The 42,317-nt window shown below is 39.7% G+C and carries 30 protein-coding genes (1 of these 30 only partly in view); 7 read left to right on the top strand and 23 right to left on the bottom strand.

What is annotated here, in order from left to right:
- Positions 1-161: 161 nt before the first annotated feature.
- From ACYQ2C_RS12750 to ACYQ2C_RS12725, 6 genes are all read right to left on the bottom strand, one after another.
- The gene (locus ACYQ2C_RS12750; protein ID WP_460102980.1) at positions 162-1,013 is read right to left on the bottom strand and encodes a DUF4435 domain-containing protein; all 852 of its coding nucleotides are present in this window, start codon (positions 1,011-1,013) and stop codon (positions 162-164) included.
- 1 nt (position 1,014) lies between these two features.
- Positions 1,015-2,364: an AAA family ATPase gene (locus ACYQ2C_RS12745; protein ID WP_460102982.1), complete on the bottom strand. Its 1,350-nt coding sequence runs from the start codon at positions 2,362-2,364 to the stop codon at positions 1,015-1,017.
- A gap of 32 nt (positions 2,365-2,396) precedes the next feature.
- The gene (locus tag ACYQ2C_RS12740) at positions 2,397-3,740 is read right to left on the bottom strand and encodes a HEPN/Toprim-associated domain-containing protein (RefSeq protein WP_460102985.1); all 1,344 of its coding nucleotides are present in this window, start codon (positions 3,738-3,740) and stop codon (positions 2,397-2,399) included.
- A gap of 29 nt (positions 3,741-3,769) precedes the next feature.
- Positions 3,770-4,183: a hypothetical protein gene (locus tag ACYQ2C_RS12735; RefSeq protein ID WP_460102987.1), complete on the bottom strand. Its 414-nt coding sequence runs from the start codon at positions 4,181-4,183 to the stop codon at positions 3,770-3,772.
- A 1,265-nt stretch (positions 4,184-5,448) separates the two neighbouring features.
- The gene (locus ACYQ2C_RS12730) at positions 5,449-5,760 is read right to left on the bottom strand and encodes a hypothetical protein (RefSeq protein WP_460102989.1); all 312 of its coding nucleotides are present in this window, start codon (positions 5,758-5,760) and stop codon (positions 5,449-5,451) included.
- A 2,542-nt stretch (positions 5,761-8,302) separates the two neighbouring features.
- A complete protein-coding gene (locus ACYQ2C_RS12725; RefSeq protein ID WP_460102991.1) occupies positions 8,303-9,055 on the bottom strand; it encodes an endonuclease/exonuclease/phosphatase family protein in 753 nt (250 codons plus the stop codon).
- A gap of 724 nt (positions 9,056-9,779) precedes the next feature.
- On the opposite strand from ACYQ2C_RS12725, the gene ACYQ2C_RS12720 reads away from it, so the two are divergent.
- The gene (locus tag ACYQ2C_RS12720; protein WP_460102993.1) at positions 9,780-10,784 is read left to right on the top strand and encodes an integron integrase; all 1,005 of its coding nucleotides are present in this window, start codon (positions 9,780-9,782) and stop codon (positions 10,782-10,784) included.
- A gap of 92 nt (positions 10,785-10,876) precedes the next feature.
- On the opposite strand, the gene ppc is transcribed toward ACYQ2C_RS12720, so the two are convergent.
- Both ppc and ACYQ2C_RS12710 read right to left on the bottom strand, forming a co-directional pair.
- Positions 10,877-13,549, bottom strand: a complete 2,673-nt coding sequence (ppc, locus tag ACYQ2C_RS12715; RefSeq protein WP_460050697.1) for a phosphoenolpyruvate carboxylase — start codon at positions 13,547-13,549, stop codon at positions 10,877-10,879.
- 126 nt (positions 13,550-13,675) lie between these two features.
- On the bottom strand, positions 13,676-14,245 hold the full coding sequence (locus tag ACYQ2C_RS12710) for a phosphoribosyltransferase (RefSeq protein ID WP_460102995.1): 570 nt from the start codon (positions 14,243-14,245) through the stop codon (positions 13,676-13,678).
- An 86-nt stretch (positions 14,246-14,331) separates the two neighbouring features.
- On the opposite strand from ACYQ2C_RS12710, the gene ACYQ2C_RS12705 reads away from it, so the two are divergent.
- Positions 14,332-14,937: a phosphoribosyltransferase gene (locus ACYQ2C_RS12705; protein WP_460050693.1), complete on the top strand. Its 606-nt coding sequence runs from the start codon at positions 14,332-14,334 to the stop codon at positions 14,935-14,937.
- A 16-nt stretch (positions 14,938-14,953) separates the two neighbouring features.
- A complete protein-coding gene (locus tag ACYQ2C_RS12700; protein WP_460102998.1) occupies positions 14,954-15,757 on the top strand; it encodes an amidohydrolase in 804 nt (267 codons plus the stop codon).
- A 2-nt stretch (positions 15,758-15,759) separates the two neighbouring features.
- On the opposite strand, the gene ACYQ2C_RS12695 is transcribed toward ACYQ2C_RS12700, so the two are convergent.
- From ACYQ2C_RS12695 to ACYQ2C_RS12685, 3 genes are all read right to left on the bottom strand, one after another.
- Entirely contained in the window at positions 15,760-16,317 is a 558-nt protein-coding gene (locus ACYQ2C_RS12695; protein WP_460050689.1) for a rhomboid family intramembrane serine protease, read from the bottom strand.
- Between the two features lie 93 nt (positions 16,318-16,410).
- Entirely contained in the window at positions 16,411-17,337 is a 927-nt protein-coding gene (locus tag ACYQ2C_RS12690; RefSeq protein WP_460103000.1) for a 5'-nucleotidase, read from the bottom strand.
- 259 nt (positions 17,338-17,596) lie between these two features.
- On the bottom strand, positions 17,597-17,965 hold the full coding sequence (locus ACYQ2C_RS12685) for a hypothetical protein (protein ID WP_460050686.1): 369 nt from the start codon (positions 17,963-17,965) through the stop codon (positions 17,597-17,599).
- Positions 17,966-18,126: 161 nt separating this feature from the next.
- On the opposite strand from ACYQ2C_RS12685, the gene ACYQ2C_RS12680 reads away from it, so the two are divergent.
- Together ACYQ2C_RS12680 and ACYQ2C_RS12675 are read left to right on the top strand one after the other, a co-directional pair.
- Positions 18,127-19,053, top strand: a complete 927-nt coding sequence (locus tag ACYQ2C_RS12680) for a cupin domain-containing protein (protein ID WP_460050684.1) — start codon at positions 18,127-18,129, stop codon at positions 19,051-19,053.
- A 1,644-nt stretch (positions 19,054-20,697) separates the two neighbouring features.
- Complete coding sequence (locus ACYQ2C_RS12675; RefSeq protein ID WP_460103003.1) at positions 20,698-21,666, top strand: glutathione S-transferase family protein; 969 nt, start codon at positions 20,698-20,700, stop codon at positions 21,664-21,666.
- 104 nt (positions 21,667-21,770) lie between these two features.
- On the opposite strand, the gene ACYQ2C_RS12670 is transcribed toward ACYQ2C_RS12675, so the two are convergent.
- The 9 genes from ACYQ2C_RS12670 to ACYQ2C_RS12630 form a co-directional block, all read right to left on the bottom strand.
- Positions 21,771-23,660: a V-type ATP synthase subunit A gene (locus ACYQ2C_RS12670; protein WP_460103005.1), complete on the bottom strand. Its 1,890-nt coding sequence runs from the start codon at positions 23,658-23,660 to the stop codon at positions 21,771-21,773.
- A 70-nt stretch (positions 23,661-23,730) separates the two neighbouring features.
- Positions 23,731-24,432 carry a hypothetical protein gene (locus ACYQ2C_RS12665; RefSeq protein WP_460103007.1) on the bottom strand — a complete coding sequence of 234 codons (702 nt, stop codon included), beginning with the start codon at positions 24,430-24,432 and terminating at the stop codon, positions 23,731-23,733.
- A gap of 12 nt (positions 24,433-24,444) precedes the next feature.
- Entirely contained in the window at positions 24,445-25,131 is a 687-nt protein-coding gene (locus tag ACYQ2C_RS12660; protein WP_460103009.1) for a hypothetical protein, read from the bottom strand.
- A 4-nt stretch (positions 25,132-25,135) separates the two neighbouring features.
- Positions 25,136-25,588: an ATP synthase subunit C gene (locus ACYQ2C_RS12655; protein ID WP_460050674.1), complete on the bottom strand. Its 453-nt coding sequence runs from the start codon at positions 25,586-25,588 to the stop codon at positions 25,136-25,138.
- Positions 25,581-27,410 (bottom strand): V-type ATP synthase subunit I, encoded by a 1,830-nt coding sequence (locus ACYQ2C_RS12650; protein ID WP_460103013.1) that lies wholly within the window; start codon positions 27,408-27,410, stop codon positions 25,581-25,583. The genes ACYQ2C_RS12655 and ACYQ2C_RS12650 overlap by 8 nt, the downstream gene beginning before the upstream one ends.
- 3 nt (positions 27,411-27,413) lie before the next feature.
- A complete protein-coding gene (locus ACYQ2C_RS12645) occupies positions 27,414-28,004 on the bottom strand; it encodes a V-type ATP synthase subunit D (RefSeq protein ID WP_460103015.1) in 591 nt (196 codons plus the stop codon).
- An 18-nt stretch (positions 28,005-28,022) separates the two neighbouring features.
- Positions 28,023-29,369 carry a V-type ATP synthase subunit B gene (locus ACYQ2C_RS12640; RefSeq protein ID WP_460103017.1) on the bottom strand — a complete coding sequence of 449 codons (1,347 nt, stop codon included), beginning with the start codon at positions 29,367-29,369 and terminating at the stop codon, positions 28,023-28,025.
- A gap of 705 nt (positions 29,370-30,074) precedes the next feature.
- Positions 30,075-32,222, bottom strand: coding sequence for a bifunctional 23S rRNA (guanine(2069)-N(7))-methyltransferase RlmK/23S rRNA (guanine(2445)-N(2))-methyltransferase RlmL (gene rlmKL / locus ACYQ2C_RS12635; protein WP_460103019.1), 2,148 nt, complete (start codon positions 32,220-32,222; stop codon positions 30,075-30,077).
- 502 nt (positions 32,223-32,724) lie between these two features.
- Positions 32,725-33,063, bottom strand: a complete 339-nt coding sequence (locus ACYQ2C_RS12630) for a lipocalin-like domain-containing protein (protein WP_460103022.1) — start codon at positions 33,061-33,063, stop codon at positions 32,725-32,727.
- 1,118 nt (positions 33,064-34,181) lie between these two features.
- On the opposite strand from ACYQ2C_RS12630, the gene rmf reads away from it, so the two are divergent.
- Positions 34,182-34,385: a ribosome modulation factor gene (gene rmf / locus ACYQ2C_RS12625; protein WP_460050662.1), complete on the top strand. Its 204-nt coding sequence runs from the start codon at positions 34,182-34,184 to the stop codon at positions 34,383-34,385.
- 526 nt (positions 34,386-34,911) lie between these two features.
- On the opposite strand, the gene ACYQ2C_RS12620 is transcribed toward rmf, so the two are convergent.
- From ACYQ2C_RS12620 to ACYQ2C_RS12610, 3 genes are all read right to left on the bottom strand, one after another.
- Complete coding sequence (locus ACYQ2C_RS12620; protein WP_460050660.1) at positions 34,912-35,934, bottom strand: quinone-dependent dihydroorotate dehydrogenase; 1,023 nt, start codon at positions 35,932-35,934, stop codon at positions 34,912-34,914.
- A gap of 153 nt (positions 35,935-36,087) precedes the next feature.
- The gene (locus ACYQ2C_RS12615; RefSeq protein ID WP_460103026.1) at positions 36,088-36,318 is read right to left on the bottom strand and encodes a DUF2835 family protein; all 231 of its coding nucleotides are present in this window, start codon (positions 36,316-36,318) and stop codon (positions 36,088-36,090) included.
- Between the two features lie 247 nt (positions 36,319-36,565).
- Positions 36,566-41,533, bottom strand: a complete 4,968-nt coding sequence (locus ACYQ2C_RS12610) for an NAD-glutamate dehydrogenase (protein ID WP_460103028.1) — start codon at positions 41,531-41,533, stop codon at positions 36,566-36,568.
- A gap of 341 nt (positions 41,534-41,874) precedes the next feature.
- Between ACYQ2C_RS12610 and ACYQ2C_RS12605 the strand changes: the two genes are divergently transcribed.
- Positions 41,875-42,317: the start of an AAA family ATPase gene (locus ACYQ2C_RS12605; protein ID WP_460050654.1), read on the top strand. Its footprint extends 517 nt past the window's final position; the window shows 443 of its 960 coding nt (coding positions 1-443); the start codon lies at positions 41,875-41,877; its stop codon lies beyond the right edge, outside the window.

The raw sequence follows: 42,317 nt of genomic DNA, 5'->3' as shown, positions 1-42,317 counted from the left end.
TTCCTCCCCATCCCGTAATTGCCAATAATCTTTTTCAAAACAGGCTAATTCCACGATCTATCCTTTTATGCATAACGCCTAAAACACCGGCTTGGTGAAGTTGGTGGCTTTTTTGGAACAAAAAAGGTGACAGCTTTACCAAGTCCGCGTGGTTTGACTTGTTAGCCGACGACGTAATTCTTGCAGTCAGCAATTGGATTCAAGTCACACTTCATTGCCAGCCTAAGCTTGAAATTTAAATTTGGTATCTTTGTTTTGACCGTAGACCTAGCTCTGGTAAGCATGAGAGGCATAAGATAATCTTTTCCGGAGATATATTTGAAAATAGAATCTGTGCAGCTATTTACTTTTCCAGCAAGCACTTCACGTCGTTGATAATATACCTCTTCACCTGCGATACTAATTAGCTGATTTTTCAGCTCTTCGATTCTTCTGTTTGCCTTGGCCACATCCAGCTCCCCCCTGTTTGAAGAAACTAAATTACTAACCGGATAAGCTACGGTTTGGATTTGCGGACACAAGTCAAAGCAAACCGCATATTCTATGAACAAATTCGTTAAAATAGAAATGTTTGCAGCTAGCCAACCCTCAAAATTAAATTCCACTTTTAATTGGCTTTTTAATTTTATTGTCTCTTCTTCATTTAGAACCTCTAAAAGTGCTGCCTCGTCAATTAGTATATTTTCAACACAATACATCGGAAGAATATAAAGGCCATCAAGTTCAACTTTCTCTTCTTTAGTGAGAAGATACATGTCTCCATCAATGATATACAAAGATGGTCTCGAAAATTCACCTTGCCATCGCTCACATTCTTCAAGAACCGCATCCCTCCCACCTAACGGATACACATTTGAAATCCGGTATTCCCCATCGAACAAACGAGAAAATATTTCTGTAAATAGCTTTACATAGCCAACGGCTGTGTCTTCAATATATATATCAATGTCGTTATACTCTTCAAAAAATACTGATTTTGCAGATAGCGCTGCGCTGCTTCTCTCTGGAATCATATTATCTACACTTCACTGCTTTATTTTTGTATTCGCCAATTATTTCAGGGCTATGTGTAGCCATCAAAAATTGTGCATTAGGGCTTACAGCCAGTATTGTTTCGGAAAATTTTTCTTGCCATCTAAGATGCAAAGAAAGCTCAGGCTCATCAATTATGAACACTGTATTTCTTTCGTTGTAACGATTAAAAAATGCATGAGCAAAGATGACGAGGAGTTGGCGTTCGCCAGATGAAAGTCCTTCTATAGTACATTTTTTTCCATCAGGCCTATCAACTACAAGTTGACCAACCGTATCAACCGATAAAGTTTTATTAGAATCTGAGTAGAAACTATTAACAGTCTGTATGAACTCATTGATTGGTTTGAACAACTTATCTATCTTTGATTTATACTCATCAATAACCTCAACAATATTCGCGATTCGCTCGATTTGAGCTTTATTGGTTAATAGTTCAATATTAAACCCTTTTTCCCCAGCTTCAGGTATCGATTCAAACAATTTAGTTAGCCTGTCAAAAAACGTATCAACCTCTGAGCTCAACCTACTATCTTTAACCCCAATTTTAGAAAGTGCATCTTTGATCTCTTTCTTTCTTTTGAGAAATACAGCCTTCTCATTCCAGAAGTCACGTTCAAGTTTCTCTTCGTCAAACTTAAATTCAGTATAACTAAACGCCGACAACAAAATACTATCTCTAAGCTTTTCCGATTGGCGCTCTTCAAGATGCCTTAATCTTCTATAGGCATCCTGAACTAGTAGCTCAGTCTCCATAAGGCTAGCGCCTAATGACCCGTTTATAAGACGCCTAGCTCTTATTGCTCTATTATTTGACTTCCTTACCATCCATAGCTCGCGCTCCGTGAAATATTCAATGCTCTTTTCATTATGTGCTTGATCTTTTCTTCGATCTAATCCCAGAAAAATTGGTGAAGGAATTTCAGCAAGGCGTTTTACTACGGGAGTATTGGAATTTTTTCTGTTCACCTCTTCAATAAGTTCATCACGGTCATTAGATTTATGTGTATAGTATTCAATTTCAATGTCTGAATAATTAGGCAGCAAAAGCTTTTCATCTACTGAGCTAACACTAAGCTCAATCTTTGAGTCATCAGAAAGTGCGGAAATCTCAATACTTTCATTTTTATGTTCTATTTCCAATATGGCAGTTTCAAATGGAATGGTCATCAACTCTCTAAAGTTAGGTACTAACAAGCCATTTATCAGCTTTATAGCGGTCGTTTTTCCTGAGCCATTTCCGCCGACTAAAAAATTAACATCTGACTGTAAATTAAAGTCAAACTCCAAATATCCGAATACTTTAGTAGCTCTGAATCTTTTAAGTATCAATTTCTGTCTCCAATTTATTTTCGGCTAACGCCTCAATCACCGGCGAGCTTTAGCGAGTCCGAGTGCATTGACTTGTTAGGCAGATACTCTTCAAAGCAATCAAATACTGCTTTAAATATAGCCCGCATTCCACTCCAGTCCGACTTAAGAATATTTTCCGGATCTTCTTGGCATATTTTGACTTTTTCTAGATAGCGTTTCTGAACCTGAACTTTATCGACTATCTCACCTTGATATTGCTTAAGGCTACTTTCGTAGCCTTTCCATTGGACAGGTGTTAGCCCTCCATCAATTTCAAGAGCATCAACACCTAGATAGACTTCGATCGAGCCAGCCAAACCGTTTATATTTAAATTGGTCAAGCCAGACGGACCTATTGTTGGATAATTATTGCAGGTTTCTATATCTGGATAGTGCAGCACCTTGATTGTATTTGGAATACTCACATCTTTTAGCGCCTTGAGCGCAACCTTTGCAGCAGTATCATTATCAAATAACGCAACAACTCTATTTCCAATTCCAGCACCAATAAAGGCTTTAATAGTTGTAACAAGCGCAGAAGCTCCTCCTGCTGCTTTAGACACACCAAAATCCATAAAGGAGAAATAGTCTGCAAGGTGCGGATACAGCAATTTTAATGCAGGTTCTAGAAAGTTTTTATCAGATGAACCTTCCGTTAGAATTAGGACTTTCGAGTCAACTAGGTAATCACCTATTAATTCATCTACGGCACCTTCACATACATGTTCATTGATATCGTAATAACCACCATCAACTAGATCGGTAATATCTTGTACAACCAGTTTGGATTTCGGAACAATTTCCAAAAAGGCTCTTAGGAAGTGCCGGATATCATATGCTGGATACCCAAAATACATCTCGTAATCTTGGTCATCATATATAAACTGTGTTATTGGATCAGTATCTTCTGGCAGTTCTTCTTTCGAAGTCCATCGCACTAGTTTTTTCTCATAAACTGTCGATAATGCTTCAACATATTTCTCGAATGTAAAAGTTTCCAATAAATCTATCTGTGGTTGAATCCATTCGGAGTCACCATCTCTGGCCCACTCTCTATAAGTTTCAAGTTTTTCTTTAACCCCAAGATCAAACCAAGCTTTGGAAGCATTTATAGTAAAACCCATGATATTAAGGCGATCTATTACTTGCTCGACGGTTGCGGAATACTCAACAACGGTTTCTTTCTCTTCGCTTTCAGATGCCTCTGACCACATCAGCTTATTTCTCGCTGAAACTGGTCGCTCTTCAATAATCTTGTCCGATTCTCGAAAAATTGACATCACAGTAGAATCGACCGCTGACTTTGTAGAGTGAACAGGAAAGTCCGCTATATATAATTCGGTGTACGTACCCATTTACATCCTAGTATTGCCTAACGCCTTGCTCACTGGGAGAAAAAAGCGAAGCTTTTTTTGATCCGGTGCAGCAATTTGTTAGGTGATTCTCTCTCCGTGGAACTTACAGGTGATTCAGCTTGTGTTTCACCGAGAATACAATAGAAATATATTTCATAACCTTCGTATTCACCTAGAAGCTCCCATTCTTCCGATTGATGAATTGGCATGTGCATCATTACGGTGTAATTTGATGCTTTTAGCACTAACTTAACCTGAAATATCTTTTCAAAAACTTTAGCTTCATCATCAACTACTTGGTGCTGCGTACTAATTAAATCCCTTTCAATGCAGAAGCATTCGTCAAATGCATTTACGCCAAAAAAGTCATACTCTTCTCCGCCTTTAAAAATCTTAAATTGGACCTGCATGTATCCAATTTCACTTCGAGGTGTTTGATCCATGTTTTCACCTAACGTTTTGCTTTGCGGCGCGCGTTAGCGCGTCCGGTGGAGGCCATGCTTTTTGTGGCCGGAACGAATAAGAGCAACTTGTTAGAACAATTGCAAAAATAACTATTTTGCAGGACTAAAAGTATACAAATAAACATTTAAGTTACCTTACTTTCTACGACCAAGTTTGCCATTTTGGGCCACAAAGAACGAAACTAATAAACCCTACGTGGCCACGTTACTAACTGAAACTAAGAAGAGCAAAACTGCCCAACGTAAATATGCCTTTTACTAAAAATTGGCTACCACGATTTTGTAGCTGCCAACCTTTTACACCTTACTTAAAAATACCAAGAACCAGAACTTCCAGTTTACTTAACACCTAAAATTTACCACTAATAAAACCACTGAGTAGTTCTAACGCTTTGCTTTGCGGCGCGCGTTAGCGCGTCCGGTGAAGGCCACGCCTTTTGTGGCCGGAACGAATAAGAGCAACTTGTTAGAACAATTGCAAAAATAACTATTTTGCCGTGCTAAAAGTATACAACTAAACATTGAATTACCTTACTTTCTGCGATCAAGTTTACCAATTTGAGCTGCGAAGAACGAAACTGCTCTGCCTTATGCAACCACGTTACACATTGAAACTAAGAAGAACAAAACTGCCCAACATAAACCTACTTTTTACTAAAAACTGGCTGCCACGATTTCGTAATTACTCAAATTTAACACTTTACTTAAAAACACCAAGAACGAAAACTTTCAGTTTACGTAACAACTAATATTTACCACCGATAAAACCACTGAGTAGTTCTAACGCTTTGCTTTGCGGCGCGCCTTAGCGCGTCCGGTGGAGGCCACATTTTGTGGCCGGAACGAATAACAGCAACTTGTTAGAACAATTGCGAAAATGGGTATTTTGCGGTGTTAAAAGTGTACTACTAAACATTTGAACCACCTCACTTTCCACTACCAATTTCGCTAATTTGAGCCACGAAGAACGAAACTACCAAACGTTACGTGCCACCTTACTAATTGAAACCACGAAGAGCAAAACTGCCCAACGCAAATCTACCTTTTACTAAAAATTAGCTACCACGATTTTGTAGCTATTAATACTTTGCACTTTACTTGAAAGCCCCAAGAACGAGAACTTTCAGTTTAGGTAACACCTAAATTTACCACTGATAAAACCCTAGAACAGTTCTAACGCCCGCAACACCGGACAATTTGGAGCGCAGCGGAAAATTGTTCCGTGTGCTTGCGCTTGTTAGGCATTATTCCCACATCACACCTTCTGATGGTTTAGTTGGAAACGAAATAAACCGTTGTAATAGCTTTTGATTGAGAGCTTCTTTTCTATTTGTACCAATAAGAAGCCGATTTACCATGTCACAATATTCAAATGCCAAAGCCATGTCGCCGCCTACATCAAAAATCCAGAACCTCTCGATTCCTGAAGCCGTTTTCATCGGGTCATCTTCAACAAAGTGCTCTTGACCCAAGCAAGCAATTACCTTCTTAAGCTCTATTGTACTTTCAGCTTTGGCAAAAACTTTCCCCGTTTTTCCTTCCCACTTCTTGCTCATACTGATTTGGTGCCTAACGCTTTGCTTTGCGGCGCGCCTTAGCGCGTCCGGTGGAGGCCACATTTTGTGGCCGGAACGAATAACAGCAACTTGTTAGAACAATTACAAAAGTAGCTATTTAGCAGTGCTAAATGTGTAGCACTAAACATTTGAGTTACCTTACTTTCTGCGACCAAGTTTGCCAATTTGAGCCGCGAAGAACGAAACTACCTAGCCTTACGCAGCTATATTGCTAATTAAAAATACGAAGAGCAAAACTGCCCAACGTAAATGTACATTTTACTATAAATTGGCTGCCACGATTTTGTAGCTACTAACATTTACTACTCTACTTGAAAGCTCCAAGAACAAAAAACTTTCAGTTTATGTAACACCTAAAATTTACCACTTATAAAACCCTACAATAGTTCTAACGCCCCGCTAAACAGCGAGCCACGCAGTGGCGAGTCCAAGGCAAAAACTTGTTTTTTGCCTGATGTTTGAGCGGTTTGTTATACGTTTTTAACATAAACAACCTTTGCCACTATTGTTGAATTTACTGCATTAAAATGCGGGTCAATAAACTAAAAATTTACCACAGTTTGACGCGGACTATGAAGAACGAACGAGATTAATTTTCAGACCAATAGATGCAAAATATTGGTTACCACGTTAGCCATTTAACACTTTAGTTTACTGAAGCTTCAGCTACCAAGAATGGCAAGATTCAACGACAAAACAGCTATTAAATTCACCAAGAATAATACAAAGAATACGTATAACGCCTTGGTAAGGGGCAGACAAAGCGAAGCTTTGGCTGTCCAGTGGAAGCCCGAAGGGCTGGAACGAACTTAACCAACTTGTTATGCATTGTTGGTTGCCTTTATACGCTGAATTACAAATAAGCCAAGCGCAATGGTTAATGTGTAAATAAACGATAACACTGAGAATATGATGATGCCAGAGATTAACCCACCTTCGAATTCTATTTTTAGAGCAAAGACTGTAACCAACGACAAAATAAAGCAAATGAGAGTCATTAGGTAAGGGCTGTGTTTGAAATATGTTGGCATAAAACGCTTACATAGTGACCATATTAATAATGAAGGCGCTAGGAATATAGCTTGAAGAGTTAGGCCGAAGATGAAAAACATTAGTCTGATTTACTCACGATGCATAACGCTTTGCTTTGCGGCGCGCGTTAGCGCGTCCGGTGGAGGCCACGTTTTTTTGTGGCCGGAACGAATAGGAGCAACTTGTTAGAACAATTACAAAAATAGCTATTTTGCAGTATTAAAAGCTTACAACTAAAAATTTAAGTTACCTTATTTTCTGCGACTAAGTTTGCCAATTTCAACCACGAAGAACGAAACTACCAAACGTTACGTGCCACGTTACTAATTGAAACCGCAAAGAACAAAACTGTTCTGCCTCACGCAACCACTTCACTCATTGAAACTAAGAAGAGCAAAACTGCCCAACGAAAATTTACCTTTTTACTAAAAATTAGCTACCACGATTTTGTAGCTGCTAACATTTTACACTGTACTTGAAAGCACCAAGAACGAAAACTTTCAGTTTACGTAACACCTAAAATTTACTACTGATAAAACCACTGAGTAGTTCTAACGTTTTGCTTTGCGGCGCGCGTTAGCGCGTCCGGTGGAGGCCACGTTTTTTGTGGCCGGAACGAATAAGAGCAACTTGTTAGAACAAGTACAAAAATAGCTATTTCGCATTGCTAAATGTGTACCACTAAACATTTAAGCCACCTCCCTTTCTGCAACTAAATTTACCAATTTGAGCCACGAAAAACGAAACTGCTCTGCCTCACGCAACCACTTCACTCATTGAAACTAAGAAGAGCAAAACTGCCCAACTCACATCTACCTTTTTATTAAAAATTAGCTACCACGATTTTGTAGCTGCTAACATTTTGCACTGCACCTGAAAGCACCAAGAACGAAAACTTTCCGTTTACGTAACACCTAAAATTTACTACTGATAAAACCGCAAAATAGTTCTAACGCTTTGCTTTGCGGCGCGCGTTAGCGCGTCCGGTGGAGGCCACGCTTTTTGTGGCCGAAACGAATAACAGCAACTTGTTAGAACAAGTAAAAAATAGCTATTTTGCAATGTTAAAAGCATACCACTAAACATTTAAGCCACCTTACTTTCTACGACCAAGTTTGCCAATTTCAGCCACGAAGAACGAAACTACCAAACGTTACGTGTCACCTTACTAATTGAAACCGCGAAGAACGAAACTATCGAACTTTACGCAACCACTTCACTCATTGAAACTAAGAAGAGCAAAACTGCCCAACTTACATCTACTTTTTTACTAAAATTTGGCTGCCACGATTTTGTAGTTATTCTAATTTTGTACCTTATTTGACGGCACCAAGAAACAGAACTTCCGGTTTACGTAACACCTAAATTTACTACTGATAAAACCACTGAATAGTTCTAACGCTTTGCTCAGCGGTGGAATAATTTGGCGGGACTTTTGCGTGTTTTTGCAAAAGGCGCGACAGATTATGGAATCCGCTGGAGCAACTTGTTAACTGCTGATATTTGCACATAATGGCATGTGATCACTAACAGTCAGCCAATTTTTAATATTACCTAGCTCAACTTTACTAACTGACAAGAGATGGCTAGACATGAAAAAATAATCAATATGGTAAGGCTTCTCGATATTTCTGTGAAGATAAAAAGAAGGTTGTGTTTCTTGCCCCTGTAGCTCACCAGTTTGATAATGATACAAACTCTCTATATTAATAGAAGCTAGTTCGTTTATTGTGTCTGTGTGACTCCACCAACGATCATGCTTGTCCCATATTGCGTTGCTATTGAAGTCACCTGCAATAATTGTATTTTGTTTATTAAGTTCTTCTCTGTGGATTTGCAGATATTTCCAGAACTGCCCCATATAACCAAATATTTGAGAATCACTGCCTTTAGTCCAACAAGCCAAAACGTTGAATTGATTGTTTAGACGAAAGGGTAAAAACAGCTTTAAATCTTGAGTAGACCACGAGGTTGCTTGGCTTGATGTATGCAGCCCTTGTATTTTGAATGAGCCAGACCACTCTAGATGCTCTACTTTGTTACCTGATTTTGGAAATACACCAATACCCTTATTTTTACTTGTGCCGACCCAGAGATAATTGCCCGCCCACTCTTGATAAGCCTTCGTAGATTGAGAAGGATCTTCACATTCTTGAATAATGAGAACGTCTGCATTTAAAGAATCAACTTCATTAAGTTTCTTTCTCAGTGCACCGTTGCAATTCCACGTTACAATTTTCATATACAGTTAACGCTTTGCTTTGCGGCGCGCCTTAGCGCGTCCGGTGGAGGCCACGCCTTTTGTGGCCAGAACGAATAAGAGCAACTTGTTAGAACAACCGCGAAGATAGCTATTTTGCAACACTAAAAGCATACAGCCAAACATTTAAGTTACCTTACTTTCCGCCACTGAGCTTGCCTATTTGAGCCACGAAGAACGAAATCACCCGACTTTACGCAACCACTTTGCTAATTGAAACCACGAAGAGCAAAACTGCCCAACATAAACCTACTTTTTACCAAAAATTGGCTGCCACGATTTCGTAATTGTTCAAATTTAGCGCTTTACTTAAAAACACCAAGAACGAAAACTTTTAGTTTACGTAACACTTAAAATTTACCACTGATAAAACTCTAGAGTAGTTCTAACAGTTTAATAGATGTCTTAACGACGTATGTTTCCCCAATTTACCGTCGTTGTGACATCTATCTGGGGTGAATTTTTCTCAACGCTATCTCGAAAGCTTTGTCACGTCAATATTTCAGCTAATTTGGCACAAATTTCATCTTTGGATTTTGTATCACAGTGAAATCTATCTCAGAAAAAACCATGTTCAGGTAACTTATTGAATTTAATTAATTTTTGAAACATATTAGAAAACTATTTAGATAAGCATACTTAGGTTGATTTTTATGTTGGGTTATTTTAGATAGGATATTTGAAATTTTCTAACAAGGTTTTTGATGTGGATGATATACCCATTCCTATTCCAAAAAATCCAACACGACTGATGGATCAGTTACGGGCTTTTATTCGCTCGAAGCGCTTATCTTATAAAACCGAGAAAGTCTATTGCTTTTGGATTTTACGTTATATCCGTTTTCATGACCGTCAGCACCCAAATAATTTAACGGTTGATCACGTAAATCAGTTTTTATCGAGTTTGGTTTTACAAGAAAATGTTTCTGTTAATACGCAGAAAACAGCGTTAAACGCTTTGGCATTTTTATACAATCAATTCTTATCCAAACCGCTAGAAGGCGTTGAATTTACGCCAAGTTCTAAACAACGACATATTCCTACTGTTTTTTCGCATCAAGAGGCGATGTCGATCATCAATGAATTATCCGGTATTTATAAATTAATTGTATCTCTGATGTACGGCTCTGGATTACGCGTGATGGAGTCGGTTCGTTTACGAGTACAAGATGTGGACTTTAGTAATGGATGTTTAATTGTTCGAGAAGCAAAAGGTAATTATTGGCGAAGAACTCTTTTACCCAGTTCTTTAATTGACGGTTTACAAAATCAAGTAAATTTCGTTTTGGCTCAGCATCAGAAAGACTTGGCAGATGGTTGCGGCTCGGTTTATTTACCTTTTGCTCTAGAAAGAAAATATCCGAATGCGTCAACCTCATCGGGCTGGCAATATTTATTTCCAGCACCACACTATTCTATTGATCCGAGATCGAACATAAAAAGAAGACATCACTTAGGTGAACAATCTGTGCAGCGCGCAGTAAAAGCCGCAATTAAGCGTGTGGGCATTCTTAAGAAAGCAGGCTGCCATACTTTTAGGCATTCATTTGCTACGAATTTATTGAGAAACGGAACCGATATTCGTGCCATTCAGGAAATGTTAGGCCACAGAGATATTTCAACCACGCAAATTTACACCCATGTTGTAGGCCTGCATGAAAGAGGTGTTACCAGCCCGTTGGATTTTTCGAACTCAAATTCGTATCAATAAAAAAGGCTTTGAATTATCTCAAAGCCTTTTATTTTTTTAACTCTAAGAATTGGCATTAATTTCTTAAGAGTTAATCAGAGGTTTCTACAGCCCTAACCGGTATTTCTTAAACCAGCGGCTACACCAGCAATGGTTACCATAAGTGCTTTTTCGAGTGTGGTTCCACCGCACACTTCGCCGCATTCCCGCATACGTTTTAACAATTCAACTTGCAAGATGTTTAGCGGGTCTATGTAGGGGCTGCGCACTTTTATTGATGCTTGAATTTGTGGGTCTGCCTGCATGAGTTTGCTGTGTGGAATTAAATCAACCACTTGTGCAATTGCGTTGGCCAGGTTTGCTCGTAATGTTTCGCCCCAATGTTGCTGTTCAATGGGAACGAGTTTTTCATCATATAAAGCCGCAAGCCACGGATCAGCTTTTGAAAAAACCATTTCGAGCATGGATAAACGCGCTTTAAAAAACGGCCAGTTTTCAAACATTTCTCGCAATGTAGATTCATGCTCTTTACGCGCAGCTTCTAATGCTTGCCCAGTGCCTAACCAAGCAGGAAGCATCATGCGATTTTGTGACCATGCAAATATCCATGGAATAGCTCGTAGTGTTTCTACGCCGCCGCCGGGTTTACGTTTGGTCGGTCTTGAACCCAGTGGTAATTTACCAAGTTCTTGCTCGGGTGTTGCAGCACGAAAATAGGCAACAAAATCTTCACTTTCACGCACAACACCACGATAGGCTTTGCACGATACGTCACTGAGTTTCACCATGGTTTCACGCCAAGCAGGCTTAGGCTTGGGTGGTGGCAATAAATTACCTTCTAAAATGGCCGATGCAAAACGCGACATGGATTGCACGGCGATGTCTGGCAGGCCGTATTTGAAGCGAATCATTTCGCCTTGCTCGGTTACACGTAAGCCACCCTGCAAGCTACCCGGCGGTTGCGATAACAATGCACTGTGCGCAGGAGCACCGCCGCGACCAACGGTACCACCGCGGCCATGGAATAATACTAATTTTAGGCCGTTGGCCTCTGCCAAATTAACCAATGATTCTTGCGCGTGATATTGCGCCCAGCCAGCGGCAAAAAATCCGGCGTCTTTAGCTGAGTCTGAGTAGCCAATCATGACGTACTGGCGGCCTTGTAAATAGCCACGATACCAATCGTGCTTGAGCAATTCGCTGATGATACTTTCGGCGTGCTCTAGGTCATCGAGGGTTTCAAATAAAGGAGCAACCGGCATACGATGTTGGCAACCACACTCGCGCAATAATAATTGTACCGCCAATACGTCGGAGGGTTTTCTCGCCATTGAGATAATGTATATACCCAAGGCTTGGGGATCGGTTTTTGCGACTAGGCGGCAGGTATCTAAAACTTCTTGCACGTCGGCACTTGGGCGCCAACTTTGAGGAATTAGCGGTCTTCTTGAGGCTAATTCTGTGAATAAAAAGTTTTGCTTATCGGATTCGGCCCATTGTCCGTAATCCCCTAAACCTAAATAGCGGGTTAATTCCGACCACACCTCGGTATGACGTTCGCTGTCTTGACGAATGTCGAGTTTAACCAGAGGTACACCAAATGCATGCACTCGCCAAATAGTGTCGCGCAATAGGCCATTAGCAATACTTTCTAAGCCAACCTCTACCAAAGAGCTGTAGCACATTTCTAAAGGTGCGCGTAATTGCTCTGTATGGGTAATTAAATCTTTTGCGGCATTTGGTTTGCCGGTTAATTCTGCGGTTAAAGCGTCGCGAGTTTCTTCAATTTGATCGCGCAATTGTTTTAACAGAGTTCGGTAGGGTTCGCTGCTATCACCAACAACCGCACGCAATTCATCGCTGCAAGGCGTTACCGAAATTTCTGAGCAGAGTCGATCGAAATCGCGCAAATATAAATCCATGGCTTCCCAGCGACTGGTAAGCAGGACTTCACGAGTTACTTTTGCGGTTACAAATGGATTGCCGTCGCGGTCGCCGCCCATCCAAGATACAAACGACAGCGGCATCCAGTTTAACGGCATGGTGATGTCGGATTCCGTTTTAAGCATTCGATGGAATCGACGCATAAATAACGGCACGGCATGCCAAAGCGATTGCTCGATAACCGCAAAACCCCATTTAGCCTCGTCTACCGGTGTTGGTCGGCGCTCACGAATTTCATCGGTGTGCCAAGCTTGCGCGATAAGCTCCTCGATACGTGCCTGAATATCCGAACGCTCATGAGAATCAATGGTTCGATCCATCTCTGCCAAGCTATCGTTCAGTAATTGATGTTTCTGGATCAAGGTGCGGCGAGAGACTTCGGTTGGGTGCGCGGTAAAGACCAATTCAATGGATAATTCATTGAGCGCTTTATGAAAATCTACGGGATTAATCGACGTTTTTGCGGTAGCTAAAAATTCTTTTAACGAACGCTCACCGGCGTGGGCGGTGATTTCACCCGGAGCAACGGTTTGATATTGCTCCGCAATGTTGGCGAGATTTAAAAATTGGTTAAAGGCACGGGCAACAATCAACATTTGTTCGTCGCTTAACGAACTCAATAGTTGCGTTAATTGTGAGCGAGCCTGTTCATTGCCTTTACGTGAATCGCGAGCCATCTTACGAATGGCTTCAACTTGATCGAGTACCTCTTGGCCGTGGGTTTGACTGATGGTGTCCCCCAAAATACGCCCAAGCATGCGAATATTGTCGCGTAATGAGTCGGAAGTACTTTCGTTAAGAGGTTTCGCCTCTTTACTTAGAGTTGGTTCTTTAACCGACATAAAAAACTCCGCAAATGAAAATAATCAGTTCGCGCTACACTAACACTTTAATGCGGAGTTTTTAATTGATATTGCCTATGACAATCAAATAATAATTTCTGATACCTAAAAACTATTTTTAATACATTAATCAGGTATCAAGTCACCGATAATGTCGTGTATTTGGGGACGATTCTTTACCACTTCATCTTTGGTTAATCCCTCTAAAGAGAAGGGAAATTTCAACCATTGTTCGGTTTCGTGCAAATAATAGTCAGGAACACGATCGGTTAGGTTAGATTTAGGCTTGTAGTAAGGCACCGCTACTCGAATATCTTTTGGGCAGTTTTTACGAGCCTTACTTTGCAATTCTTTAATTAAGGCGTCAATAGTTCGGCCGGTGTCAAAAACGTCGTCCACAATCAATAATGGATCGTCGTAATTAAAGTTTTTGAGCAGATAACTTAAACCATGAATACGAATGTTATCGGAGCGTTGACCAATGCCCGAATAGGACGAGGTTCGAATCGCAATGTGGTCAGACTGGCAACCACCGTAGTGATCAATAAACTCCTGAACAGCAATCCCGATGGGTGTACCACCGCGCCACAGGGCAATAATAACTTTCGGTCGAAAACCGCTCGCCAGAACCTTAGCGCCGAGTTCAAACGAGTCTTCTAATAATTGTTGAGAAGAGATGTAATACTTGTCTGCCATTAACTGCTACTCAATTTTTGTCTTGTCAGTCAATTATTATATACTGGCAAATCCTATTTCCGCGACCATACATGGCATTTGATTAAATGATCAAAAAATATTTAGATGCAGAAACCGTACTTTTAGATTCATACCGATTAGCCGAAATCATTTATCGCAGTGGTTTTCGCCCTGATTTTATTGTTGGATTGTGGCGCGGTGGTAGTCCTGTAGGTATAGCTGTGCAGGATTGCCTCGAATTTTTAGGCATTAAAACAGATCACATCTCTTTGCGAACCTCTTACCGAGGACTCAGCAGTTACAATTCTATGGTCGAGAAACACGAAAATATTCGCGTTCACGGCACACAGTATCTGTTAGACAATCTTGAGTCACACCATAAACTCTTGATCGTTGATGACGTTTACAGCACGGGCTTAAACGTACAAGCGGTGTTAAATCGTCTGCAAAAAAAGACTCGCCGCAATATGCCGGAAGACGTCAAAATCGCTACGCTTTGGCGTAAACCTTCCCTTGAACGAGTGGAAAGAAAACCGGATTTTTACGTGCACGAAACCGAAGATTGGTTGGTCTTTCCCTATGAATTGGATGGCCTAACAGAGCAAGAAATTGGTCAAGAAAAATCGTTTGTACATAAAATTTGCGAAAAATATAACATTGCCAAAGTCAGTGCGACCGAACCTAAAGCCTAAATTTACGAGCATTTAAATGTCTGAAGATTTGCGTGTTACGTTAATTCAAACCGATTTAGTCTGGCATCAACCAGTGCTAAATCGCGCCAATCTCGCAGACAAAATGGCGCCCCTCAAAGGGCAAACCGATTTGATCGTATTGCCAGAAATGTTCACCTCTGGCTTTACGACCGAACCCGATTCGCTCAGCTTATCAGCGTTAGATTCTACCGGCTCAAATCCAACTTTGGATTGGATGCAAGCTCAAGCAAACGAACTTAATGCAGCCATTTGTGGCAGTACTGTTTTCGATACTGGCGCGGGTCACACCAACAGACTGTGGTTTGTAACACCGTTTAAAGCGCCGGTTTATTACGACAAGGTTCACTTGTTTCGTATGGGTGATGAACACAAGCGCTATTTACCTGGCGATAAGCGCGTTTGTATTGAATATTTAGGCTGGAATATTTTGCTGACCGTCTGCTACGACCTACGCTTTCCTGTGTTTTGTCGCAACCAAAACGATTATGACCTAATGCTCTGCGTGGCCAGCTGGCCAAAATCAAGACGCCTACCCTGGCGCTCTTTGCTTATCGCCCGAGCCATCGAAAATCTGGCCTACGTTGTGGGCGTTAATCGCATTGGTGAAGACGGTAAAGGTTGGCAGTACAGCGGTGATTCGCTTGCTGTTGATTTTAAAGGTCAACTGATGGTTGATGAACCAGAAGACAGCTCGTTTGAGATTACCCAAACACTGAGCAAAAGCGATCTTCTGGAGTTCCGTGAAAAGTTTCCAGCATGGATGGACGCGGATTTATTCGAACTTACCTTAAAAAAATAACATTACCGCGCCCAAGACTTTTTACCGAACAAATACGCAAATAAAGCTCCGGCAATTGCACCAAATAAATGCGACTCGTAAGAAATGCGTTTATCGGTAGGTAATACACCAAAAATCATTCCCCCGTAAAAAATCAGCACTAAAATAGCAATGGCAATACTGCCAAATCGGCGATCAAACCAACCCATTAAAATAATCAACGACCAAAGCCCAAATACCCAACCACTGGCACCCACATGAAGGGTTGCTCTGCCTAAAGACCAGGTTAAAAAGCCACCAAGAGTAATAATAAAAAAGCTTGCGTAGATAAAAAACTTGGTAGAGCGCATTAAACATAAGGTGCTAAAAATTAATAAACCAATCAGATTATTAATTAAATGGCCCCAGCTACCATGAATAAAAGGCGCGGTATAAATGTGCCACAGAGTATTTACGTTTCTGGGTCCGATGCCTAAATACACCAACTGACCATTGGTATAAACGTTGTACGCATGCACGGCCACAAGCGTTAAAGACATAAAGATGAGAAGTTTAAAATGCTGACTTATCTTATGAATCACAAATACACTCTCGCATTAATACTAAAACCGCAAAGATACCGAGATTTAGGATCAATGCAAACGCAGAGTTATCAGTGAGAAACACCGATAATGTTATTGATTGGCAATACCAAATGGAATGTGTACCGAAGGTACATAAGAAGATGCGCGTTCTAAATGCAATTTTTGATCGTCAAAAAAGATATGAGGTTTCATAACTTCTAGAACGGTCGATTTATCAACACCTCCCATAAAATAGGCTTCATTTACCATAATTCCCCAATGACGCATCGTATTAATAACACGCTTATGCGAAGGCGCATTTCTGGCAGTAACAATGGCGACTCTTAAAATAGGCTTATAAGTTGGGTCTTGTTCTTGTTTGATCAACTCCAACGCTTGAATTGTAGAAATACGCGCTAAAAACTTTTTTAATGGGCCTGGACTGTGAGGAATATTGGCTTTCGCAACTTCGTGACCATGAAAATCATCAAGATTATTGGATTGCTTAAAAACAGTTTCTGACTCGTCGTCAGCAATAACGCCGTCAAAGTCGAAGGCAATGCGTAATTGCGAATCTTCGTTATCATCGGTAAAACTGCCTTTTAATATTTGCCCGGCGGGATATCCAGCAATAATGGCCTGTTTTACATCCACTTTATCGGCAGATAAAAACAGTTCGATATCAAACGCCGGAATATAAACATGTGGAGATGTGCCCTGTAGAAACACCGCTCGAGTAATGGGTAACCCATAGTGCTCTATGGAGTTCATAACTCTAAGACCAGTATCTGGATCATTTCTCGATAATAAAATGACTTCTACGGGAGGGTTTTCGGGATTCATCTTATTAAGAGACAGTAAACGTCGTATAAACGGATAAGCTACACCTTTATTTAGTGGTTTATCTTGGTGTTCAGATTGGTAGCTTCGATATGCCCGTTCACCTTTGGAGCGAAACACCTCGTCTGATTCTTCTAAATCGAATAAAGCACTGGATGCCAAACCAACAACAAGACGCTCACTAAGATCAAACGACACAACAGTAACCTTTAGTTAAAATCAGAAGTTTAGAAATCTCTCATCAACCCTCTATGGATTCAAGCTAAAAATTGTAAGTCATCTTCAAAATATTTTTATCACTAAATTAATTGATCTGTTGAAAGCGAACATTAAAAAATATTTTTTGTGGCTAAAAAAAGAAAATGCACCGTTCATTGTAATAACAAACGATGCATTTCGTACTTTAAACAATAGTTAAGAGTAGTACTGCAACCTTAACTAACTTGTTTAAAACAACTTACTTGATAACGTCAACATCGTACCAAGGAGTTGGGTTAAGTGGGCAACGGAAACGTACGCCATCTTTACCCACTTCAACTTTAGAAGTACGAGTTTCGCCTGGTTCTAGCGGGAACATATCTAGGTTTTCTTTGCTAGAAAGATTTTGAATTTGGAAACCAACTAATTTGTCTGATTTATTGGTTACAACGAATTCGTAGTCACCTGGTTTTAGGCTCGCTAGAGTTTCGTGTGCAGAGAAATAACCTGAGTATTCATCTAAGTGAATTACAGTAACACCGTCACTATTCTTTTTAGCAACTTCAGCTTGCGCAAAACCTGCAAAAACCACACATAAAGCAATTACAAAATGTTTTAAAGTATTCATTTTTTCCCCCATGAGGACTTCATAAAAAGCTATATCTAATATCCGCAATGATTAGTGTGTATCAAACCAAGGCAGACAAAAAAACTACTGGTGACTCTCAACCAGTGACGATACTATAGTCCACTAACCTAATACTTATAGACTCAATTCGTACAATATTCATGTCCAAACGTACAGAATACTCACTTGAAGAGCCGGATGCGTTAAGTTCGGTCGTTTCTAAACTAGACCTGCGGGCAGAAGTTTATTTAGAAGGCCATTTTTGCGGCAACTGGGCTGTAAATACTTCCGGTTTGCGAAAAATACCCTTTCACTTAATTGCTTACGGAGAGGCGTGGTTGCATTTGGATAATCAGCCACCTAAGCGTATGTCTGCCGGAGATATGGTCATTTTTCCGACTGACGACGAACACATAATCTCCAATGCGATTGAAATTGCACCAAATCAAAAGTTTAATCAGATTCCTGAACCGGTAGAAAACCTCGGAGAAATTCGAGATACCGGCATGATTTGTGGTTTCTTTGAATTTAAACATCAAGTTAGCTGGCCGCTGCTCGACTCTTTAGATCCCGTGATTTTGCTTGGTCTGCAACAATTGAGCGAAACACCATCGTTACGCTTATTAATCGATTTATTACTGAATGAATTAAGGCGCCAAGAGGCCGGATTTCACGCCTGTGTAAATCAAATTTCGTATCTATTGTTTATTGAAATACTTCGCTTACAAATTCAGCAAGGTAAAGTAAAAGAAGGCATGCTTGCAGCACTGTTCGATCCAAAAATCAATGGCACACTCGCGGCGATTCACAATCAACCCGATAAACCTTGGACACTAGAACAACTTGCCAAACATGCACTCATGGGCAGATCAACGTTTGCTCAATATTTTCACGAAAAGGTTGGAATGCCGGCCATGCAATATTTAGCACAATGGCGAATGGCAAGAGCAACCAATTTGCTTAGAACAACAGAATTATCGATCGCTCAAATTGCTGAAGCCGTTGGCTATGAAACGGAGTCTGCGTTTAGAAAAGCCTATAAAAATCGAGTGGGTATACCACCGGGGCAAGAAAGAAAATCCGGGTAGATAAATCGTTAAAATATAGCAGACAGTAGCTTGAAATCGCTTAAATAAAGCTTTTCAAAATATTCAAGCGATTTGATGTTTTCAATGACACTAAAATACCGGAAAAAATAAAAACTCACTGTTACGAAAATAATTTAAAGGTAAATGAGATTTGACCAGAATAGAATGTATTCAGTAGAGTGTATTGAGGATTCAAACAATAGTTAATTTCCATCTTTGATATATTCCCGCCAGTACTCTTGTTGTAACACCATAAAATAGAGTGATTAAAATTATTTTTCCAAGAATAATTTAGGCGGTGCTAACTTGTAACAGAAACTCGAACATCCTCTATGCTAAATACCAAATTTGTCTAAATTTGAACCTTTCTTATCTTGTTTGTTTATAGAAACTTCGAGCTGATTCTTCCATGATTTAATCAAAGAGCAGAAATTGAAAACAGGACTTATATTTTCTAAATAGTTTCAATCACTTATAACTCTTGCAATCGGCAACAGAGTCTATTATCACCAGAAACACTCGATCAACCAGAGTTTCCTGTATAAACCTCTTCATCGTCTAACGTTACTTATCCGTCGCCATATAAAACCCGCTGCCGTCATTGATATAAATGTGTGAGTCCTATTCTGCAACTGAGAATAGACCTTCTTAAAAACATAACTCTATGAAATACATAGTAAAAAGTCTTTTCAGAACCAAGTTATACGCTAAAAAAGTCATCTCAAACGCGACAAATAAATACAATTCAGGTGAATGAACACCCAGGGTAAAACTGCCAGCGAACAGTAAAAAATTAAACCTTTATAGCAATTATAAATTTAAATTATTTAGAAGTTTTTCCAAAAAATAATACCTACAAATAACCTTTTTTTTATAAGTTGAATAATGAGAATTAATAACATCCAAGAAATTACAAACTTTCTTACTACTTTTTTCAACTTATTACTTGAATGTGAATTATTTTTCATGACTGTATTTTAACATTCGGTTAATTTGATGAAGTAATTTAAATTATTTAAATTTAATGAATTAACGAGAACCTCTACCTTGTATCCAACGGAAGCAAATCACACTTTGTGGAAGGCAATATTAAACACTTTAGTTGATTTAATATTGGGTCGAAACAAATTTCAGTGTCATGGTCCTTTTGCTTGCGTTTTAGTTTTTTGCTTTAGTATTTCCTTTTTACGTGAATTTTCTCAATCACCGACATTTAGTATGGGTAGTGCTAGATCAAGGTGAGACATTACAGATAGGCACGGATGCCTAATTTTTTCTCAGACAACGGATTACCCGTCCTGTAAACCTCCTTCAAAAAACTGTATACATTCAACTCTTATTACTCTTTATCTCATTACAAATTATCTTACTGCAGACCGTTTTATTGCTTTCTTGAGTTCAAAACGCTAGATCAACGTTAAAGCGTCCTTAAATTAAATAAATCTCTGATCACCGCTGCATTTAAATAATAAAACTCAGCTCTTAATATCTCTAAATTAATCAAAACGTCGTTCAGACCGTGTTCCAGTGGTCTGAATCCTAAAAATACAAACATTTTGATGAATTGCATTAAATATTTCAGCTTGGGTCTGGAATTAAAGTTTCTTATAACATCCATTAAATTCAACAAGAAACGAGAACAACATGCTGGTTAATGGAACATGGCAGGCGAACTGGGACCCTGTACAAAAAAAAGACGAACAAGGTAGATTTATACGACAAAGCAGCTCGTTTAGAGATCGCATAAGTCCCGAAGAAATTGCAGTAATAAAAGATAAGCCCACTGCGTTACCTCGCCATTTCTCGCTCTATGTTGCCTATATCTGTCCTTGGGCCACCCGTGTTTTGATCGCTCGGTCATTGTTTGAATTGGAAAATGTTATCGATTTGAAAGTAACTCACCCAAGATTGAGTGATGAAGGTTGGTTTTTTGGAGAATATGTAAACGCAACGGCACCTAGCGACGTTGAATTTTCTCATATGCATCAACTGTATACACAAACTGATGCTAACTATACCGGCAGAGCAACAGTTCCTGTACTTTGGGATAACATTACCGGAAAAATTCGCAACAATGAGTCTTCTGATTTACTGAGAATACTCAATGAAGATTTTCGCCCACTTCACAACAGCTCATACAACATTGCGCCTATTGAGCTCTTACCCGAAATAGATGACTTCAACGAAAAAATATACAACACGTTTAATAATGGCGTTTACCGAGCGGGCTTTGCATCCACACAAGAAGCTTACAAAGAAGCATACAACGAGGTTTTTTCTACCTTAGAATGGCTAGAAACGCATTTGCACGGCAAGGATTACGTGGTTGGTAATCAATTAACGGAAAGCGATATTAGACTGTTTGTAACCTTGGCACGTTTTGATTGTGCCTATTACGGAATATTCAAAACCAACAAGAAAATGATTCGTGATTACGTAAACGTTTCACGTTATTTTGAACAGCTGCTTGAAATAAAGGCCTTCAATGAGAATACCTTTATCGACCACATTAAAGCCGGTTATTACTCAATTAAAGCGTTGAATCCAACCGGTATTATTCCTAAAGGGCCGTATTTACCTTGGTATGGAAAGCTAAAAAATAAAGACGTTTAAGTGTGAAGCTTTAATTCAAGGACTTTAATTCAGAGACATTAATACCAAAATTCAGGCGTTGGAATTTTACTATCAGAACCAAGTATTTAAACCAACGAAAAAATTCAGTTCAATTTGGACTGAATTTTTTCTTGATACTGAAAATATTTTTCTGAATTTCTAGGTGTGTAGTTCAGATTTTTAAAGAGTCCAGACATTTCTGTATAAAAATTCCTGATTACATTTTTATCGTGTAAGTCAGGCAAATGTTGAATAACTGCTTCTAAAAGCGCTAAAAGCTCTATCTGCCGATCTAAGGGCACAGAAACATCAACCGCATCGAATGCATCTTGTTGAAGATACACCTGATCCAATAACATAGATTTTTGATAGACAATAAAGTCTTCCGTCGTTACACCTTCTTCACCGGTCACTTGCATCATTCTCTCTATTTCGTCGCCGCGGTGTAATAAATGCTTTAATGTTGCTACTTTTTGCGACCAGCCTTCACCAAGATTTTTATCAAACCATTCGTTAAGTTGATCAAAATATCGAGACCAAGATTGCAAAGGATCAACCGCAGGATAGAAACGTCGATACGCACGCTCCGCCGAAAGACCCAAAAAGGTTTTTACCGTACTCAGGGTTGATTGGGTTACCGGTTCTTCAAAATTACCACCCGCCGGTGATACTGTGCCAATCATGGTTAAGGTTCCGGTTAACGAAGATTCGTCTTCGCGAACCAATACTCCAGCACGTTCGTAAATTTCTTTAACCGCAGAGTCTAAATAAGCAGGAAACGCTTCTTCGCCAGGAATTTCTTCTAAGCGTCCAGAGGTTTCACGCATTGCCTGCGCCCAGCGCGACGTAGAATCCGCAATTAACAATACGTCATAACCCATTGCCTGATAATACTCACCAAGTGTAATACCGGTATAAATCGAAGCCTCACGAGCCGCGACAGGCATTGACGATGTATTGCAGATAATAATGGTGCGATCCATGAGCGTACCGCCGGTTTTTGGATCAACCAGTGACGGAAACTCGTGAATGGTTTCTACCACCTCACCCGCCCGCTCGCCGCACGCAACCACAATAACAATATCAACATTCGAATAACGAGAAATTAACCCCTGCAACACCGTCTTGCCAGCACCAAAAGGCCCAGGAATACAACCCGTACCACCTTTGGCAATGGGAAAAAATGTATCAATCAAGCGAATCGTGGTTGATAAAGGCTCACAAGGATAACCTCGTTGCGCCCTATTTTTTGCTGTTAAGGTTTTAGCGATAGAGGTTCGAATGGGCCAACGTTGAGACAGCGTAATTAATCGGCGAGTATTATTGTTGGTAACTTGGTTAAATTCGAGATCAGCATCATTTGTTGAAAGTTGTACCAATTCTATTACCGGCTCTGTAACCGTAAAACTGCCTTGCTGAACCCATTCAACTCGCCACACACCTTGTAAATCAAACGGCGCCATAATACGGTGTTTAAATTTTGATTCGCTGACAAAACCTAAAATATCACCGGCCCTAACGTTGGTAAGCGTTTTTACGTTGGGCGTAAAAAGCCATTTTTTATCGGATTTAAGTGCGTTTATATCAACACCGCGCGGTAAAAAAGTACCGTAAGTAATTGCGATGTCTTCTAACGGATTTTGTAACCCGTCATAAACCATACCCAAAAGCCCTGGGCCCAGATCTACCGAGAGCATTTGATGCGTTTGCATAATGCCGTCGCCAACACCAACGCCAGAGGTACTTTCGTACACCTGTGCATCGGCCCTAATCCCAGAGATTCGTAAAATTTCGGCTTTAAGAAACTCTTGCCGACCAGAGGCAGTTTTACGAGACGGCAAAATATAAATAACTTCGTTTTTAGTTAACGGTAAAAAACCCTGCGAAGTCTCTACACTCTCTAGCGTGATTAAATCATCTTGTACGGCAACCACCCGAGCACTAACTTCAGATTTTGAGTCAACTTGATGATTATTCAATTCTACAGTTACCATTAACTTAAAACTCTGTATAAAACATTATTGTTTAATTTTGCTTAGAAATGCTGATTAATTCTTATGTAACTTAATCAGAGCTTCCAATTAATTCTTCCGCCAACTCTTCGGTCACACTTATATTTGCAAGGTTTTTTTGCACATCCGCTTTTATGTACTCTTGCCAGCTCGATACGATATTCCACTGAAACACATAGATAATGATGGAAAATAAATTAAATTGATGTCGATTTTCGCATCGATAACAAAGATTCCATTTCAACGACAATCTTAATTTCTCGGCTTCTAGAATTTCATCGTTTTCTAATAATGCTTTTATTTTAGCCAACCATGAAAATCGATTACCTAATCCAAAATTTTCTTCTTGCCAATGCTTTAAAATTGTCTTTTTTAGGTCATTTTGTTGATCAAAAAACCAATGAATCTTCTCTAAATACGATTGTGGTTCAGGAACGGAATAGTATTTTAGCGATTTGGCTAAAAATAAATAATCGATTGTCCATTGCATGATTAAAAAATCGATTAAAGACTTATTGGTAAGCGTTTTAAAAATTGACGCCAAGTCCAAATTCAAAGCAGTTGTAAAATCTGCGCCAACGGCTTTATGAAAATAAACACGTTCAAGGTGATAGACCAGTCTTTGCTCTTCTATCGGCAATGTAGACAAACGTTTTTCTAAGGTTATTCTAGAGGGTATAAGCTGCGGAATTTCATACGACGACCTAAACCCGGATAAACTCGACTTAACATAAATATAGGCATGATTCGTCATTGTTTATTACCGTTAATGTATGATGCCTTCGAGCACAGCTCTAAATCTTGGGTTTAGATATTCCATTAAAATTGCTTTAATAGATTCATCGGTTAAATCGACTTGAATTTGTTTTTCGACCAATCGAATTTGAATTCCTGAAGTACCCTTAACACCCTGCTTAAAAGTAATTCCCTTAGATAACATGTCTTTTTGAATGGAGAAAATAAAATCGGCCAACTCCCCTTTTGATGCACTTTCAGGGTCTTTAGTAATATCGTCAAGTTTCAATAGTTGTTCTGGCAGCAGAATTTCATAGCTATCGTGCAATTCAAATTTATTTTCGCCCAATATTTTGTTGCATGCCGCCTGCACAAAAGATTTTATCATATCGGGATGGACCAGCGTTTCTTTAACCATACGTTCCACGTCGGACGAGAACTGAGTTTTTATATGATTTTTAATATCAATGATGAGATCTCGATAAGCAATCGCCATCGCATCATGAGCCGCAGACTGCTCTTTATCAATGCGCTCTTTTGTATTTTTTAAAATGGTTTCGGCGTTCTTTTTAGCGTCTGCAATTATACGCTCTGCTTCTGATCGAGCATTTGTAATGATACGATTAGATTCATCTTGTGCAGCCTTTACGCCTTCAATTTTAAGGCGCTGAATCAACTCATCAACACCGTTCGAGTTCTTTTCTGATTTATCATTCATAGATTCAACTCGCTGGAGAAAGGCTACCAATTAACACCAAGGCGAAAATAAATACAAACACACCAAAACCTTCAACAATTGCTACAGGTGTGATTGATAAGCCAAAAACACTGGGCTTTTCTTTAATGGTATTAATCGCAGAAGCAGCAAGACGCCCCTGCCAAGAAGCGGCGTATAACAGCGATATTCCCGACAAAACACCAATAGCAAACAAGCCGGGTGCCTCTTCAGCGATGGCTACATTTTGTAATGAGAACATAAGCACAATGCCATAAATAACAAATGTCGAAGGTAATACCGATAATCCAATATAGCGCCCATAACCTGAATCCGTATCAAGCAATGCTCCCACCGCCGCCTGTCCTGCGTAAGAACAGCCAAGTACACTGCCGATTGCTCCAAGTGCTACCGGTGCAAATATTCCTACCCAAGCGAGCAGTTCAAAAAATTCACTCATAATCAATCTCTTTCAAATAAAACGGTTTAAAAACATAGCCTTCTCCGGGATCAGACCAGTTGTAGAACTCGATAAAATTCAGACGTAAACCATGTACAACACCAGACATAACACCCAGCACAATATTAACCAGATGCCCGATAATAAAAATGATCGCGCCAAAGATGTATCCTATACCGGCCTCATTAAAAAATTGTGCCGACAAGTTATTAAAGGTAATTGCCAATGAGGCACTGGCCAAACCTAGGGCAAACAAACGCATATAACTCAAGGCATCACCGAATAATTTGGTTAAATTACTCAGTGCTACAAACCCCGAAATTAATGACTTTTTAATGTCTTTACCACGAAAACTCTTTAATGGTTCGCTGAACACAAAAATCAATGCAAACCCCGCCGCCATCAACCATGAAAGAGACGTCAAAAATTCTGGCTGATTCATAAACAGCCAATAGCAATAGCCACCGGTCGCCACCAAACACCAGCCCAGTTTTGACAATAGATTCAGCGAAAACTTTTCAGAATTTGTCAGTGAAGAAACAGCACTGGTAATATTTGCGAGAACGATATGAATAACACCGATACCTACGGATATTTTCATCATCCAATTGTAGTTATTCAAATCAATTATTTTTAAATCAATAACGGTAGATATGGCGCTCATCTCATAGCCGAAAAAACTACCAACCATCAGCCCCCAAATCGACGATGCCAAAAATATCGAAAACATTAATGAGTCAAACTGCTTAACGATGGAGTTTTTTCTATAAATGAAACCAATCGCTAAAAACAAAATACCAAGAATAAGCGCATAACCAACATCGGATAAGATAATGGCAAAGAATACCGAGAAAGACAGATATAAATGTATCGATGGGTCCCAACGGTTGTAATTAGGCGTTTGATAAATAGCCGACAGAATGGCACCTGCCGAAAAGAAAGACTGTGGAGCCAGTAGCGTTGGTGGCGTATCATTATCTGACGGTGACTCAGCAATGAACGCGAATCCAACCTTGTCAGACAACAACTTAAGCTCGGCGAGCTTTTTAACAGGAATCCACGCTTTTAATACAAAAAATCCCGGCTCGTCTTGAATACTCGCCAATGCTTTAGCAAACTGATTACGATTTTGAATTTCAGCGACTTTAGACTTTAAGACGAAAACGTATTTTGAAAGAGCGATTCTTTTTAAATTGCACTCTTCTATTTCTAACAGAATTTTTTCTTTTTGAAGATTTAGCTCAGACAGAGAAACATGACCGATGTTGTCTCTGTGCGCGTTATCAATACTAGGAGCTGTCTGATTTTCAGAAATAACGACTACATAATAATATTTATGGGTTTTATTAACCATTTGCCACGGATATTCAAGCTCATTCAACTGACGTTGGTTTTTCACCGGAAATCGATAAAACCATAACGTAAAATATTGATCGAACTCCGACTCTGGCAGGGTAAAATTACCCCACGGCTCTATCAGTTTGATTTGTTGATTAATTACATCCAACTGATCATTTTTATGCTTTAGATCGGCTTTTAACGTAATAATATCATCAAGAATAGTTTCAATCGTTACACTCGACAAGGTTCTCAGTTGCGGCAGCGTTGCGACTGTATTGTGTAAAAACTGTATGGCTTCTTGGTATTTTTTTTCTAAATCACCAGTGTTTAACGAAATATTGGTGTTTAACGAAGTATTGGTTTGCGACGGTTCGGAGTCTATTATGTGCAAGCAACCAAAACGCTGTAGCTCTGCGACAACCGTATTTTTGTTTTCGTGACTGGCCGCGACGGTTAATTTTTTAAGTTTTTCAATAGCCATAATCTACTTATGTCTCGACTTAGCTATTTTAGAAGTCACAACCGCCTCTCTGGCTCGATCACCCAAATAGATTTGAATTTTACGAATATTCTCCGCCGCCTCTGGAATGAGTATCTTTTCAAACAAATTAACTCGTTGGGTTACCTTTTTTAAAGCAGCCGTTAATATTAAAATATTCTCTTTTAAAACGCGTAACTCTAGTTGCAGGCGCAGAATAGTTTGTAACTGCTGAAGGTATCGAAAATACCAAAAAAACTCAGCATTTATAGGCGTATTTGGCTGAGAATAACGAATAGAATCAATCATCTTTAATTTACTACCTGCTACAACCCAAGGACGATACTCAACGTCTATCACTCGCAAATTCAGGTCATCGGCCATTGAATATACCGATACCATGGGAATATTGTCGTGCAACCAATTCACCGCTTGATCATAGTCACGATTTACATCATCTATTTTTCGCTCAAGTTCTTTAATGGCTAAGCGTAACTGCTGTCGTTTTAAATCTAATGCCGGTACAAATTTTTTGTACGACGCCAAATTATTTTTTTGTTGTGTTAAGGTCGATTTGGATAACAATAATTTTGTCATTTATGGCTATCGCTTAATTTAGTGTTTAAGAGGTAAAAAATACTTATTCACCAAATCTTGTTTCATAAGCAGTTGTTGCTCGTCAAAACACTCCGCTAAGATGCTCCAACTTTTATCGAGCGCAGATTCAAGACTCATAGATATGTCTAGCGACATAAAGTTATCTTTAAAGAGTTTGCCAAACTTAAGCAATTGCCTGTCAAAATCGCTCAGTTCAAAGGCCATGGCTTGTTTTTGTTCGGCTTCAAGACTGCCTGAATAAAATCGAATCATGGTATTCATGATTTGGCTGTGATCTTCTCGGGTTTGCTTGCCAATCACCAACTGTTTCAGTCGTGATAATGACCCGAAAGGATCTAACACACCGTTATGCAGATAAAACTGACCCTCCGTTATGTAGCCCGTATTGTCGGGCACCGGATGGGTTACGTCATCACCGGGCATGGTAGTGACCGACAAAATAGTAACCGAACCACCTTTGGCGTAATCGCAGGCTTTTTCGTAACGTTTAGCAAGCTGCGAATACAAATCGCCAAGGTAGCCTCGGTTAGAAGGAACACGTTCGCTGGCGATGCCAATTTCTTTTAGACCGTCTGCGTAGGCGGTCATATCAGTGAGTAAAACCAACACTCGTTTGTTTTCTTCTAACGCAAAATGTTCTGCTACCGCGAGCACTAGGTCTGGCACCAATAAACGCTCAACAATAGGATCGGACGCCTGATTTACAAACATAACCGATTTGGCAAGCATGCCTGCGTTTTCAAAGGCGGTTCGAAAATAATGGAAATCGTCAAACACCAAACCCATTCCGCCAAAGACAATCATATCGGCATCGGCCTGCACACCAATACGCGCTAAAAATTGATTGTAAGGCTCTCCAGATACCGAAAAAATAGGAATTTTTTGGCTTTCTACCAAACAATTAAACACGTCGATCATGGGCACATTGGTGCGAATAATTTTCGAAGCCAAGGTACGGCGCATGGGATTAACGGTAGGACCGTTGATGTTGATTTTATTGTCGAACTCTAACGATGGGCCTTTATCGATGGGCTGGCCTTTACCATTAAAAATACGACCTAAAATGTTGTCAGACGCGGTTACTTGCATGGGATGGTTTAGAAAAGACACTCGCGCATTGGTTGCCAGGCCTTTTGTGGATTCGAAAACCTGTAGAGAAACAATATCGTCGCGAATGTCTAAAACCTGTGCTAAACGTGAGCTTGCATTATCTGAAGTTAAAACCGCTAAATCGTGCAAGCGAACGACGGGATTCTCACCCTTTTCGGGTACTGGAATTCTGACACGAACAATGTCGCCAACAATTTCGACAATAGAACTAAATGAACTACCAGAACCCAACATTCATGCCTCACTTTTGAGGAAAATTAAAAAAACTGTATCGCTCGTCTAAATAAAGATCTGCAATCTACTTAACACCAAGCGTTTCATTCGCGATATGCTTACTGCGAGTGCTCTTTTAGACAAGCCAGTAGACTTGATTTTTATAACATTTGTTCAGTTTACAGAAAAGCCTCTTTCGCAGAGTTTTAATGTATCTCAAATTTTTAGTGGAAAGATGCTCATATACGAAGAAACCACGAGTGCGCCTAGAGTTTCAATGACAAATACATGCAAACTTCGATACAGACCTGTTCTTAAAGGGCAGATTCTTAAAATTGTAAAGATATTGGAAATCGCATTTCCGATTCGCTAATCAACTCAACAATGAGCCAACCAGAGACTCACGGGTGTTGTGACAGGTGACTGGATTACTACTAAGGATTTGAATTGTAGAAACACGTACAGAAAAACGTTGTACATATTTAACAAAATATGAACAACCGGCAGATTAAAACATGAAGATGAAAATCGTCTTTTGATGCGTTTATTAACTCTTTCCGGCTTTAAATATAATAACTGCAAATATAATAACTGCAAATATAATAACTGCAAATATAATAACTGCAAATGTATTAACTTCGCCCATTCTAACACACATCCTTGTGTGGTTGAGACTTTAGATTCAGCACTTTTTATATGCAATTCTGCGGATGTCTATTTACTGAGTTAGTGCTCAATTAACCAACAATGATGAATTTTGCTATTGCGCTTAAAGTCTGGATCGATACTCTCTTCTTTAAAATCGGTAACCTTGTAATGTGTCAGCTCTTCTTGGTTTAACTTAAAGCTTCGCAAATTATTCGAGAAAATTAAAATACCGTCTTTAGTCAATAAATCCATACAACGCTTAATCAGTCCAACGTGATCTCGCTGAATATCCAATATCGATTCGGTCTTCTTAGAGTTAGAAAAAGAAGGCGGATCAAGTAAGATTAAGTCGAAACCTTCACGGCAATTTTTTAACCACTCAAAACAGTCGGCTTGTTCAAAGCGATGTTTATTGCTAACTAGTTTGTTTAATTGGAAGTTTCTTTTCGCCCAATTAATATAGGTATTCGATAAATCAACGCTTACCGTTTCGCGCGCGCCACCCAACGCAGCCTGCACACTTGCAGTACCGGTGTAGCAGAATAAATTTAAGAATTTTTTATCTTCCGCAATGTTGTAAATTTCTCGTCTTACCGGCCTGTGATCTAAAAATAACCCAGTGTCCAAATAATCCCACAGGTTTACTTCAAACGTAGCTGCGCCTTCTTGAACCAAAATAAGCGGATGCTGGGATTTTTGATCGGTTAATTTTTGATACTGCTGAGTGCCTTTATTACGGCGACGCTGTTTTAGGCTGATTTTTGCTTCGTCGGTCTGAAAATCACATTCAACGGCCGAAACTATTTCTTCAAAGCGTGTTTGGGCTTTTTTCTCATCAACACTTTTTGGCGCTTGGTATTCTTGAATATGGTAATAGTCACCATATACATCAATAGCCGCAGAATATTCTGGAATATCGGCATCATAAAGGCGATAACATTCAATATCGTAATTTTTGATCCATTTACTTAATTGCTTTTTATTTTTATTCAGGCGATTAAGAACCATGGTCGCCCCCTCGCTCAATTGGCGGCGGCGGGCCAAGTGCGGATCACGAATGGTATTAACAAAAAACTCTTCTTTAATATCAAACAGCAATAGCTCGGTAGCAAGACTACCGTTATTGAGTTTGTATTTTTTATGGGCTTTTAAACCCATGTTTTTTGCCGCTTCTAGGTTGCCGGTAAAAACACCCGCCTGCCAACCTTTAAAGTCGGTACGCATCGCTGTACCCAGTTCGCGGTATAAACCGCCCAACTCTGCAATTTCACCCAATCGCTCGCCATATGGCGGGTTGGTTAAAATCAAGCCGTGATCAATGTGTGTATGCGTAGGTTTCTTAAAAGCAGACACAGGTTTAGTAATCACACGAACCTTGTCACCCAGCCCAGCTTTATGAATGTTGTGTTCTGCCGACTCTAAAACGTGCTTATTGATGTCATACCCGCGAATTTCTGGAATTTTCTCCAGATCTATTGCCGCCAAAGCTTCTTCACGCAGGTCAAGCCATGCTGCTTTGTCGTAATTTAACCAACGTTCAAAGGCAAATCCCGCGCGACTAATGCCTGGCGCCATATTGGCCGCCATCATTGCACCTTCAATTAAGATGGTGCCCGAGCCACACATAGGATCAAGTAACGCAGCACCTTGTTGTGCCAACTCAGGCCAATTTGCTCGGTACAATAACGCTGCTGCTAGGTTTTCTTTGAGCGGTGCGGCACCTTGTTTTTGACGATAACCTCGCTTGTGTAAGCTTTCACCACACATATCCATATACAAGGTAAGCACACCCTTGTTTAGGCGAGCAATAATTTGCAAATCTGGATTATTTTTTTCGACAGATGGACGCTCAGAAAACAGGTTTCTGAAGCGATCAACAATACCATCTTTAACTTTTAAAGCACCGTATTGGCTGTTGCGAATTAGCTCGTTGGTGCCTTGAAAATCAACCCAAATGGTACCTGTCGGAGACAAATACTGCTCCCAAGCCACATCACGAGCCAAGGTGTAGATGTCGTCATCGGCTTTGATTTTGCCATTGCCAACCGGCTGCAACACCTTATTAGCAATTCTCGACCACAAGCAAACCTTGTAGGCGGTTTTTAGGTCAGCATCAAACCACACTCCGCCCACGGTCTCGCGCTTAAACTCGGCGCCAATAGCTTTGATTTCTTGGATTAGGAGCTGCTCAAGTCCTTTGGGACAGGTTGCGTAATATTCGATCATCTGATTACTTATAGCGTAGAAAAAGTGGGCGATTCTACCTAAATCATGTACCAATTACGAACAGAAAGAAACACATTAAACATTCAACTCATAAAACCTCACATTGGGATTCAATAAAAGGTTCGGAATTGAGATTTACACATGAGGTGAAGACATAGCGCTCGGTTAAAACTGCAACCACAGTTAGCTATAGTGGATACAGCTAAATAGAAATGTTCTCACTGGAATACATTTAGGAATCTTCGATTAACGCCTTCATATTTTTTATTAGGGTAAAAAAATTAGAAATATGAACTTTAATTTCTTCAGACTATAAATCACTTACCGTTCTTAAAAATGGCGACCAATCCTTGTATTGCTGAAAACGTTAGATCGATCAGAGCTTCTTTTACATAAACGTCGATAACAAGATAAAAACCCATAGACATCTAACAAATAATGACCTGAAAAACAAAAAAGCCCAGCATTATGCTGGGCTTTTTTATAAGCTTTTAACTATTAATTAGAAGCAACTTTCTTTGCGTAATTTAAGTGTACTATCATTCATAAATACTGCGCGATGATCAGATACTGAAATTACTTTTTGCACGCCAATATCAGAAAGAATTAGGTTGTGCTCATCAACAGACCATGTACCAGATTTTTTGGTAAGGGTATCCATCCAATCGTAGGTACCGTCTTCGTTAAAAGTTAGGTTCACCTGCTGAGACTCTAGTTTACCGGCGCTTTCTTTTTCGTATAAGCACCAAGTTCCTACTAATTCGTCTGACTCAAATGCAGATGCAGCCATAGAACCACATGCTAATAATCCGGCCAAAGCAATTTTAGTTACATTTTTCATGAGGCGTTCTCCTTAAATACTATAATTTTTAAACTGGTAGAATTCTTTGGAAGTTGTAGGGTTGTACTCAAGCCTTGCTTTAAGGTAATACCAAAATAATTTGTTATAGTATTACAAGAAAAATAAGCTAAATATCATCAGACAAAAATTCCGAAACTCAAACTTCAACACCTAAATTAATTACTAGCATTAAGCATTTTACGTAGAATAAGTTTTGGCATTTACCTAAAAGCACTTCCGTCTTGCTATGGATGTACTATACCCCTGTGGAAGATTCAAAAATTGATTTAAAACAGATTTTATCTCTGTTTATAAATTTGTATTTATGAATACAAATTTAAAGAACGCTCGTTTTACGAAGTTATATTTTTTGATGAAGAAAACAAACATCTGGAATTTGGTAATTTTGGCGATAAAACCAGGTGGCAATTTCGTAAAGTTCTTTAGAGCAGGCTCTTTATAAAGAAGAAACTTTAGGTTAAACAGTATTCTCACCACCAAAATCACTATCAATATAGTCACGATTACTAAATAAGCAAGAGAATCAAATCGTCGGTGGTGAGCTGGTTTTATTACAAATACTAATAGAAAACTCCAGTTAACAAGAGTTTGCAACAACTCAGGAAGTAGTTGTTAATTTCAAGAACAGTAAGTGATTGAAATTGAATAGAAATCGGTAATCACAGTGTCATATTTTCTCACTGATTCAATCGCGATCGAGTTAATTGAGCGGTTGCAATAGTTATTGATGCATTTATTTTAAAATATTAAAAACAATAAGGTTATTTGAACAACTTGTTTCTAAATTAATCATCCATGTATTAAACGCGTTTATTTTGCGAAAATAATACACCTACGTTAAACAAGTGATTTAAATTTTTATGGCCTATAGTCATATAACTGCAATCCTTTAGAAACATAAATTCATTCCCAATTGGTCAAATATTTGTTGTACTGGCAATCCGGCTTTCGAAAAGTTTATTTATTACCCTAGGTTAAAGTACCAAAATAAAACATAGCTGATTCGAAACTATTCTCTCATTCGGTTGTATTTTATTAAGCGTAATAAAATAAACGCGTCGGTAGTTACCATAACCAACCATGAGGTATACCAATATATGAAACGTCAGAAGCGCAACCCATCTGAACGAGCATTCATAAAAGGCTACATGGCAGGCTTTGAAGGAAAATCCAGAAGCTTGTGTCCGCATGAAACTCAAAAAACGCGGCACGACTGGTTAAATGGTTGGCGTGAAGGACGAAACGATCAATGGGATGGTTTTAATCGTCAGGCGTCAATGGAAAAAATTAACAACCTCTAAATTAAATACAACCAATTTATCTATTACTCATCGCATACAGCCTTTAAATTTGGCCGATCTGAGGTTTTAGAGCTTACCGATTTATTATAAACCTTGGATTTAAATGAACACTCTCACATTTTAAGGAGGTTCTTGTTATTCAATGGTGATACATATTTAAACCCAGCAGGTCTCGATAGAGACCCATGGAGCAGGTATTCCCTGCTCCAATTCTAGCCAAATGTACTTACAAAAATGTACTTACAAGAATTCTGGCATTCAACCTACCTGCTGTTCAACACATTCAAAACATCTATCGATCAATCAATACATCTACCGTTCAACACATCTGAACATCTGAAAAGTCCCAAAAATTGATACTCAGATTGGAAATTGATAAATCCCTCTCACACTTATTGCTGTTGGCTCTATAGCTGTAAGCTCTTGGCAAAAAAAGTCTTTTACAATTTCTAAATGTCTAATAAGTAGTTGTTATTGACTAAAACCCTAGGTTAATGAGAGTTTTTGTTACAGAATTTAGCTGTGTTTATCTAGGCAGTCGATTTGTAAACTCCACTAACTCTTTTATAAGTTTTGGCCCTTGATAAATAAACGCAGAATAAATTTGTATTAGACTCGCACCAACTTCGAATTTTTCTTCGGCACTGTCTATATCGTGAATGCCGCCAACACCAATGACCGGTATGCTGTCATCAAGGTAGAATTTTAGTATTTTTAAGGTATCGGTAGATTTATCAAAAACCGGAATACCCGATAGACCGCCCGCTTCTTGGCCGTGGGCATCATCATCAACCGTAGATTTATCGATCGTAGTATTCGTAGCAATAACACCATCAATAGCTTGTTCATTAAAAGTTTCAGCAATGTCTTGAATTTCTTCCGGCGTCATATCGGGTGCAATTTTCACCAATATTGGTTTATAAATATTGTGAATTTCGGCAAGCTCTTTTTGCTTGAGTTTAATACCTGACAATAAGGTTTTTAATGCTTCACCAAATTGCAGATTACGCAGCCCCGGAGTATTTGGTGACGAAATATTTACCGTAATGTAATCGGCATAGGGATAAACGCGCTCCAAACAATAAATGTAATCATCCAAGGCGTTTTCTTCAGGGGTAATTTTATTTTTGCCAATATTCACCCCCAAAACTCCGCTATAACGGCGGTTTTTAATGCGTTCAACTAGATAATCAACACCCTTATTATTAAAACCCATTCGATTGATAATGGCTTCGTGGGTAGGTAGACGAAATAACCGAGGCTTATCATTACCTGCTTGAGGTTTTGGTGTAACGGTTCCAACTTCAATAAAACCAAATCCTAAATCACCTAATGCATTGTAATAATCTGCGTTCTTATCAAGACCGGCGGCCAAGCCAACGGCATTGGGGAACTCAATTCCGAACACCTCTACCGGTTGAGTATTTTCAGGTTTTGAAAGAAGCCCGGTAAGCCTTAAACGCTCTGCTGCGCCTAAAAAATCCAGTGATAATTCGTGAGCGTTTTCTGCATCAAGTTTAAACAACAGTTTTCTTACAAGTGAGTACATTGGTTTAGCCAAATTTTGGGGGTTTTAAGTAAACATCTAAAAGCCTAATACAGCCGCCAGTATAAACTAATTTGGGTAATTTCCTGTGTTTTTGACAGTACGTGAAATGCGCACGTGCAGATTAGCGACGAAAAATATCGACTAAGATATCAATTAAGATAGTTTTTGAACGTGTTTCATACGATTATTTTGATCAAAATAAAGTCTAAATTGACCATGAATGCCGGAATGAGTTAACCAGGGTTTTAGAAAAACAGCGGGAAATTGTACTTTGCGACCATCAGTAGCCGTCGCGATAACAGGCGCCTGCCCACCGGAGGTGTACAGCTTTTGCAACTCTACGGGTGAGATATTGAGATTAAGATCGAGATACGCATCCATCATAGTTAGAGTTAAGCCCTCCAAACCTCAGTTGTCTAGGAGTCAATCCCTAGATACCGAGGCCTAAAGAGCTTAAACAATATCTAGGAACCTCTGATTAACTCATCCGCGACTCAATCAGAGGGCAGAAATTGAACATGCGATTTCAAATTTCTTCACAATTTCAATGACTTACGGCTCTTGGAAATTGGCGATACATCCTTGTGTCGTAAGAAACTCTAGGTTATTCAGAGTTTCCTATTGTTAATTATTACTGGTTATTAGCAACCAAAGCCAAAGAGCCGGTACACATTGGCGCGTCGTCACCCAAACTTTGGCAAAAACTTGAAGCCTGAGCCAAGTCATACAACTCGCGCATAGCCACAGAGAACATAGCAAAGTCTGAAATATTGCTGCTTTGTAACTCTAACATCATAGAAACCCAGCGATCGTGCATTTCTTTGTGTTGTTTTGCCCAAAGGTTGTATGTTTCTTCGAGAGACATATCATCCGGTCTGAGACGTACAAACGATTCTGTTAGTGAACGAACTTGTACTTCCATATCATCCAAGAAGGACTCTCTCGCCATTGCTTGCCAATAGTTTTCAACAGATACATCGGAAATTTGCTTAGAGAACCAGTTCAAACCGAGTCGATCGCTCAAATAAAAGAAGACATGTGCGACCTGTTGTAAATCAGCGTTGCAGTGTTTTGCCGCTTCAACAACACCTAACCCAGAATAAAGATTTGCAGGCAACGCCGATGCTTTCGCATACTGATCAGACAGCCCCAAGCTTGTTAAACGATCGTAAACTTCTTTCCATCGGTCTAATTCATCGCCCTCTAAAACATTCGGCATAATATCGCCAAGTTTTACCAAAGACCCAGAAAAGTGTTCGATCTCCTCGCTTGGATTTAAACGTGACCGACGATTACGCAAGAACCAACGTGTACCGCGTCTTACTCGGCGCACAAGATTATCTAACTCACCCAATTGAACAGCGGCATTTTGTTTGAAGTCTAGGCTTTCTATTTCTTTGCGTAGCTTCGGCATACTGAAGGCGTCACGAGCGGTGATATACGCGCGCGCGATGGTCGTCGCGGGAGCTCCGGTTGATTCTAATAATCGATGGAAAAAGGTAATACCACCATTATTCACCAGATCATTTGCCAACTGAGTTGCAACAATTTCTTTACGTAAAACATGAGCGTAAATTTCGTTAGCAAATTTCTCTCTTAACTGCACCGGGAAAGCGGTTTCTATAATTTTTACGATGTACGGGTCGTTAGCAATTTCATCGTTAGCGAATAACTCTTTCAGAATGACTTTAACGTACGAAATCAGCACTGAAAGTTCGGGACGGGTTAAGCTTTTATTGTGCGTATGTCGCTCTAAAAGGGCTTCTTCATCGGGAAGGAATTCGAGTTTACGATTTAACCGCCCTTCCACTTCAAGCTGACTGATCAAACGTCGATATTCGGCAAATCGCTCCTCTGCGGTAAAATGAGCCAAACTAATGGCCTGCGTCTGTTGGTAATTATTCTCCAAAACTAATTGCGCTACCGAATCGGTCATATCAACCAGAAGCTTGTTGCGCTGCTTTGCGGTCATATCACCCTGAGCAACCAGTTTATCAATTAAAATTTTGATATTAACTTCGTGATCTGAGCAATCAACGCCAGCTGCGTTATCGATAAAATCGGTATTACAAGCACCGCCGTTTAAACAAAATTCAACTCGGCCCAACTGTGTCATACCGAGATTGCCACCTTCACCAAATACCTTACAACGAAGATCTCGACCGTCAATGCGTAAGGTGTCATTGGCTTTGTCACCAACGTCTGCATTATTTTCTTCAGAGGATTTAATGTAGGTTCCTATACCGCCATTCCACACCAAATCAACGGGCGATTTTAAAAGCCGGTTAATTAAATCATTGGGCGATAATTTATCTTCGACAATACTAAAGCGCTCTTTCATTTGTGGCGTAATGGTAATGCTTTTTGCCGAACGCGAGAAAATGCCACCACCTTGAGAAATTAATTTAACGTTGTAATCCGACCAACCCAACTGTGGATTTTCAAATAAACGTTGCCGTTCATCAAAACTTGTTGCTGCATCTGGATTTGGATCAATAAAAATTGCTAAATGATTAAAGGCTGCGACCAAACGAATGTGTTTTGACAGCAACATGCCGTTGCCAAACACATCACCACTCATATCGCCAATGCCAACAACAGTGAAGTCTTCCTCTTGAATATTAATGCCTTTTTCTTTGAAATGACGTCGCACCGAAACCCAGGCACCTTTGGCGGTGATACCCATGCCTTTGTGGTCGTAACCTTGACTGCCGCCAGAAGCGAATGCATCACCCAACCAATGGTTGTATTCCAGAGAAATTTCATTGGCGATGTCGGAAAATGTCGCCGTTCCTTTATCGGCGGCAACCACCAAATAAGGATCATCGCCATCGTGACGAACGACTTGCTCGGGCGCAATTGTCTCACCACCAACAAGATTATCGGTAATATCTAACAACCCTTTGATAAAGGTTTTATAGCAGCGTACGGCTTCGGCTTGCATTGCCTGGCGAGTTGCTTCTTTGGGCGGTTGTTTAACCACAAAACCACCCTTCGCACCATTTGGAACAATCACCGCATTTTTTACTTGCTGGGCTTTTACTAAGCCTAATACTTCGGTTCGATAATCTTGCAATCGGTCTGACCAGCGCAAGCCACCACGGGCAACTGGGCCGCCGCGAAGATGCACACCTTCAATTTGCGGCGAATACACAAAAATCTCGTACATGGGACGAGGTTCAGGAATTTCTGCAATTTGGCGAGGTGCAAGTTTGAAAGAAATATAATCTTTAAAATTACCGCTTTTATCTTTTTGATAATAATTGGTGCGCAAGGTACCGCTCATTAACTCCAAGTAACGGCGAATGATTCGATCGTCATTGAGATTATCAACACATTCTAACGCATCAATAATTTTGCTTTTTAACCGCTCTGTACGCGAACCATCGTGTTTATTCGATTGGTTCATTCGCGGATCAAACTTACTCTTGAATAAAGCAATTAAATTACGAGTAATATCAACGTGGGTAGCCAATATATTTGCGATATAACTGTGACCAAAATTGTTGGCTACTGTTTGTTTCATGTAACGTGAATACGCACGAAGAATCGCAACTTCACGCCAATTAAGGCGAGCCCCTAAAACGAGTCGATTAAAGGCGTCACTTTCTACCTTACCCAACCAAATGGCTTCAAAAGCTTCCTGGAAAATTCGCTTGGTAGCGCTTACGTCGATATTATTTTTGCCGTCAAAAACCAGCTGAAAATCGTGCAACCAAATCATTTTCGAACCATCAGGCTCAATGTCATAGGGAAATTCCCCTAAAACACGAAGGCCAAGATTTTCTAAAACCGGAACAACAGTTGAAAGCTCTAGTGCTTTACCGGCGTGAAACACTTTAAAACGAATTTCGTTAGGTTTAGCGTTGATGGATTGATAAAAACTCATCGCAACTGGCGTTTGCTCGTTCAACAAAGCAATGGTTTCAATATCGGCAACGGCAGAACGTGCATCATAGGATTCGCGATAAGCATCCGAAAATGCATTTTCGTAGACACGATACTCTCGTGTGCCACGCTCTTCACCCAAGGATTCTAATAAAGCGTTGAATAAGTTTTCGTCCCAACCGCGGGTAATATCGATAATTTTGAGTTCAAGTTGACGAGCATCGTATTCAACTTTTGTGTTGGGTTTAATTCGGAAAACTAAATGAGCACGGGCGAGTATCGACTCAGAAAAATAGGTATTGAATTCGCATTCTTCTGCTTCAATTTCAGAGGCAATTAATTCTTGAATTTTTAATCGAACTTGCGTACTAAAAATATCGCGCGGCACATAAACTAAACAGTTAACGAATTTTCCATAAGGATCGGTACGCATAAACAAACGCACCTGGGCACGTTCATTAATTTGTGCCACGCCGGTACTGACCTTTAACAAATCTTCGCTAGAAATTTGAAACATTTCATCGCGGGGAAAGGTTTCTAAAATTCTGATGAGTGATTTGCCTTCGTATGAAACCGGGTCTGTTTCGGTCTTTACTAAAACATCGTTAAATTTGGTGCGAATTAACGGAATGGCTGCAACCTTATCGTCATAAACAGTACTGGTGTATAAACCAATAAACCGGCGTTCGCCACACACCATTCCCGTAGCATCGTATTTTTTTACAACGACGTAATCTGAATACACGCCACGATGTACTTTTGAACGAGAACTGGATTTTGTAAAAGCAATACATTCAGAAGATTTATAGAACGCATCCATCCCTTGATTAAATTGATCCAGCGGCAAAGGATCAACTTTAGTATTAGATGTTACAAATATCCCTTTGCGACTTTTAGTAACTTCTTGCAAACGAAGAGAACTGGAAGAGTCATCGTTTTTTGAAGTATTAACGATATCGAATTCACTGTAGCCTAAAAAGGTGAAGTGTCCGTCGGCCATCCAAGATAAGAATGCTTGGGATTCTTCCACCAAATTCTTATCGGCGGCACTATTTTTTAGCGCAAAATCTAAATTTTTACGGGCAATTTCAACTTCATCACACATCGGATGATAATCATTTACAACCGCCGTCAAATCACGAATGGTGTTTACAATTGACTCTTTTAAGGCAATTAACTGACTTTGATCGGTATGTAAATTTATTTCGAAATACACTAAGGCAATTTTATCGACGACATTATTTTTTGTACTCGTGTCGATTTTTTCATTACGATCGAGAACTTCCAGTAATTCGCCATTCGAATTTCTTACAGTTTGTAATACGTGGCTCTTAAGAAAATGAACTTGTATATTACGTCTATTTAGCTCTAATCGAATTGATTCGGTTAAAAATGGCATATCCTTAATACAAACTTGAATGACCGTATGCCCACACAACCAGCTGTATTCTTCAAGATTTGGGTTATACACAAAGACTTCTTTTTTGCTTTGTTTATACTCTTGAATAATTTTCCACCATCCCATTAAAAAACCGTAAATATCGGTGTAGGGTCGGCCTTGAAATTCATTAAGAGGGAACCGATTAAAATAACGCTTAGAAAAATTGATAAGTGCCACATTGTTGGTGGCAGGGGATTTTTCATTGATGACTTCTTCCAAACGCTGTAAAAACTGCTCCACGGAAGTTGTCATAACGGTATTAATTTCCACAATTTTCTCTCCGGAAAACTTTTTTGATGGGTCAAATGGGGTTTAATATTGTCTGACCGTTTATAAAGAACTTATGTTTTTATAGAACAATGATAGTACAGGTGTAATTTTTCGTATTTTGTAGACTCAATAAAAAAGATTTATCCCTGTTTTACACTGTTCTCTTTAGCAGGTGACGCTCAAAACTGGAACTTTCGCACAATCAATCAGTCCCTCTGGCACTACGAGTGTTGATATAATGGCGACTTTGTCCGTCAAATACTGAAATACCTTAAAAGCGTCAACATGCTTATGAGGACAGTAAAACACCAGCCAGCGTTCAATGTGGTACTTTAGTTTTTATGTTAAATCAGAATTCATTATTTGCTCTTAAAGATTGGCTGAATAAAAGTATTATTGGTCAACCTCATTTAATCGACCGTTTATTAATTGCGTTATTGGCTGACGGTCATTTATTAGTAGAAGGAGCTCCGGGACTTGCTAAGACCAAGGCAATCAAAACCTTATCTGAAGGATTAGAAGCGAGTTTTCATCGAATTCAATTCACTCCCGATTTATTACCCTCCGACGTTACCGGCACTGACATCTACCGTCCTGAAAACGGTACCTTTGAATTTCAAAGCGGCCCTATTTTTCACAACCTAGTGTTGGCTGATGAAATTAACCGTGCACCGGCCAAAGTGCAGTCATCACTGTTAGAGGCAATGGCTGAACGCCAAGTGAGCGTGGGCAAAACGACCTATCCTCTGCCAGAGCTATTTTTGGTAATGGCAACCCAAAACCC

This window comes from Sessilibacter sp. MAH3 (assembly GCF_054658275.1).
This window is presented reverse-complemented; position numbering and strand designations above follow the sequence as displayed.

Bases quoted from the DNA above. Each gene is read 5' to 3' on its own strand.
- ACYQ2C_RS12750 (WP_460102980.1), bottom strand. From the start codon at position 1,013: ATGATTCCAGAGAGAAGCAGCGCAGCGCTATCTGCAAAATCAGTATTT.
- ACYQ2C_RS12740 (WP_460102985.1), bottom strand. From the start codon at position 3,740: ATGGGTACGTACACCGAATTATATATAGCGGACTTTCCTGTTCACTCT.
- ACYQ2C_RS12735 (WP_460102987.1), bottom strand. From the start codon at position 4,183: ATGGATCAAACACCTCGAAGTGAAATTGGATACATGCAGGTCCAATTT.
- ACYQ2C_RS12730 (WP_460102989.1), bottom strand. From the start codon at position 5,760: ATGAGCAAGAAGTGGGAAGGAAAAACGGGGAAAGTTTTTGCCAAAGCT.
- ACYQ2C_RS12725 (WP_460102991.1), bottom strand. From the start codon at position 9,055: ATGAAAATTGTAACGTGGAATTGCAACGGTGCACTGAGAAAGAAACTT.
- ppc (WP_460050697.1), bottom strand. From the start codon at position 13,549: ATGTCGGTTAAAGAACCAACTCTAAGTAAAGAGGCGAAACCTCTTAAC.
- ACYQ2C_RS12710 (WP_460102995.1), bottom strand. From the start codon at position 14,245: ATGGCAGACAAGTATTACATCTCTTCTCAACAATTATTAGAAGACTCG.
- ACYQ2C_RS12705 (WP_460050693.1), top strand. From the start codon at position 14,332: ATGATCAAAAAATATTTAGATGCAGAAACCGTACTTTTAGATTCATAC.
- ACYQ2C_RS12700 (WP_460102998.1), top strand. From the start codon at position 14,954: ATGTCTGAAGATTTGCGTGTTACGTTAATTCAAACCGATTTAGTCTGG.
- ACYQ2C_RS12685 (WP_460050686.1), bottom strand. From the start codon at position 17,965: ATGAATACTTTAAAACATTTTGTAATTGCTTTATGTGTGGTTTTTGCA.
- ACYQ2C_RS12680 (WP_460050684.1), top strand. From the start codon at position 18,127: ATGTCCAAACGTACAGAATACTCACTTGAAGAGCCGGATGCGTTAAGT.
- ACYQ2C_RS12675 (WP_460103003.1), top strand. From the start codon at position 20,698: ATGCTGGTTAATGGAACATGGCAGGCGAACTGGGACCCTGTACAAAAA.
- ACYQ2C_RS12670 (WP_460103005.1), bottom strand. From the start codon at position 23,660: ATGGTAACTGTAGAATTGAATAATCATCAAGTTGACTCAAAATCTGAA.
- ACYQ2C_RS12665 (WP_460103007.1), bottom strand. From the start codon at position 24,432: ATGACGAATCATGCCTATATTTATGTTAAGTCGAGTTTATCCGGGTTT.
- ACYQ2C_RS12660 (WP_460103009.1), bottom strand. From the start codon at position 25,131: ATGAATGATAAATCAGAAAAGAACTCGAACGGTGTTGATGAGTTGATT.
- ACYQ2C_RS12655 (WP_460050674.1), bottom strand. From the start codon at position 25,588: ATGAGTGAATTTTTTGAACTGCTCGCTTGGGTAGGAATATTTGCACCG.
- ACYQ2C_RS12650 (WP_460103013.1), bottom strand. From the start codon at position 27,410: ATGGCTATTGAAAAACTTAAAAAATTAACCGTCGCGGCCAGTCACGAA.
- ACYQ2C_RS12645 (WP_460103015.1), bottom strand. From the start codon at position 28,004: ATGACAAAATTATTGTTATCCAAATCGACCTTAACACAACAAAAAAAT.
- ACYQ2C_RS12640 (WP_460103017.1), bottom strand. From the start codon at position 29,369: ATGTTGGGTTCTGGTAGTTCATTTAGTTCTATTGTCGAAATTGTTGGC.
- rlmKL (WP_460103019.1), bottom strand. From the start codon at position 32,222: ATGATCGAATATTACGCAACCTGTCCCAAAGGACTTGAGCAGCTCCTA.
- ACYQ2C_RS12630 (WP_460103022.1), bottom strand. From the start codon at position 33,063: ATGAAAAATGTAACTAAAATTGCTTTGGCCGGATTATTAGCATGTGGT.
- rmf (WP_460050662.1), top strand. From the start codon at position 34,182: ATGAAACGTCAGAAGCGCAACCCATCTGAACGAGCATTCATAAAAGGC.
- ACYQ2C_RS12620 (WP_460050660.1), bottom strand. From the start codon at position 35,934: ATGTACTCACTTGTAAGAAAACTGTTGTTTAAACTTGATGCAGAAAAC.
- ACYQ2C_RS12615 (WP_460103026.1), bottom strand. From the start codon at position 36,318: ATGATGGATGCGTATCTCGATCTTAATCTCAATATCTCACCCGTAGAG.